We start from the raw sequence: 57671 nt of genomic DNA, 5'->3' as shown, positions 1-57671 counted from the left end.
GTAAACGCGGTATTTTTTTGCGCGTTAAAAACTTCGCCGCCGCGGTATTGGCCGTAATCATGAATTCTTCGATCAACTTATGCGCATCGTTGCGCACCACCGGCACGATTTGATCAATTTTTCGTTCCGCGCCGAATACGATACGGGTTTCCTGGGTATCGAAGTCCATGGCTCCGCGTAGTTCGCGCTGCTGGCGCATGGTTTTATACAAGCCGTACAAATTCTGTAAATGCGGCATCAGCGCAGTGTACTTTTGGATCAGTTTTTGATCGCCATCCACCAGCATTTTAGCGACCTGGGTATAGGTCAAACGGGCATGAGAGCGCATCACGGCTTCAAAAAAACGCGAGCGCAGTACATCGCCTTCCGCGTTAATAACCATTTCACAGACCATGCATAAGCGATCAACCTGCGGATTGAGCGAACACAAGCCGTTGGATAAAATCTCCGGCAGCATCGGAATCACTTTTTCCGGAAAATATACCGACGTACTACGGTTTTTGGCTTCCGCGTCCAGCGCCGTATTGACGCGCACATAATGCGACACGTCGGCGATAGCCACTAATAACTTCCAGCCTTTGGCGGTCTTTTGCACATAAACCGCATCATCGAAATCCCGCGCATCTTCTCCATCTATGGTCACCAAAGGTAAATGGCGAATGTCTTCCCTGCCCTGCTTGGCCTGCTCGGGCACTTCGGGGGTTAACGTCTTAATCTCTTCCAACAAGGCATCCGGCCATTGGCTGGGTAAATCGTAAGAGCGAATTGCCATTTCGATTTCCATACCCGGCGCCATGTGCATGCCTAATACTTCCGTCACCCGTCCTATGGGCTGACAATGGGCGGTAGGTTGCTGGATAATTTCCGCCACAACAATCTGGCCTTTTTTGGCGTTGCCGGTGTCTTCCGTAGGTATTAATACTTCATGGGCGATTTTTTTATTATCCGGCACCACATAGGCAACCCGGCCTTCGACAAAAAAACGTCCTACTATCTGGTGGGTATTTCGCTCGGTAATTTCCACGACCGTCGCTTCGCGACGTCCCTTACGATCGAGACCCGAGACACGGACCACGACCCTATCGTTGTGCAGCAAGGGCTTCATTTCCCGTGGCGATAAAAACAAGTCATCGCTACCATCGTCCGGCTTTAAAAAACCGAAACCATCGGGGTGCCCCAAAACCCGGCCACTAATAGTGTTGTGTCCATCTCCCAGGCTATATTTTTGCCTGCTATTGAAGACTAATTGTCCATCGCGTTCCATGGCGCGCAACCGGCGTCTCAATGCTTCTAGAGCATCCGGACTTTCCAGGCCGAATTGTTGAGCAATTTGTTGGCGGCGTAACGGTTTTTGCGCTTGAGCAATCAGCTGCAGAATCAGCTCGCGGCTGGGGATGGGGTTTTCATATTTCTCGGCCTCACGCTGAGCGTGTGGGTCTTCGAGGTTTTTGAAATCAGTTTCCTGATCTTGGATTTCTGTCATTTATTTTCATTGAATAAAACTGTGCCGGAACTGGCGTGGGGCTGTCCTTTGACAGCCCCGGGTGTTAGATAAAATCATAACCTTTTTTGCCTCCTTGCTGCTGACCGGGCGTCTCCATGATACGTCGGCATTCAAACTGCCAATAACCCAGCCCGACATTTTTACGCCCATTAAGAATAATCGGAAAATTTTCTTGCCCCATAAACATTTTTAATATATCCCCATCTTTTATCATGAAGGATTCGATGATGATATAACTTCTTTCTTCATCGCGATACTTTATGCCATATAGTAAAGCTTTGCGGGGTTCGGATTCCGAAGATGCGTCCGGCTCCTGGTAAGTGACCGAATACGACTGCGGCGCCAGTATGGTTACCTCGAAAATTAATTTATTGCCTTGCTTGGGCAGCAATATCTTGCATACCACGCCCAAACAGCGTTGTTGCGGCAAGGCATCGGTTTTTCTAAAGCTTACCAAGCTGCCAATCGACAAAACACCTTCTGTTTCGAAATGGCAATACAGGGCACGTTCGGAATCGGTCTCTGTTAATACTTCCAGATCCGCAACGATGGGGCGATTCGGCATTTGCAGTTCATGCGTTGCGTCCAGACCAATCGCCAGATAACGGCTGAGCCGATCCGTAAAATAGGCGGTTCCTTGCGGCTCTTTACCTTCCCAACGTTGCATCAGGTATTCAAACAATTCGATAGATAATTTTTGGTTATCGATTTTATTCGCATCCAGGGAACTAAAGCGCGCTTCATCTTTACTGGAATATTTTTCGGGTTGTTTGGTGATTTTATGCAGCCGGGTCAGATTTAAATACATCTTTGCCGAATCAGCCCGTCGATCTTGGCTCTGGTCGGATAGCGTAAAACTGGGCGGCAAATCTTCATCCATTAAAATCATGCACTGTGCGGTTTGATCGACCACCGGTTTTTTTTCGATCAGCACCAAATCACTAATTTTTTCGATGAAGTCATAAACCAGTTGAAATTCCTTTTGCAACAATCCGGAAGGATACGCCAGACTCAGCAATAATATTTGCTTGTAACTTTCTTCTATGCTGCTGGACTTACTGAATAAACCGGCCTGATCGCTGAGCTTGGTGGTTTCCTTACCTAACTTCACAGCCAATTTATACAGCGAATGTAAATCGAACCATATCCAGTCGGGAACCGGATATTTCATAATGTAATGCGTGATAATGATGCTACTTAAACCTTTGATGGTGCGCTGTATCGATAATGCGGTGTTCTTGCCCTGCAACCAGCCCACCTCGCGTCTGGTTAAATCGCGAGCAACACTCCAGTAGCCGATGGTGAACTGTTTTTCAACCAACACCACCAGGGCAAAAATTTTCTTTTCAATTTCCCCTTTGGGGAAACCCGATTTAATCAGTCTGGAGCGCAAGTATTCCTCAATCATTAAATATTGCGGCCGCAGTAACTCCAAGGCATTCAGGCGATTTGCCGTGGTCATTTCCAATGAGATCAGATCATTGATTAAATCCTGAAATAACCGGGTAGCCAATCCGGGGTTAGCAGTGGGTAACTCCGCCACCCACTGCCGTAAGGCCGGTTCGGCAAAGGTAGCCACTAGCTGCGGATTATTTTTTCGCTCGGGAATAACCAGAAAAAAAGAGTTTTTCACACACTGTCCAAATTATGGATTAGCCCAACGGTACTGAAACGGTTTAGCCCAGGCAACGAAAGTAGGTTGTTTAAGACTCTCAAACCAACGTTAGTATCAAAAAAGTTTGATTGTGATTGAAAATGCATCGATTGATGCGATCAGGCTAGCGTGGCCACAAAAGAATCGTCTGAATTCAAACCTCCCTTAGCTGCTTTAGGCAGATCTCGATTTGCAATAGCAATCATAAAACCGCCACCAAAGCGGCATCGATATTTACCACGCCACCCAACGCTCGGTTTAACGTGGTGAAATAGTCAACGCTCCCAATGTAACGCCAATATCAAGGCCTCGCCCTTTACCGGTTAATGCCAGCGATATCTCCCCGGAAGTCAGAACCTGGGCGTCAACGGATTTTGTAACACCCGCGTGCCCTTCCAATGCAACATAATGACCATAAATTTCATTCAGGTTGCGTACATCGGAGAATACTCCCGTACCTTCTATTTCGGATTTCCCGAGGGTAAAACCGATACTTTTGGATGAAAGGCCAACCTGGGCACGCTGACCGTTTCTGCAACTGATATGCCCTACACCGTCGTATTGTTTATAAACAAATGACCAACCACTTAATTTGTAGGTCATGGTACAGGACGTCATCGTATCGGCAATTGCAGGCATGGAAATCATATTGAATAAAGCAACAGCAAATACAAATACCAAAGTTCGGAAAAATCGGGTTTTCATTTTATCTCCACACATTCCCCTATCAAACAATAGGGAATTTTAGTTTTATGAGCTGTCAATTATAGTACAAACAGGCGCTTACCGGTCATGAGGCTACATTCAATGACAACATGGCATTAATGCCGCCATCGGTATCCGTGTTGTTCAGCTCGGTAGCCAAAATGTAAATTCGGCTTCTATCCACCCCGATCTGTTCGGTTAAATATTTAGCAATATGGTTCGAGCGGCTCACGGCAAGATCATTCAGCCGCTCCGGATCCGGCTGCATGATGGCTTCCAGCTCCGCTCTCGCCAAACTATAAAAATCGCCATCGGGATTGGATTTAATACGCGGCGACCCAAATAGCGAGTGCTCGATTCTTTGCGGAAACACTTCAGTGTAAAATTTCTCTAACAAGCGTTTGTAGTCATCATCAGATAACTCGATATACTCCGAACGGATGTTGTCGCCATATTCGCGCAACTCGCCCGACTTCATTTTTTTCAGAATATCCACGACCGCATCGAAACGCATCACGGGCCAATCCTGAATCTCGTAAGCAATACCTTTGATCTCCAACACCAACGCAGGTTTGCTCGCTAATGCCTTGCCGATTTGATCAAGCTTGATTCGCTCTTCCGCACTCAATTCACTGCTGCCGGCCGCAAAACTTATTCTGCTCATGTCCGCGCTACTGTCAAACAAGGAAGCCATGGCCTTGAAGGGAGATGTCGCGGCCTTGGTAATGAGGTTCACAAATACATTCGCTACTAACGATCCGACACTGAATTCCGGATCTTCCAGACTGCCAGTGATCGGAAAGTCCAGATTGATTTTGCCATCGGCATCTTTTAGTAAAGCAACGCCCAGCTTCAATGGCATGGACACGGCTTTGGGGTTTTCCACTTTGCCGCCCAACACCAGTTGATCGATAAAAATTTTATTCTGCGCCGTCAGCTTGCCTTTTTTAATGCTGTATTTTAAATCAAGCGCCATCTGACCTTTTTCGATGGTATAACCGGCAAATTCCGCCATATAGGGTGTAATCAATGGCAGCGGCATATGGCTAAAGTTAAGAGTAATATCGGAGTCGCCCGTTTTAAAATGATAATTGCCGGCAATTTTTACCGGCGCCAAATCGTACACTTTACCTTGCAATTTAAGCTTAGTGGTCGCATTTGCGTTAGAGATAAAGCCATCGATTTCGCCATTTAAATCGTTCATTTTGGCAACGAAGGGCAAAATCAAGGAGTAGTCGGCAAAATCCGACTGGCCTTTTTTCATTTCAATTTTACCGATAGTTATCACCGGTTCCGGAGTTTTTAGGGCTTTTTTAGACTTTTTGACCGGTAGCTTATTAGTTTGCTTGGTTTCAGCTACGATAATATCGCTGACATTATTAGTGCCATCTTTTTTGATCATGAACTTCATATAGGGCCGATTCAGTATCACCCTGCCAAGTTTAAAATCCTGCTTCTGCACATCAATGACTATCTGCTTCAATTCCAGACTGGCCCATTTCACAAAATCCTGATTATTAGCCTTATCGCGCGTGATTAGATGATCGATATTGGCATCGCCTTGAAAACCAACCTGTACCTCATCCGCCACACTGAGTTGTATATGGCCTTTAGTATTAAGGTCGCCATCCACCAATTCCAGCTTTAAGAAGGGATCGACATAGGCTTGAAAAGTCTTGAGTTTTATTGCCTGCAAATCCAGCGCAAGATTAGCGGAAAATGGCGCCAACACCATATCGCCATCGAGTTTCACACTACCCGCCTTATTAAACCGGGTACTGAATTGCACGGGTAACCGACCGCTATCCACACTCGAGTAATCTTTAATAGTCACATTGAGTTGGCTCAATAACATCGGCTGCGGCTTTGGCTGGGTGTGGTCGACAAACTCGAGCTGATAATTGCTTAATGCCAATTCGCCTAAGGAAAACTGCCAAGGCTTGCCTGTTGCCTCAGCGACCGGCGCAGGTTCAGTCGCTGAGGCATCGGCTCCCAACAATGCCTGATAATTAAGCTGCCCATCGGCCTGTAACCAGGCATTAATCTTGGCATCGCCGCCAGAGAGCCTGGCCACTTTAACCGTCTGCTTTTGCAAATCAAAATCAACACCCCTCGCCTCCAGAATTGGCATGTCGATCAATTTTTCCGCTTTACCGTTTTCCTGGAGCGTCAGCTGTTTTACATCGACAGAGCCATTCTCTACCACTACCGCAACGTCCGACTTTTCATCTGATTTGACGGAAACATCAGCTTGTAACAATAACTGCTCGGCAGACACATCAAGCACGCCTCCCCCCTTCGCTGTTTCGCTGAGTGTCAGTTTTTTTACATCCACGGCAGTATTACGCATCAATACCGCCATCCCTGACTTCTGATCCGAGCTAAAAGACACATCGGTTTGCAGCAATATCTGCCCAAAAGACATGCCGATCAATTGACTTGCTTTATCTGTTTGATTGAATGCCAGCTGCTCTACATTCAGACTGCCTTTATCAACCTGTATGACCAGGCCTGCTTGCTCATTTGAGTTAAATGCATAATCGGCTTCCAAAGACAACAAACCATCAGCAATTTCAAGCGACATCAGGTCTTGTAAAAACAACAACCAGACTTTGTTTAATTTGAGATTATCAAGCTTGATATGCCCTGTAGAACTCAGGCTGCTCAGGTTGATATCGCCTTGCCAGTCCAGTCCACCGCCTGAGTCCAAACCAAATCCAAAAGAAAATGTCGACTTGGCATCGGGAGCGGTCGTGAATTCAGCAACGGAAAAGTTCACCGGCAACAGCGTTTCTTTGGCATCCTGCCCTGCCTGCGTATCGAGCCAACTGATTCGGCCTTCGTCTAAAGTGAGCTGGTGTATCAATATAGGTGTGCTACCGGTTTGATTGTCAGGTTTATGTTCCTGATCGGGTTGCGAAACCTTGTCGATAAGATCACTAAAGTTAAACCGGCCATCGGCTTGACGCTCCAGGTTGGCGACGGGTTTTTGTAACACCGCCGAAGTGAAAACCACTGCTCTTTGTTTTACCGATTCAAGAAACGCTACATCAACGGCCAACTCTGTAAAATTTAATACTGATTTGCCATCGGTTGTCGACAAATCAAAGCCTTGCAAATCTGCTGTTAATTTAAAAGGATTGAAATGCGCATCTTGCAATTGCACCGGCAGACCTGTGAGCTCAGTCAATAATCCAGGCAATTTGTCACGCGCCAGCTTAGGCAGCAAGTAAAATCCGCTAGCGGCGTACAATCCCACTAGGCTGGCCAGTACGGCAAAAGTAATCAGTATTTTTTTCAGCATTACCCTCTGGCCCTAATGTAATTTATTGATAAAATCGGCCTCGATGCGACAGCCACCTAAATCGGGATAATCCGCAATGGTCTGCTCGAAATCCCGGTAGGACGGATGCTGAAAAGCCAAGCGGTTAATTTTGCCCTGCGCCAGTTCAAATTCCAGCGCCCCGCCCTTCTCGCGAGGACTACCCGGTTTGCCGACAAATAATGTAATTCCGATATTCGCCAGCGGTTTGCCTTGCTCTAAGGCGGGTCTGACGCAAGTAAAACTGTCGACATTTAATCCGGCGATAACAGTCGCTAATTGGGCAGCGCTAATGATCGTGCCTTCATCGGGAATTGCAGGCAACTGCAACAAGCTTTCCAACCCGAAATTACCTAGATGATTTTGCAGCAACACCGTGCCGCTTCCGCCTTTTTCAGTGGCCAGTTGCGGATACAGTTGCCTGGATATTTCTTCTTTATCGGGATGGCTCAACGCCGTCACAAGTTGTCGGCCCACGGACTGTACGGAACTAATCGCGCCTTCCTTCTTTTGCCGGTTACTACTCAGGTTTTCCCAATCCTCAAGCGAGTTGACCGGCAGCTGCATGCTTTGCATGGCGGCATAATCTTCACTGGCCAGACATCCGGCGAAATCCTTACTCCGATATTGCTCCAGTACGCGGGGACGTATCGCATCGGTCATGGCTTTTTGCGCGGAGATGTTAAAGTTTTTCCAGTCGGCTGATTTAGAAAGGAAGTAATACAACACGGCGTTGCGATCGAATTTATTAAAGCCCAGCCCTTTCAACACCAGTTTCAAACGGCGGCATTGCTTCTCCACTTCGCCGTACTGCTGCCAGTCCGGCTGTAAATTCGGCTTTTCTGCCTGGTCCACTTGATCGATGAGCTGCCGCAAAGGGATTTCACCTGCCGAGGTTTGGATCGGCAAACGTAACAATTCGTCCAAAGATAAATCATGCGCATCAGGCACCCCGTCAATAACCGCCTTGAGTAGCAATGAAGGCTGCAGTTCCGGATAGACCCGCAGCTCTCCCAACAACTTGGTTTCCGAAACCCACGCCTTCATGCCGCCATCCACTACTTCATAAACCTCCAGCCGGCTCTGATTCAGATGACCGCCATCGCTTCCGAGTACAACACTAGCGGGAAGATTGTGAGTCTCGGAACTATATTTGGCGGACGTTGAGGGTTTATTGACAGCAGGTTGCGCAGCGCTGGCTTCTACCCAACTACCCGCCAGCTGACCCATTACGGCAATACCGGTACCCACCCCGGTCAATGCCATCAAACTGCTGGCGGCATTGATGTCGCCTACTAATTGCGACAAATTGGCTTCCTGGCTGTTACTGGTCAAAAAACTGTACTCCACCTGGGTATCCTTTGCGGAATCCAGTCTTAACCAGGGTGTTAAATTAACTTTTTTAGTTTCCAGCTTAAAGTTACATTTCCCCGTAGTTGCTTGATATAGAAAGCCGCTGGTTTCGCGTTTTAGTTTAAGGGGCTCGTTTTGTATATTGAATAACAATGCCGCGGACAAATCCCCAGACTCATAGGAAGCGCCAATATCGCTGCAACCGGTTTTTAGGGCGTTATCGCCTTTAAACGCGAATTCGGAAACAATTTGCACATAGTAATCGTCGGCCGATACCGATGACTGCCCTTTTAGGGGCGCTAAAGGCGATGTGTCGGTTTTGGGGTAATCGACAACAATTTGTCTACTGGTGGCGCAGGCGGATAGTAATCCACTTGAAAGCAAAGCAACATGAATCAATAATGCGGGACGTATCGACATTGAGTATCCTGTTAAGTGACGCAAACTCCGCCGCAAGCCAAATAAAACGCCTGTTACGAAGTATTATGGAAATGATAAATTGAACGCGCTGTTGTGGCTATGTTTTTATAACCACGAGCAACATTAACCGGCGTCTTGCTTAAAACGATGAATTTGTCGGCGTTGTTTTTTATTGGGTTTGCGTTCGCGTTCCGAAGGATGCAAAAAAGCTTGTTGTTGCTTATGCAGCGCTATTTGTTCCTGGCGTTTAGCGGCGCTGGCTGCATCTTCCTGATAAAGCAGAGCGGCTTCCTTGGCCGGTCGCCGCTGTTTGTTCAGATCGGTAACCTGAATTTCCCAGGTATATTGATCTTTAGTGACGGCAACGACATCGCCCACCTTGATATCTTTACCCGGCTTGCAACGTTGCCCATTGACATGCACTTTGCCGCCGTTAACGGCATCGGCCGCCAAGCTGCGGGTCTTGAAAAACCGCGCGGCCCACAACCATTTATCGATCCTGATTTCAGACACGTCAGCCAAGCGGCAAACCACTCTCCGACCAGGCTTTAAAACCGCCCGCCATGCTGACCGCCTGCGTATAACCCAATTGATTCAACGCATGCGCAGCTAGAGCCGAGCGTCCGCCGGTTTGACAGTAAACGATGATGGCTTGTTGCTGTTTGCCTTGAAACTCAGGAGTTGCCTCGATCTTAAACTCCAATACCCCGCGTGGAATATTGATAGCGCCGGGCAAATGCCCAGCCGCATATTCAGACGGCTCTCTTACATCAAGAATCAAGCTAGTTTGTAACTGATCCCGAGCAGCGGTAGTGTCTATTTCTTTGATCTGTTGCTTGGCACTAGCAACCATATCCATTGCGGTTAAAGTCATTGATCCTCCTTATGGATAGCGATAAAAACACTGAAAGCCTAAGCTTCCATGTGCTTTTTTAATTCTTTGGGAATCGAAAACACCACTTTTTCTTCAATACCGGTGTTTTCCCTGACCGAAGTAGTTTCGCCGCCCCAGGCTTTTAATTGATTAATCACTTCCTGTACCAACACTTCCGGTGCGGATGCGCCGGCGGTAACACCTACAACCTTGATACCATCCAACCAATCTTGTTTTAAATCCATATAAGTATCAATCAAATAAGCCGGTTTGCCGAGTTGCTCCGCAATCTCGCGCAAACGGTTGGAATTGGAGCTGTTGGGCGAACCCACCACCAAAATCAAGTCGGATATTTTCGATAAATCATGCACGGCATCCTGGCGATTTTGCGTGGCGTAACAAATGTCATCTTTTTTCTGTTCCTTGATGGACGAAAACCGTTCTCGTAGCGCATCCACCATCACTTTGGTATCGGTCATCGATAAAGTGGTCTGGGTCACATACGCCAGATTGTCCGGGTTGTTGACTTGCAGATTTTTTACATCTTCAGGCGTTTCCACCAAGTAAATGTCGCCATGCTCCGTGCATTTTTCATACTGTCCCATCGTGCCTTCCACCTCCGGGTGGCCGGCATGACCGATTAATATCACCTCTCTATCTTGCTTGGCGTGCTTGGCGACCTGCATGTGGACTTTGGTCACTAAGGGACAAGTTGCATCGAACACGGTCAACTGCCGTTCCTCAGCTTCTTTTTGTACTTCTTTCGATACACCGTGAGCGCTGAAAATCAGATACGACCCCACCGGTACATCGCTTAAATCCTCGATAAAAATCGCACCTTTTTCTTTAAGACCATCCACCACGGTACGGTTATGTACCACCTCATGCCGAACATAAATCGGCGCCCCAAAGGTATCGATCGCCTGATCGACAATTTCAATAGCCCGGTCAACGCCGGCACAGAATCCACGAGGGTTTGCGAGTACGATTTGCATAATTCTTGAGTGTTTTACTTGGTTAAGACGAAACGATTTTAATCCAATTTTGTGTCCGCGACGATAATTCCGTCATTATCGGCATAAATATAATGATCTTTCTTAAAATTGACACCGGCAAAAGTGATCATTTTGTCGCGGTCGCCATGCCCATGCTTATTGCTACGCAAGGGATGGGTATTCAAAGCCATGACAGCGACAGGCATTTTGCCGAGCAGATCCACGCTACGTACACAGCCATACACCACAATACCTTCCCAGGCATTTTTTACCGCCAGCGCGGCCAATGTGTCGCCCAACAAAGCACATCGCCGAGAACCACCGCCATCTACCACTAATACCCGACCCTGTCCGTTTTCTTCCAAGGTACTCCGTACCAGAGAATTATCTTCAAAGACCTTTAATGTGGTAATAAGGCCGGAAAACTGGCATTTTCCACCAAAATGCCTGAGCATGGGCTCAGCTATCTGAAAGTTTTCCTGCTCGGAAAAACGATCGCATAGATCGGCAGTCGCCAAAGCCATATTAACCTCCTTCATACTTAGAAATAACGCGCCAACAAACCATATTGACACTCTTCATCCGGCAACGGAATACGCACTTCATAGCCGCCGCCGGAGGCTTCCTGCATGGGATTACCATATTTATCAAACATGCTTTCAACCGTGATGTCGCTATTTCCTCGTGGCAAAATCAATTCCAGCTTGTCGCCCACATTAAATTTATTTTTGACATTAATATCGGCCAAACCGGTGGCCGAGTCATAGGCGGTAATTTCGCCGCAAAACTGCTGTTGGTGGCTTTTGGAATAGCCGGAAATGTAGTTTTGATGCTCGTGCGTATGGTGTCTTTGATAGAATCCGTCGGTATAGCCGCGATTGGCCAGATTATCCAATACGCCGATTAATTCCGGCTGAAAGGGTCTACCCGCCAAGGAATCGTTAATGGCCTGCCGGTACACTTGCGCCGTCCGCGCCACATAATAATGGGACTTGGTGCGGCCTTCTATTTTCAAACTATCCACGCCGATTTCCACCAAGCGCTGTACATGTTCTACAGCCCGCAAATCCTTGGAATTCATAATATACGTGCCGTTTTCGTCTTCCATCACCGGCAACAGCTCGCCTTTTCGACCTTCCTCTTCCAGAAAATAGATGTTATCGGCCAGAGGATGCCGCTCCGCCCCGCCGCAACTGGCAGTATTCAAGTTTTCGTTCAGGGCGTCCATGGATAAAACCGCGCTTTCATCCAACACATAATCACCCTCGGCATTTTCCTGGGCGGGTTTGGTATCGTATTTCCAGCGGCAAGAATTCGTGCAGGTACCCTGATTAGGGTCGCGATGGTTGAAATAACCGGATAACAGGCAACGGCCGGAATAGGCAATGCAAAGCGCACCATGCACAAACACTTCCAATTCCATGTCCGGGCATTCCTGGCGAATCTCGGCAATTTCGTCGAGGGACAGTTCGCGAGACAATATGACCCGCTCTATACCCATACTTTTCCAGAATTTTACGCTGGCGTAGTTGACGGTATTCGCCTGAACCGACAAATGCACCGGCATATCCGGCCATTGCTCGCGGGTCAACATAATCAGCCCGGGATCCGCCATAATCAGGGCATCCGGCTGCATGGCTATCACCGGCGCTATGTCTTTAACAAACGTCTTGACTTTGGCGTTATGGGGAATCACATTGGCTGCCAGAAAAAACTTTTTCCCCAGTTGATGCGCTTCGGCAATACCTTTGGCTAAGTTATCAGCCAGAAAGTCATTATTACGGACCCTTAGACTATAGCGTGGCTGGCCGGCATAAACGGCGTCGGCACCGAACGCAAAAGCATAGCGCATATTGCGAATAGTACCGGCCGGGGAGAGAAGTTCGATTTTTTTCATAAAATGTTTGTAGTCAATCCAAGACAGCATTCTAGCAAATTCAGATTAATCTAGCGCGACTACAAAACTTTTTATGCCTCCAAAAACAAGTATTTGGCTAGGGTAATTAGTTTTATTAAGATAGAAAAGACAACTCAGTCATACAGCTCGGCGACAGAAAAGGGTTTGCCTTGTTGATCTTTAGCGGAAAGTTGCGGCGTGGCTATGCTTGTTGGCCACGCTATACCGATATCGGCATCGTTCCATAAAATACAGCGTTCATGTCCGGGCGAGTAGTAATCCGTGGTTTTATACAGAAATTCCGCAGTATCCGATAAGGTCAGGAAACCATGCGCAAAGCCAGCCGGTATCCACATTTGCTGTTTGTTTTCCGCTGATAGAATAACCCCCACCCATTGCCCGAAGGTTGAAGAATTTTTGCGAATATCCACCGCCACGTCGAATACCGCGCCTTGCACCACCCTGACCAGCTTGCCCTGGCCTTTCGGCGGCAACTGGTAATGTAATCCGCGCAAAACGCCCTGCTGCGACTTGGAATGATTATCCTGTACAAATTCAGGTTTAAACCCTGTCAACTCCCCGAACAGCGACTGATTAAAACTTTCGTAGAAAAACCCCCGCTCATCGCCAAACACCTTAGGCGTAAATAAAATGATATCGGGAACCGATAGTCGCTTTGCTTGCACTAGAACACCTGTTGATCAAGAAGACGCATAAGATATTGGCCATAACCGTTTTTAATTAAAGGTTTTGCCAGTTGCTCGATTTTTTCCTTATTTATCCAGCCGCTACGCAGGGCGATCTCTTCCAGGCATGCCACTTTCAATCCTTGGCGATTTTCAATAGTTTCAATGAAATTACCCGCTTCAATCAAGCTGCTATGCGTACCGGTATCCAGCCAGGCATAGCCGCGTCCCATAATTTCCACGCTGAGTTGTTTTTGAGTCAAATAGGCTTTATTAACGTCAGTAATTTCCAGCTCGCCGCGTGGGGAGGGTTGTAAGTTTTTAGCAATGTCGACTACTTGGTTATCGTAAAAATATAAACCGGTAACCGCATAGTTACTTTTAGGCTGAATCGGCTTTTCTTCCAATGAGGTTGCATTGCCATCCCGGTCAAAGCTAACGACTCCGTAGCGCTCGGGATCATTGACATGGTAAGCGAATACGGTAGCACCGAGGTCTTGGGTATCAGCGTTCTTAAGTTGCACATGCAGATCATGGCCGTAAAAAATATTGTCGCCCAACACCAAGGCACTGGGATGATTGCCGACAAACTCCCGCCCGATAATAAACGCTTGCGCCAATCCGTCCGGACTGGGCTGCACGGCATAAGACAAATTAATCCCCCAGTCGCTACCGTCGCCCAGCAGATGCTGGAACAGCGGCGTATCTTGCGGGGTGGAAATAATCAAAATATCGCGAACCCCCGTCAGCATCAAGGTACTGAGCGGATAATAGATCATCGGTTTATCGTAAATCGGCAATAGTTGTTTGGATACGGCTTTGGTCACCGGATACAAGCGGGTACCTGAACCACCGGCGAGGATAATGCCTTTACGTTGCGTCATAATTATTTTCCGTGAATTTCCATTAACATACGTTCCACCCCGGTTTGCCAACTAGGCAAACATAGATCAAAGGTGGTTTTGAGCTTGTCGGTATTCAATCTGGAGTTTAACGGCCTCCGGGCCGGCGTGGGGTATTGCTCGGTCGGTATGGCCCGCAAGGTGTCTTTGGCAAGCTTTAGGGATATACCCGCGTCTCTGGCAAAATTCAGCACATAATCCGCATAATCAAACCAACTGGTTTCACCGTCCGCCACCAAGTGGTACAAACCCGCCACGTCTTGACGGTCCCAAGCAGTGCGAATGGCAAGCGCCGTTACATCAGCCAATAATTCCGCGCCCGTCGGCGAGCCGAATTGATCATTTATGACGGACAGTTGTTCGCGTTCTTGAGCCAAGCGCAACATGGTTTTGGCAAAATTATTGCCCCTTGCCGCATATACCCAACTGGTGCGAAATAGCAGATGCCGAACGCCCGATTGCTGTATGGCTTGCTCGCCGGCCAGCTTGGTGCGTCCATAAACACTCAACGGGCTGGTTGTATCGTCTTCCCGCCAGGCTCGCGTGCCGCTGCCGTCGAACACATAATCGGTGGAATAATGCACCAACCAGGCATCACAAGCTTTTGCAGCCTCGGCCAAGACCGTTGGTGCCTGGGAATTGATCAGATTTGCCGCCTCGATGTCGGTTTCCGCTTTATCCACTGCGGTATAGGCCGCCGCATTAACGATGACATTCGGTTGCAAATCCTGTAAGGATTTAGCTATTCCGTTTAAATTGCTTAAAACACCGCAATGCGTTTGACTTTGCCGATCCAGAGCAATTAACTCTCCCAGCGGAGCCAGGCTACGCTGCAACTCCCAACCCACTTGGCCGTTTTTTCCGAGTAACAGTATCTTCATGTCAGACCGCAAAATTACAGGTAATCATGCTTCCCTACCGGCGTAATTCTTTTCCAGCCAGGACTGGTAATCACCGGATAACACATTATTTACCCAACTCTGATGTTCTAAATACCATTGCACGGTTTTGCGAATACCTGTATCAAAGGTTTCCGCCGGTTTCCAGCCCAGTTCCAGCTGCAATTTTGTGGCATCGATGGCATAACGTCGGTCGTGACCAGGCCTATCGGTCACGTAAGTGATTTGCTCCGCGTAAGACTTGCCGTCGGCGCGCGGCTTTAATTCGTCCAGCATGTTGCACAAGGTATGCACCACCTCCAGATTGGCTTTTTCGTTCCAGCCACCGACGTTGTAAACCTCGCCAACTTGGCCTGCCGCCAACACTCTGCGAATCGCACTGCAGTGGTCTTTCACATACAGCCAATCGCGAATCTGTTGCCCGTCGCCATAAATAGGCAGTGCTTTGCCCATAAGTGCATTCTGGATGCATAGCGGAATTAGTTTTTCCGGAAAATGATACGGCCCGTAGTTGTTGGAACAATTGGTGGTCAACACCGGCAAACCATAAGTGTGATGATAGGCGCGCACCAAATGATCGCTGGCAGCCTTACTCGCGGAATAGGGGCTATTAGGCCGGTATTGATGGGTCTCGGAAAACTGCGGATCGGTTTTCTCCAAGGAGCCGTACACCTCGTCGGTTGATACATGCAGCAAGCGGAACGCCTGTTTATCCGGTTCATCCAAACCATTCCAATAGCAGCGCACTGCCTCCAACAACCTAAAGCTACCCAGAATATTGGTTTGAATAAAATCTTCCGGACCGTGGATAGATCGATCCACATGCGACTCGGCGGCAAAATTAACCACCGCCCGAATTTTGTCTTTTTTCAGCAAATCCAGCACAACGGCGTAGTCGCCTATGTCGGCTTTTACAAAAATATGCCTGCCATCGCCCTGAAGTGAAGCCAGATTTTCCAAATTCCCGGCATAGGTTAGTTTATCGATATTGACGACCGGCTCGTCGGAACCGGCCAGCCAATCCAAAACAAAATTACTGCCAATAAAACCGGCGCCGCCGGTCACTAAAATAGTCATAAATTTCTAATGATTCGTTTGCCTGCACCCAAATAGTCAGGCGGATTGATAACCGGAACCGCGCTCATCTTACCCAGCTTATAATACTCACGGCAAATATAAACTAAATCGCGCCCCTCCCAAACGGCTTTGATTGTCTATTTCCACAAAGCCGGTTTTGTCGCGATTTTTATGAAATCCGGCGATTGCCGCTACAAAATACAAACCCAAGCCAGTGTTACCGCTGACCCAATCCAAATCGGCCGGGTTACGTAAATCGGCCTTGAGCAAGTGGGGAGGATAGCCCAGGCCGTCGTCTTCAATACAAAACCGCAAATAACCGTTTGTTTCGGCGGCCGAGACAACAACCAAATTTTTAGTATAGCGCTGGGCATTATTCAGTACCGTACCCAACGCATTGCTGACATGTTGATAATCGCAATAACACAATAAATCATCGCTGCATTCAATCCGCACATCACTATTTTGCAATCGAGATAATCGATCCTGCTGCGCTTTCGCCTCCCGAATCAAATCCAGCGCCGCATATTCATCCTCTATTAAACTGAACTTGTTACTGTCGATTTTATACATCACCAGCAATTGCATCAGACTATGGTTGATACGATTAGCTTCAAACTCCAACTGCCTGATATCGTCTACCTGGTTGTCTAATTGTTTCAGCGCCAGCTGTTGAATCAGTCCCAACAAAGTCCCCAATGAATTTTTAATATCGTGCACGGTGGAGCCCAATATCACCGGAAACAGTGCCTCTGCTTTTAAACCGGAGCTCATACTTTGGCTCCCTCATGATATTGGCGCAGCAGATTGGAAAATTCCATTTGCAAAACACCCAGTTTTTGCCCATCGATATGAATTTGTCTGGCCTTTTTAAACAACGCTTGCGCTCTTAACAACTTTTCTTCATCAATTCCGCTGACTTTGAGGTCGTGCAAAATTATTTTCAGCATATTGATAATGATGGTTTTGTTATCCGGCATGCTGGCACCGGCTTTTTCGAATAGCGCCATCGCTTCCTTAAATTTACCCTGCTTATATAAGGCCACACCTTTGTTGTTGGTCGCCACCAACGCCCGTTTGGTTTTTTCAATCAAATCCTCGGAATGATTTTCCATGCCAACGCTCGATTGCATGTGCCGTACATCATCCATAAACTGTTCATCATCAATGTGCGTTTTGATCAAACCATCCAGAATCGCTTCCGCTTGGCCGGCTTTATTTTGCAAAAAACAGCCTCGGGCGATATCCAGCTGTAAATCCTTGGGCGTATCACCCGCTAACTGCCGATGTAACGCCAAGGCCTTTTGCAAACACAGTCCGGCCTTTTCGACATCGCCGCTATTCTGATGTAATTCCGCCTCCAGCGTAGTGGCACGCAACTCTGCTTCCGGATCGTTCAGATACTCGTGGCGCATGTGGGCCAAGGTTTTTAATGCATCGTCCGCAGCATGTTTTTTGGTGTACAGCTTTGCCAGATTGGTAAAGTCGCTACACGATTTATATATCGAATGCTTTCCCAAGGAAACCGCCGCTTTATAAGCCTTTTCGGCCAGCTCAAGATTTCCGTTCTTATCCGCTGTTTCGGCCAACTTCTTTTGCCTCAATATCGATTGTGGAGACAGGTCCACCGCCTGATTCACCACTTCTTGCACTTCTTGCAACTTGTCTTCGGCTTCATACACCTTGGAAAGCCAATCGTAACCTTCCAAGAACAACGGATGCGCACGCAACAAGTCTTCAAAATGAGAGGTTGCCCCGCCAAAATCACCTGTCTGAAAATCGATGACACCCAAGCCCAGCCGCGCCCAAGGCAAATCGCGCTCTTGCAAAATTTCCGAATAAATCCTGCGTCCGGTGACAAAGTCGCCCACCAAGGTAGCCAATTCCGCGCGCATCTTTAACAAATGCGTACGGATTTTTTTATGATTGCCGGCCAGCAATTTTTCGCATTGTTGAATGGCTTGAGACAGATTGCCACGTTCGACTTCCTTTTCGATGGTCTGCAATAAGGTTTTACGGGTCAGATTACGTTCCAGGCGCACGAATAATTGCTGAGCATTGAACGGTTTAGCCAAATATTCATCGGGTTTGCTGTCCATGGCACCCAACACCATACTGGCACTTTGTTCGGCAGCGATAATGATAAAAACACAACCGTAACTGATCAGCTTTTGAGCGCGCGCCTCCTCCAATACCTGCTGGCCATTTTTCCCGGTGCCTAAATTGTAGTCGCACAACACTACGTCAAAGCTGGTTTTACTCATGGCCAGCAACGCATTCTCGCCGTTATCGGTTTCGGTAATCAGATCGGCGTCCAGGGTATACAGCATATTGCGTATAGCCTTGCGCATTGCGGGATAATCCTCGACAATTAATATGGATTTATCGGCCAAAATCGGCTTCATGATGCTATGGAATTATTTAAATGATCAGCAATTCTAGACTCAGCCGACGATTCTGTCTCGGCTAACCGCTTATTTCCTATCTACGTTGCGTTTCCCAAGCCCTGTTATCGCTGGTTGCAAACCGCCGAATTGGTCTTGCCGTACCCTGCAGAATTATGCGATTAAAGCCTGAAGATGTATCTGCATGACCGTTACCGCAATACCCCGATAGTTTTCCTCGGATAAAATTTGCCAACCCAACTTTTGATAAAAAGCCGCTTGATCCGGCGTGAACAAATACAGCGTCTCAATGCCGCCTAACCTAGCCTGCAACATCGCATGCTCGACCAACCTACCGCCGATTCCCCTGTTACGAAATGGCGGCGCCACAAACACGCTGGCTAGCCACGGTGTCAGTGTGGGCCGCGTATCCATATCGCTTGCCACAATCGCCGCCGAACCGGCCAACTGTCCGTTGCACTTGCAGATAAAAGTACTCGGCACTAATCGTTTACTCAGATAACCCTGCATTCCATCGATGCGTTCTTCCAGCGTGCCACCAGGATTCAAATGCCTCCATTGCCGATGATGCCATGCGGCCAGGGTTGGAATATGCTCGGGCTGGTGAGATAGGTCTATGATGTTCATGATTGATCGCTAAACAGAGATGGCTATTATTCCGCGTGGCCACAAAACCGTGCCCACCCGGCTGCAACAACCGTAGGCCATATTGCCGCGATAGCGGTTATATGGCAATCAACACGGAAATATCGGGGTGCGCGGAGCGTTCCCTGACAATTTCGGCGCTTTAAAATGTCACGTAACCGCAATCGCGGCAACGCGACCTACTGCTAATCCCATCTTCCCATTAATCTAAACCTGCCCCAAACTCAACGCCACCCGCCACAAATCCTCTTCGGTGTCCACGCCGGCTTCCGGTGTTTGCTCGACGATATTCACCAGCACTTTTTCGCCATGCCAAAGAATCCGCAGTTGCTCCAAGGATTCCACGCTTTCCAGCGGCGAAGCGGGCCAGCTGCAGTAGCGTTGCAAAAAACCAACCGTGTAAGCATACATGCCGATGTGGCGATAATGCGGATGGGTTTCGTCACCGATGACGTGGTGTTCTGGGAAACTGGCGCGATTCCACGGTATCGGCGCCCGGCTGAAATACAGTGCGTAACCGTTTTTATCCAGCACCACTTTCACCGCGTTGGGGTTGAAGATTTCCTCGGCGTCGAGAATCTTGGCCGCCAGCGTGGCGATACCGGCCTGTTGCTGCCCAGCCAATGCGGCAGCAACATCGCGAACATAGGCCGGCGGAATCAACGGTTCGTCGCCCTGCAGATTCACCACGATATCGTCAGTCTGCCAACCCAGTTTGACGGCCACTTCGGCGATGCGTTCGGTGCCGGACTGGTGGTTTGGGTCAGTAATCACCACCTGTATCCCCAGCGCCGAAACCGTATCGAAAATGCGCTGATCGTCGGTTGCCACCACTACCTGCCCTGCGTTGGCTTCCAGCGCCCGCTGACAGACGTGGGCTATCATCGGCTTGCCGGCAATTTCCAGCAAGGGTTTTCCAGGCAAGCGGGTCGAGGCGTAGCGGGCCGGAATGACGACTTTAAACCCGCTCATTTGCGCAAGGCGTCCGCTTCTTCGAAACTCAGTTGGCGGGCTTCGTCTTCCAGCATCACCGGAATGTCATCGCGGACAGGGAAAGCCAGATTATCGGCTTTGCAAATCAGTTCCTGTTTGTCTTTATCGTAAATCAGCGAGCTTTTGCACAGCGGACAGGCCAGAATATCAAGCAGTTTTTTGTCCATGAGTTTTATCCTTCAGTAGAGTAAGAAATGAATCGGCAAACGCTTCGGGCAATGCGGCATCCACCGGTAAATACCAATGCCGCGGCTGCGCGAATGCGGCGCATTTTACGGCGTCTTTTTCGGTCATGATCACCGGCTTGGCGTCTTTAAATTGCAAGTCGGTCGCGTTAAAAGGATGGTGATCGGGAAAGCCGTGAGTTTGACAATCCAAACCCGCCGCGGCCAGCTGCATGAAAAACCGTTGTGGATTGCCGATGCCGGCCACCGCATGGCAAGTGATGCCGATAAAATCAGTTACTGGTTTAATTTCTCCAGTGAGCAGATTGACGAGATTATCGCCTCGACAATGCATAGCTAGCTCGCCTTCCAGCAATTCCTTGGGTTCGTTGACCACCACGAAATCGACTGTATTGACCCGCTCGGGCGGCTCTCGCAATGGCCCAACCGGCAGGCAATAGCCGTTACCGAAACGGCGTTGGCCGTCGATCACCACGATTTCAATGTCGCGCTGCAAAGCGTAGTGCTGTAAACCATCATCGGAAATAATCACGTCGCAGGCATTTTCCGCCAGCAGGTGCCTGCCGGCGGCCGGACGGTCCGCGGCAACCACGACGGGGCAGTCGCAACGCCTGGCCAGTAGCAAGGCTTCGTCGCCCACTTGGCGCGGATCGCTGTGGGCCGTTACCGAGAGCGGCTGTGTGTTTTCGCCGCCCGCGTAACCACGGCTGATCACCCCGGGTTTATAGCCCTGCTGTTTTAACAGCCGCACCAGACAAATCACCAGCGGCGTTTTGCCGGTGCCGCCCACGGTTAAATTGCCGACGATGACCACCGGCACCGGTAAGCGGACGGATGTTTTCAGCCCCGTACGGTACAAAAAACGCCGCAAACGCATCGCATCCACATAAAACATCGACAGCGGCATAAACCAGGCCGAGATGTACATTTCCTGGTACCAGGCATCTTCAAACCAGCGCGCTATTTTGGCCTTCATTGGTGCTCCGCAGGATTGATGGCGAAGGTTATATGATGAAAACCCAATTGGTTGGCAATATCCAAGGCACTCACCACGGCCTGATGCGGGGTTTTGCCGTCGGCACTGATAATGAAAGGCAGCTGGTGCAATTCGCCCGAAAAACCGGCCAAAGCACTTTTCAGACTATCCAGACTCTGTTCGACCAGAGGCTGCGGTTTACCGTCTTCACCGGCCAAGGCGTATTTGCCGTCGGCATCGATAAACAAATTCACCGATTTGGCCGCCTGATCGACTTCTTCGCCCTTGGCTTCCGGCAAATTGATTTTTAAATCGGTATGGTGACGAAAGGTGGTGGCCACCATGAAAAAAAACAGCAGCACCAGCAGCACGTCTATCATCGGAATCAGGCCGATTTCCACCGGCGCGCGCTTTTTGCGGCGGAATTCCATCAGACGTCCTCTCGGTTACCCTGCATGATATCGATCAAGCGCAGCGATTCTTCTTCCATTCGCACCACATGATCGTCGACCAGCCGCTCGAAATAACGATGAAAAAACAAGCTGGGAATCGCCACCGTCAGGCCGGAAGCGGTACAAATCAGCGCCTCGGAAATGCCGGCGCTTAGAATGCCGGGATCGCCCATACCGCCCACGGCAATATCGGAAAACACCCGAATGATACCGTCCACCGTACCCAGCAAGCCCAGCAATGGAGTGATCGAGGCCAAACTACCGAGCGCGTTTAAATAGCGCTCCAGCTCGAACGCCACCTGTCGGCCGACTTCCTCGATACTGGTTTTCATAATTTCGCGACCGTGCTTACGGTTCAGTAATCCCGCCGCCAGCACCCGGCCCAGCGGCGAACTCATTCTTATCCGACGTATGGTGGCATCATCAAGTTTGTTGTCCCGGTGCAGCTGCCAGATGTAAGGCACCAAGTCAGCCGGTATAATGCGCTTACGTTGCAACGACCAGAAGCGTTCGCCGATAATGGCCATTGCCGCAATGGAACATAAAATAATCGGCAGCATCATCCAACCGCCGCTTTTAATGATTTCAAACACCTATAACTTCCTCACGAATAAATTCATCCAATTTTAACCCAATGTCACCGGCTTTTGACGAGCTACTCCGAGAAAGGCGATTAAAAACGCCACACCGCAAGCCAAGGCCGCAATCACGAACACCGGCCCGCCGCCCAGTAAGTCCCACAAATAGCCGCTATAGAAACTACCCACCATTCCGCCCAGGCCAAAACTGAGGCTACTATAAAGCGCTTGCCCCTTGCTTTGATGCCTGTCGCCGAAATAACGATGCAACAACTGCATGGCCACTACATGCGCAACGCCGAAACTGGCCGCATGCAGCAACTGCGCCGCCACAATCACCGGCAGCGAGTCCACGCCATGGGCGATCATCAGCCAGCGCAACATACTCAAGGCCAAACTGCCCAACAACAGGCCGCGCAGGCTGATACGCTTGAACAAACCATGCATCCAGATGAACACCAGAATCTCCGCGCAAACCCCCAAGGCCCATAAAAAACCGGTTAACGTGGTGGAGTAACCATGTTGCTGCAGAAACACCGAGTAGAACACGTAATACGGTCCATGCGCGACTTGTAACAGCATATATACGGTAAAGAAGGCCAGCAATTCAGGTTTGAAGAGTATTTGCAAGACGCTATCGGCGGCTTTATTATCATGGCCGGCAACGGCTTCCGGGGTAAGCAACGCCATAAACCAGTTACCGAGCAATAAACCGGTAATAATCCAAGGCAGATAGTCGATACTGAAATCATCCAGAAAACGGCCGATACCTAAAACCGCGGCGATAAACCCAACCGACCCCCACAGTCTAATCCGGCTATATCGTTGCGGTTCGGTTTTAAGATGGCGCAAAGTAGCGGCTTCAAATTGCGGCAAGGTGGCATTCCAAAAAAAGCTGAACGCCACCGTCACACCCGCCACCCACGGATAATCGTATCGAACTAAAAATCCGCTAAAAATCAGTGCCGAGAACAGCGACGTGATGCGTATCAGCCGCAGGCAACGACCGGTTTTATCGGCCAGCCAGCTCCATAAATAAGGCGCGACGATTTTGGTCGCCACCAGCATGGCGGTCAATTCACCTATCTCGGTAGCGGCAAAACCTATTTGCTTGAGATACAAACTCCAAAAGGGCAGGAATGCCCCCAGAGTAGCGAAGTAGCAAAAGTAAAATCCGGATAAACGCCAATACGGCAGTTTCATTTAACGCAGAATCGGCAGACCGCTATCGACATGCAGGTTTTGGGCGCGGTGGCGCAGCAAATGATCCATTAATACGATCGCCATCATGGCTTCGGCTATCGGTGTGGCGCGTATGCCCACGCAGGGATCATGGCGGCCTTCGGTAACCACCTCAATGGGTTCACCGTTGATATTGATACTGCGACCGGGCAGGCGCAGACTGGAAGTGGGTTTCAGCGCCATGCACGCCACGATGTCCTGGCCGCTGGAAATGCCACCCAGAATACCGCCGGCGTGATTACTCAAAAAACCTTGCGGGGTGATTTCGTCGCGAAATTGGCTGCCTTTGGTATCGATGCAATCGAAACCGTCGCCGATTTCCACGCCTTTTACCGCATTGATGCTCATCAAGGCATGCGCCAGATCCGCATCCAGGCGGTCGAAAATCGGCTCGCCCAAGCCCGGTGGCACATTGCTGGCAATCACTTCGATCTTGGCGCCGATGGATTCGCCTTCCTTGCGCAGGGCATCCATATAGCTTTCCATCTCGGCTACTTTATGCACATCGGGGCAAAAAAACGGGTTATTAGCAATTTCATCCCAATCGAACGCATCGATCTTAATCGGCCCCAATTGCGATAGATAGCCGCGCACCTGTATACCGTGCTGTTCCAACAAATATTTCTTGGCGATAGCGCCCGCCGCCACCCGCATGGCGGTTTCCCGCGCCGAAGAACGTCCGCCGCCGCGATAATCCCTAAATCCGTATTTATGCTGATAGGTGTAATCGGCATGACCTGGACGGAAACTCTCGGCAATTTTGGAATAGTCTTTTAAGCGTTGATCGGTATTTTCAATCAACAGGCCGATGGGGCAACCGGTGGTTTTGCCTTCGAACACGCCGGAGAGAATTTTGACCGCATCGGCTTCGCGGCGTTGGGTGGTATGGCGGGAGGTACCCGGTTTGCGTCTATCCAAGTCTATTTGTAAATCCGCTTCGTTCAAGCTCATACCTGGGGGGCAACCGTCCACAATGGCACCCAGCGCGGGACCGTGACTTTCGCCAAAGGTAGTGACCGTAAATAATTTTCCTAGAGTGTTTCCAGACATGCTTTATACCGCGCTTGCAAATAGAGAGTGATAATCGTTGACTTGTTGCGCCGTGAGCAGAAAAACCCCGTCGCCGCCGCGTTCGAACTCCAGCCATTGGAAAGGTACATTGGGGAACATATCCTGTAAAGTTTCCGCACTACTGCCCACTTCAACGATCAGTATGCCCTGCTCTGCCAGATATTGCCTGGCATCCACCAGAATGCGGATCACTAAATCCAGACCGCTGTCTCCGCCGGTAAAACCCATCTCCGGTTCGGTATGAAATTCGGCCGGCAGGCTTTCCCATTCGCTAATGGCCACATACGGCGGATTACTGACGATAACGTCGTAGGGCTTGACCGGCAAATCGGCAAATAAATCGGATTGATACAACCCCACCTGCCCGCCCAAATCGTGTTTTTCCACATTGATTTGCGCGACATCCAAGGCCTCCGCCGATAAATCCACCGCATCGACTTGCGCATCCGGAAAAGCATATGCGCAAGCAATGGCAATGCAGGCGCTACCGGTACATAAATCCAGGATATTGAATACCTGATCTTCATTAACCCAAGGCTCGAATCGTTCCGCAATCAGTTCGGCGATCGGCGAACGAGGCACCAGCACCCGCTCGTCTACATAAAAAGACAAACCGGCAAACATGGCTTCGTTGGTTAAATAAGCGGATGGTTTGCGTTCCAGGATGCGGCGCTCGATTAGGGTTAAAACCGCCTGCCTTTCCGACATGGTCAACACGGCGTCCAGATAAGTATCCGCCAAGTCATAGGGTTGGTGCAGGGTGTGCAAGACAATTGCGGCTGCCTCGTCCAAAGGTGTTACCGTGCCGTGCCCCAGAAATACCTGATGCTCGGCAAAACGGCTGGCGCCCCAGCGAATATAGTCCCTGATGCTATTCAGGGTTGTGATAACATCCGGCGAAGTGATAGTCATGTGCTGCCTGCAGATAAAAAGGCTGCAAATTTTAAACTAAACCCGACCCGCTTGTCCGAATAAAGCAAATACCGATGACCGAGGCCATCCCCAACCCTAAACCCAGCAAACTCGCCAAAAACCGTTTATATCTGGATTGTTATAAATATATGCAATCCGAAAAGCTGGCTTTACCTACTATTCCGGATGTATCCATCAAGATTCGCCGCGCCATCAATGAGCCTAAAGCCAACAGCAGTAGAATCGCCCGCGTAGTTCAGATCGACCCCAGCATTACCGCACGGCTAATCAAAATCTCCAACAGCCCGCTCTATCGCGGCCGGCGCAAGATAGAAAGCTGCCCGGAGGCCATTACCCGCCTCGGTTTGAAAGCCGCTCAAGACATCATCACCGTATTTGCATTAAAAGCCGTATTCAACGCTCGCACGGGCATTATTCGCCGCAAAATGCAGGAGTTATGGGCACACAGCAGCCATGTTGCTGCAATTAGCGCGGTATTGGCCCACAAAACACCCGGCTTCGACCCGGACAGAGCCATGCTGGCCGGCCTGATCCATGACATCGGCATTGTGCCGATACTGGGCTACGCCGATCGGCAGCCGGATATCCTGGCTTCGCCCACCGATCTTGCCGAAACCGTCAAGGAGCTGCGTAGCGAAATCGGCGTGCAAATCATCCGTAAATGGGATTTTCCGACCGACTTTGAAGATGTCGTAAACTATGCGGAAGACTGGTATCGCGACAGCGGCCCGCTGGCCACTTATAGCGATATCGTTATGATCTCGCAATTACACAGCTTTATCGGCAAAATCGACATCAAAAAAATGCCGAAAATGGATGAATTACCCGCCTATAAAAAACTGGCTGCCGGCAATTTGGATGCCGACCTCAGTATCAATATTCTCGACCAGGTCAAGGATGAGATTGAACATGTGCGCGCCATGTTGAATTGAGGCTAATTTGCCATGGCCAGACAGGTTTCCACCAACCTCACCCAATAAGTCGCCCCCAACGGCAATATCGCGTCATTAAAATCGTAACTGGCATTGTGTAAAGTGCATGGGCCGGCGCCATGATCGGGCGCACGGTGCTCGCCTTCTCCGTTGCCGATGAAGCAATAGCAGCCCGGCAATTGTTGCAACATATAAGCAAAATCCTCCGCGCCCATTACCGGCTGCTGTAGCAGCACATTTTTCGTGCCTACAATGCCCGTCATTACCTGTCGGCAGAATTCCGCCTGCTCCGGATGATTGACCGTGGCGGGATAACCTTTGGTAAATTCAATCTCACAGGTCATACCGTGCGCCAGACAAGTATGCTCGGCAATATCCCGCATGCGTTGCTGTATTAAAGCCATTAAGTCAGCCGAAAACGTCCGCAAGGTGCCGGTCATTTCGCAGGTATCGGCTATCACGTTTTTTGCCTCGCCAACATGCACCGTGGTTACCGACAACACACCGGCATCCAATGGATTAGCGCTACGGGTAAGGATGGTTTGAAAAGCCATGATGATTTGCGCCGCTACCGGTACTGGATCCAAACCTAAATGCGGTAAAGCGGCATGGCAACCTTTGCCGCGAATAATGATTTGAAAGGTATCGAAGGCCGCCATTACAGGCCCCGCCCCCACAGCAAATTGCCCTACCGGCAAACCGGGCCAATTGTGCATGCCATACACTGCCTGCATGGGAAACATCTCAAACAACCCGTCCTTGATCATGGCATCCGCGCCGCCGCCGCCCTCTTCAGCCGGTTGAAAAATAAGCTGCACGGTGCCGTCGAATTTTCCATGCCGAACCAGATATTGCGCGGCAGCCAGCAACATGGCTGTATGTCCGTCATGCCCGCAAGCATGCATCTTGCCGGGAAAGACCGATGCATGCGCAAAGCCATTTTGCTCCAGAATCGGCAATGCATCCATATCGGCCCGCAAGCCGATTGTCCGCGATGAACTGCCGGCGCGAATCGTACCCACTACGCCGGTTTTTCCCAAACCGCGATGCACCGAGATGCCCCAGCCTTGTAAAGTGTCCGCCACCCGCTCAGCCGTGCGTACCTCTTCAAAACACAATTCGGGATGGGCATGAATATCCCGGCGCAAAGCGCGGATTGCAGCGATTTCGGCCACAATGTCCGGCAATACCTGTGAATAGTTAAGTTGTTGAGCCATTTCGTCCATACGTTCCCCTTGCGACCAATTATCTGAACAATGTGAATGCAACCAGAATCATAACGAAAAACCAGGGACAGTATTTGTAATTGAACCGCAATCGATTTTTAGCGCTTAAAAATCAGCCAAAGTCATAAACAAGATTGCATATCAGCCATATTTGCTTCATAATGCGCGGCTGAAATATTGATCCGGAGAGATGGCCGAGCGGTCGAAGGCGCACGCCTGGAAAGTGTGTATACGGTAACGTATCGAGGGTTCGAATCCCTCTTTCTCCGCCACATAATTAAGTCTTTGATACATAAGGACTAATAGACAATAACCACCAATAAATAACGGTCTTTTCTACAAAACCGTACTACAAAGGGGACTTATTGTTACGGCTAAAATTCCCTATCTGACAAGCCGAAAAAACGTCTTTTATTTCCGTCTCGGTGTGCCCGCCGAACTTCGCGAAATTTTCAAATCCCGCGAAATCACCCAAAGCCTCAGAACTCAAAACAGCGACGAAGCCGAGCGTAAAGAGTTAAAGCTTGCCGATAAAAAACCCGCCACAAGGCTGGTTCTGTTTTACGCTTGAAATATTCTTTCACCTTCGTGTTTCGGCCACGCCGCTGTCGCAACGAGTTACCTTTAAGTTCGATGCGGTGCGCGCCACTGACCAAGCGATCCCCAGCATGGTATCCGCCAGGGTCGAATTGCCGCCACTCAGGTAGTCATGCCAACGATCCACGGGTAATCGGCTGGTCGTGGCAAACACTACCTCCAAGAAACCATGCTCTAGGAAGACCCCGATTAGAGGATTAATCGACTAGCGTGTAACCAGCCGTTGGATTCGCATAAAGTATCATGATTGTGATTCAACGGCTTTTTACGGTTTGATGACTGATGACATCAGAATTTATAGGGCTCTTCTCGTCCGTAATTAACTCCCTGTACTATCCTGTCATCGACATGATTTAGAAATTGATGTTTTTAGGGTTAAGACATGATTGACAACGTTTTCGAGAAATACCGTATCCCAGTTGAGTTACCCAGAGATCCGCTGGGTACGCTGTACTTTATTCTTCGTAAAGCCGAGCTGGTGAAAAATCTGACCATTAACGAATGGGACTGGCTGGAATCTCAGCGTCTTAACGATGCGATTTCGCTTATTAAGACCCAAGAAGAAAACCGGAAGGTAATCGAGGATTACCGGGCAGTCATTGCTGAAACTGTTAGAAACGATTTGGCATCACTCCGTCATAATCGCTTTGTACGACCGCATGTTTTGACAGTGCCATTGCCGGAATCGGATCGGGCATTGGTATTTTTCAAAGTCCATAACCGAGAGGATTTGGCAGAAAACGAATTAGCCTTGATCGATAAGACGTATAAGCATTTCTTATCATTCAGCAAACTCAAGGAAAAATTCGGTATCACCGAAGACATTCCGTTCGATCCAAATGCCGTTCAACGGTTGTCAAACGTCACGTCCAAGCAAGCCTTGTCTGCAAGCGATTTTGAATGGCTTATACAGAACAGTGTGTTTTCAGTATTTCACTTCATAGAGCCGCAGACTAAGTCATTATTCGCTCGTTATCAATGTAATACGACTGAATTGGCAGTCGATGGTTTTATGCAGTTGTGTTTGATCCTGCAAAAACTGGATGAGGGCTCACTGCCCACAGAAACCGAACAACAATTTCTAATCAAGCATCAATGCCTGTCAGCTTTGGCTGCCCTTCAAGCACTTGAATTTATCGCCCTGAAGAAGCAGTTCCGTGCGACTCAGTTTGCATCGGATGATCCTGGTCAACATCTTTTTAAGGTGCTGCGAAAAATCCGTGATGAAAAACCGCTCACGGAGCCAGAGGTCAATTATCTCAAAAAGCGAAAATTGTTCGAGACCCTCAAGTTTATCTATAAACGCAAAGCGGATGCGTTGACCGACAAAGTCAAGCAAGGCCATGGCTTAACCGACGATGATATTGTTTGGTGTAAAGAGCACTTCTTCGAAGAGATCATTATTCTGGCATTGAAACTTGACTTTAACCTAACTCGTCGCTCCGATGGCATTGACAGCCCACTTTATTCAATACTCCTCAAACTCAATAACAATCAGCGTTTATCTGACGATGATCTGATTTGGCTAGAAGCAGAAAAGCTGTTTTATCCTGACACGGCGATACCTGTGGTTCCGGCTCGTTGTTGTTAAAAGCCAGCGATGAAGCGCCGCGTGGTTTGACCATATTCGGTCAGGAAATGGACAACGCCACCAGCGCATTGGCGCGGATGAACATGATTCTGCACAACAATGCCACCGCCAAAATCTGGAAGGGAAATACCATTGACCGACACCGCGATTCGCATGGCTGTGGTGAGTCGTATTCCCTGGATTAGAAAACAACAACGCGACTTTGCAGCCCAGCCCAGACAATCCGATCGGGAAATGGTCAGCGGCGAATGCCATTACTTGTGGGGAAAACGTCACAGACTAAATGTTGTGGAGCGAAGTGGTCGGCATGAGATAAAAGTTTCGGGTGGCAAAATCCATTTGTTTGTGAATCCGGGGACATCGGTCGAAAATAAGATGCTGGTACTAACGGAATTTTATCGAACTTAACTTAAAGCTCAGATTGAGAAGCTTATTCCCAACTGGAAAAAATTGATTAGTGTTGAATTAGTTGATTGGAGTGTTAAGAAGATGAAAACCAAGTGGGGCAGCTGCAATTCGAGTGCTAAACGCATCTGGTTGAATCTTGAATTAGCCAAAAAACCTCCGGAATGCTTAGAGTATATTCTGGCCCACGAATTAGTTCACTTGCTTGAGCGTAAGCACAATGAGCGTTTTAGAGCACACATGGATAAGTTCATGCCCAATTGGCGGGAGAGGCGGGATTTGCTAAACAAGATGCCGTTGTCGTTTGATACTTGATTATATTGACTTGCTTTAAACTGCACGCCAATTGTCGTCTGAGCTTCCATTCGCTTCACCGTTGGCAATCGCTCGGCGGATTCAAAACCATAAAAACCTTTAGAGATGAAGTTGCCATGGAACTAGTAACAGAAGAAAACCTTAAAAGATTTTGGCATCTATGGTAAACAAAAAGCGTTTGTAGGAATGACGATTCGCGAAATTATTACAGCGAACGAAGGTGGGCGCTGCATTGCCGAAGGCACTTTTTAAAACACTTATAAGCATGTGTGAACATTTATCTAAGCTGGGCACAAGTCAAATACAAAGACCAAGGGATGCCCAATCCTAACGCCGATACAAATTAAATGCCAGACATAAAAAAGCCCACCTAAGTGGGCTTCGTCCGATATTATTTTTTATGTTTTGAATGGACGCCCGCCAGTTAAAATGGCTGGTTAATAGCTTGCGTTTGTTATTATTGCTTTACCGGAGAACCGGTCGCTTCCTTCCTCGTTACCTTGAAAACATATGCTCTCAAGTAGCCTCTACCTCTTTACAGGGTGGTGCCATTCTATTTCAATAAAATACTTTTGTCCAGTTTAACTGCGGCAATTTGTCGCGCTCACGCTATCAGCCGCACTCATTTACATCCATTTCAGTCTTGACCCCGACTGGGGAATTTGCACGAAAATGCCCGAGTAAAGCCCCCTATTACTTCCCTAGCTTTACGCCGGGCAATAAAAAACCCGCTAAGCCTTGCGGCTAGCGGGTTTTTAAATTTCTTTGGACTACTCTGGAAGAGTAGGTGGTACGAGGGTCGGTATCGAAATCATCTATAAATATTTGAAATATATAAATTCAGTAAACACGCAAAATAAAAAGGTAACGATAACGGTAACACTTTAGAACTTTAACCCTGCGTCATCACGCTTTTCACCCCAGTAATTCTTGGTTCATTTCATATCTTGATAAATCACACCATATAGGACTGCAAGACTTGTCTCACTAACTTGTCGTGTTCCGCAAAAAGACGATGAAATGTTGTCCAATGCATACCCTTTGGCCTTAATCCCTGACCGTTCAAAAAACCTGGCTCCCATTCTAAACGCTCTCTAAGTTTATCCACTTTTCGGATAGCCCTGTCTTCCAGTGTTTCACGCTGGGATTTATATGCCAATTGATAACATTTGCGACACGCGAAATATTTACCGCCCAAATACAACACGGCAACACGCTTGCCACATCCAACCGCAGGACAAGTAAACCAATAGCGTTTCCCTCCATAATGGCAAGCAGTAGTTTGCAGAGCAATTGAATGATCTATAAATTGCCAATCGTCACCTCGGACACGATAAGAATAAGAAAGCCTGACTTTGTCTGATTCCGGCATGACACGAATTTTACCGGTCACCTTTCGGTTTCTAGACCAAGTACAAATAAAATCAAGATTTGTTCGTAAGAAGCCCTCACGCGCCCAATTCCTGATGTCAATTGACCGACAATCGTCTGTACATTCGAGATCGGACTGCCTACCGCTACCAAAACCACCCATAAATATTTTACGAAATCATTAGTGAAATTTGATTTTTCCAAGTTTCCGCAACTTTTGCCAAAAGTCCTGCACGCCTCATATATCATGGCTTTGCGGTCTCCAAACTTGAAAGACCATTTGGTTGCGCAAGCTTGGATTAATATTAACGGATAACAAGCTACCCAAATCGCAATTTTTCGTTATCCAGCCAGGTGAGTGATAGGCTCAATCAGGTCGGCATTTTTATAAACATGCTTGATTTCATCGAATGTATGAGGCGGGCAGAATACCAATTCCTTAATTTGGCCTCTGCACACGATTCGCCAATGGCTAAAGCGCTGCCGACGTTGCTCAAGTAGTAATTCGGATACTATCGTATCGCGGTGCGTCTTGATGTGATGCCTTTGCTGCTCGCTGAGTTTTGAAGCGGGTCTGATTTCAATGTCGGTGTCGTTTAGAGAGACTATAAATCCAGCCTGACGCATTTTGCTTAAAGCGCTCATCAAAACACCTCCACATCGTCGACATGTGAATTTGCTACAGCTGAAAAAACATCATCATCTTCGTCAACGTCATCACTGGCAAGGGTTTTCTTGGTCACCGCTTCATCACTATAAACTTTCGCCCCATCATCCAATAGCCTTCGAGTCACGGGTGTCTGATAATCAAAATGTAACTCTGTTCTAATCGCTAAGCCTTTTATGGGCTTGCCATATTTGTCTTTATTCATGGCAACAACCGCAATATGCAGTTGCTTGCAAACATCAACGACATTGGCCGTGAAGCGCTGCAGCGCAACCGGATTTACCGCAGCCTCGTCACACCAAAGCTCATAATTGGCGTAGAGCTTTTGTGATCTCGCTTTATCAATCTCAAAGGTATCAGTCTTCTTTTTCATGCTGCAGCCCACATAAACGACTGCATCCGCTTTGATGACCATATTGTCATCTAGCCAAGCGGCAATTTTATTGGTTTCGACCAAATGCTCCCGTTGCGCTTGTGTCATCTGGCCGTTAATGCCACCAATAACCGCCTTGACGTCAGCATCCGTCATGGCAAGTACCCAGTTCAAAAGGCCGGGCAACTCATTGAGCATCACCGTTTCAATACCGCCCATGGCAGCCCATTTAGCTTTGTCGGCATCGGTCACTTTGCGATTAAAGATTACTGGCATCCTTCGCCTAATTAAGCCACTGGTATAGTCTGCCGTTTGAATCGCCTCATTGGATGCGACGACAACAACCCCTTGAAACACAAAACTGCCGGATTGTTGTTGATTTTTCTTCTCCATCCTCACCGGGTCACCACCGGTTAACGCCTTCAGTACTGAAACCTCACCACCATAACGGGAAGAGTCACTAATTAGTGCCAAGCGCTTGCCATACAATGCTGCTGCCTCGAAGCGATTGCTTTCAAGATTTTTTAAGTCGGTAGCTGCATGATTTTTTTCGCCGATAAACGCCACCAGCAGACGAACCAAAGTCGATTTACCAGTACCGCCTTCACCAATCAACTCAAGAAACTTTTGGACATCACCACCCACCAAGGCCATTTTGAAAAATGCACGGATAATATTGACCGATTCGTTATCCTGACCGCTTGCATCCCACAACCAACACTTGATGACATCCAATTTAGCCTTGGGCTCGTAGCAGTAGGGCAACTGCCAATTAAACTTATGCTTATCGGTGTAGACCAGCAACGTCATTTTGCAAGTATCCAGAATGCCATTAGCCAATGGTAATAAATGGCGATTGTTTTCCCACTCATCTAGCAACAAATAAATCATCAAAAACGACTTAATGTTGTTCAGCTTTTGCATGGCGTAACCTTGCGGTAACAAGAAGTCCATCGCTTGCATGATGAGCTTCAGTGCGCGTTTTTCCGGAATCGTGTACCACAAGCCTTTTTTCTGGCTGTACCAATCGCCTCCGATTTCGTCATAGCAAAGGCAATTTCTCAATTGGTTGGCGATATGTTCAGCCAGCTTTGACTCTTTCTCGGAAGGATCGCTGAAACTTTGTTTGCTGCCATCTGGCTGCACAGCTTCATCACCCAACTTTTGATTTTCCGAATCAATTACGTCGTGTATGACCGCTGCAGCCCGCTTGGGTGATGATGGTGACGAAGGTGATGTAGTTTCTTCTACAACAACATTTTCTGCCTCACCAACTACCCCAAACGTTTTGTCGAGGGCCGCAGTTAAATCCATTTCCGGTATTCGATAACTGCTCATCGATACACCTCACTATGTAAGCGCATGATGGCTTCGAAAGCCTTCTCAGCCCTTTTACAATCAACCTCACTGGCAACCTTATTGTTTATGGCCTGAAAACAGAGTGCCAAAATAACTGCCTCAATTACTAAGAGGTCAAATAATTCCGACTTATTAAATTTTGGCGCTGGCTTTTTTGGTCTGTAGAAATTAGTCGTTTTATCGGGAAATAAATCACTGGCTTCAAAACCTATTGCAGCCAGAACATCTGCATAATGACAACCGGCAAAACAATGGATGATGATTTTGTCATCGATTTGCTTGATGCCCAAAGACGGATGTTTATCACTATGCGCAGGGCAACAAGCCAGCCATTTATTTAGGCCGGTATTTTTCACTTTATCCAACCGCTCTAGTAAGCATTCGGTCTTCCAATCAAGCGTTTGCGTAGACTGTTTCATAAACCCACCTTGCTATTTTTGTGCATGCGTGGATTGGTCTACTTAGCGCAGCCCATAGAATCCAGCAACGTCAAGATATCGGCTTTGCGCCAAGCGGTAGTTCTCTCACTTAGTTTGACTGGCTGCGGGTATTTACCGGATTTGACCCCGGCTAAAAAAGTCGAACGGCCAATCGGCAAAATGGGTTCGATACCGCGTTTCTTATCACCAACAATTTGCCAGATACGCAAATAACCTAGGGCTAACATGGGGTTGGATGCTGTGGACATTTAATGCACTCCTTTGTGCTGCTTAAGACGTCAACAGTGTGTATTGGATATTCAGGCCGATTTGGGTCGTTTTCCTGAAATGAATTAGAAAATTCTGATAAACAGTAAGTAATTGAAATTTAATGCAATAAATTTTGGCAACAAAACTTAAAATTAGGTTAATCCCAGCATATTCGCGTCAAGCGAGCTAAGTTAGCTTTTGGGCCTTATTGACGATCTGATGAATTCTTTGACGGCTCAATTTTGTGCCGTCAGCTAATTTTCGTAACGCCGATTCCTGATTCTTCAAATTAGGCCCGCCACAGACATCTGTGAGAAAAGTTATCGCCTTTATGGAATCCGACTTTTTCAACCATCCACCGGAAAGGTAGTGGTAAGCCAAGTAGATGTTTTTATCGCGTTCCAACGTTTTGGCCTTTCTGTTCTTGGCGGCTACGCTGGCGGCTTTTTTGGCGCGTTTGGTTCGGCCTTTGGCGTCTAGTGGCATGCTTATTGACGATGGGATTTTGAAAATAAAAATAATGGGCGTATGCCGGTTAAACTACAATAAGTTTCAGCTTACCGCATGTAATGGATCAACGTGACTAACTTTCAAAACGAACTGGCTGCCCCGCAAAATCTACCGTTATTCTTACCTCGTTATCTGCAAAAACAAATTGACGTTGCAGCGTCGATTCCAGCCGGCCATTTAGAAATCATTCAAAATTGGCAAGCCTTGATGGATGACAAGCGCCGTAAGCACGGAAAAGGCGAACGCGAACTCGAAGCCGATCTGACGATAGATTTTTTCATCAAGATACTGGGTTGGCATGGCGCCACTAGCAAGAATCCAACATTAAACTCGCAGTACAACATTGCTACCGAAAACAGAACGCCGGATATTGCATTAGGCCATTTTTCCGATGCCACTCCTAAAGTGATTGCCGTTGGTGAATACAAAGGCGCAAAAACCGATCTTGATGTCAAGCAAAAAGGCGACGGCTATCAAAATCGCACCCCGGTCGAACAAGCCCGCAACTACGCCAGTCTCGAACCCAATTGCCAGTTTTATCTGGTGACCAATATGCGTGAATGGCGGTTGTATGCCAAAAACAGCAGCCCAGACCGCTATGAGCGTTGGTTTCTTACCCAGCTACACCAACCGGAACACTATTGGCGATTCGTAGCGCTGTTGTCGGAAGACGCCATCCTGAACGGCAAAACCTTGCGCTGGCTGCAAGAAAGCGAGCAGCAAGACAAAGAGATTACCCGTGGCTTATACAGCGAATATCAAAAGATGCGCTGGAACAGCATTATCGGCTTGGCGGAAGCGAATCCTGAGTTTACCGCCCTGGAAATCATCGAGCCGGCGCAAACCTTGCTTGATAGAATCCTGTTTATCGCCTTTGCCGAAGACAACGGGTTGTTAGCAAAAAACACCTTCAAAACCTATACCCAAAACGATGCGATACATTCCTCCTGGGATAATCTGAAAGCTTTGTTCCAGGCTATTGATAAAGGCAGCCGCGATAATCCGCAAACCATCCCGCCTTATAACGGCGGTTTGTTTGCGCCCAACCCAACACTGGAAAATCTGGACATACCGGATGCCTTGATTCAGCAGTTTCACGGTTTGACTGAATATGACTTCGGCACGGAGGTAAGGGTTACCGTACTGGGGCATATTTTCGAGCAAAGTGTGGCGGAACTGGAGCAATTGCGGGAAGCGGCGGAAGCCAAACCCAAATCGTTTATTACTGACCTGGCCAAGCGCATTGCTCCAGCAGAAAGTAAAGGCCGCAGCGTCAGCGGCAAACGCAAGCAAGACGGCATTGTTTATACCCCCGACGCCATTACCCGCTTCATCGTGCAACAGACATTGGGGCGCTATCTGGAAGCTAAGCAAACGGAAGTGCGCGAGTCATATCTGACAGCCCAGGGAGAATGGCGCAAACAAGCGGCCAAAGGCGCGGCAACCGGCTTGAAAATCGGTCAGACGGAAAACGACATTGCCAGAGGCGAATACTATTATTGGGCGCATTGGCAACAAACTCTGGAAAGCATCAAAGTCATCGACCCGTCTTGTGGCAGCGGTGCGTTTTTGGTGGCCGCCTTCGATGTATTCGCGCCGTATTACCGGGAATTGGCGCAAGCCTTGCGCCGTCTTTATCCCGGCAGTTTGGAAGAATTCAACGGCGACCGCGCTATTTTGACCCACAACCTGTATGGCGTGGACATCAACGCCGGCGCGGTCGAAATTGCCAAACTATCGCTGTGGTTGAAGACCGCCAAGCCCGGCCACAAGCTGGATTCCTTGGATGGACATTTGCTCTGCGGTAATAGCTTGCGCTTTGAACCGGATAAAAAAAGCCGCTGGGTCAGCGAGCGTTTCGGTTGGAATACCACGTTCAAGGAGATTCTGGTCAAAAGCGGTTTTGATGTGGTGCTGGGCAATCCGCCGTATGTGCGGATGGAAATCCTGAAACCCTGGAAACCGTTTTTGTCTGCAAATTTTACTGTGGCCGCCGAACGCGCGGATTTGTACGCCTATTTTTACGAGATTGGTTTACGCCTGTTAAAACCGTCTGGATGTTTGGGTTATATTTCCAGCAGTACTTTTTTCAAAACCGCCGCCGGTGAACCGTTGCGAAGCTATCTCTTGAAACACGCGGCCTTGCAGACGATCGTTGATTTTGGCGATTTACAAGTCTTTGAAGGCGTCACCACCTATCCGGCGATTGTTTGTCTGCAAAAAAATCAAGCCGACGCCGATCATCATTTTCACTTCACGGTCATCAATGACCCGTCACAAATTCATCAATTAGACGAGGCATTTTCCAAAAACTCACTAGAGATTCCGCAAAGCAACCTAAATGCCGACAATTGGCATATGGGTGACGATGCTCTGGCGAACCTGAGAGCCAAATTGATTGAAGGCCACAAAACTCTTAAAGAAGTTTATGGTTCCCCAATGTATGGAATCAAGACCGGCTTGAATGAAGCGTTTGTGATTGATCGAACCATTCGCGACAAGTTGGTAAAAGCCGATCCAAAATCGGCCGAATTGCTCAAGCCCTTCTTGGAAGGCAAAGACCTGAAAAAATGGCGAGTGGAAGCGAGAGATTTATGGCTGATTTATATTCCCAAAAATCGAATCAACATAGAGGATTATCCGGCTATCAAAGAACTCTTGATGCCATTTAAAGAAAAACTGGAAAAGCGGGCAACCAAACAAGAGTGGTTTGAGTTGCAGCAGGCGCAGGAAGCGTATGCGCCATCTATGGAGAAGCCAAAAATTTGCTATGTTGATATTTCCGACAAACCGAATTTTTCACTGGATATAAGCGGTTCATATTGCGCGAATACTGCTTACTTCGTTCCTAAAGCCGATTGGTTTCTTGCCGGCTTGTTAAATTCAAAAACATTGTGGCTATTGATTCGAAGTATGTCACCATTTATTCGTGGAGGGTTTTATCGGATGTTTACCCAATACATCGAAATACTGCCCATCCCGGAAGCCAGCGAAACCCAAAAACAAACCATTGCCGATCTCGCTGAAAAATGCCAGCGGGATGCCGAAGCGCGTTACAAACAGCAAAAAAATCTACGCGACACCATCCCATCGCTGCATCCCGACAAACAGGTCGAAAAACTGTCCACCGCTCTGCAAAACTGGTGGCAACTGGATTTCGCCGCCTTCCAGAAACAAATCAAAAAGGAATTCAAGCTGGACATTCCGGTCAAGGAACGCATGGACTGGAAAGAACTACTCGAAGACGGCACCCAAGAAATAGGACGCCTGACGTTAGCCATTGTCCAATCCGAGCGCGAACTCAACGCAGCGATTTACGCTCTCTTTGGACTCACGCCAGAGGAAATTGCATTGATTGAAAACGAATAGGAGGAACCATGCAAATCACCGCCGAACTGGATAACCAACACCTGGAAAAACTGCATGAGCTGGAAAAGACTTTGCGAAAAAACACCTCAGAACTGATTTCTTTGGCTATCGATGAAATTTACCAGCGCCAAGTCAACCCTGAACTCAGCGAAGGCCAAAAAGCTTATCAAATCATGCAACAGACCGGTTTTATCGGCAGCATGGCGGGCGACGGCAACCTATCGGAAAACTACAAAAATCTACTGGATTGGAGCGATAAAGCATGATCATCGCCGATTCCGGGTTTTGGATCGCGTTAGCCGACAAAAACGACAAACACCACGCGAGAACCAATGCCGCCGCCAAGGCCCTGGATGAAAGCTTGATAACGACGTTTCCGGTCATGACGGAAGTTTGTCATATTCTGTTAAAACGCCAGGGCGTGGCAGCGCAATTGAGTTTCATGCAAATGTACCATTTAGGCGCTTTCGACGTGTTTGAAATCCAAGATAAACATAAAACGCGTATCGTGGAGTTGATGCGGCAATACGCCGACTTGCCAATGGACTTGGCCGACGCGTCGCTGGTGCTATTAGCTGAAGACGTGGGCCATGGCCGGATTTTCAGTACGGATAAACGCGATTTTCATACCTACCGTTGGAAAAATACCCGGCCTTTTCAAAATCTGCTGTTACCGTGAAAATGGAAAGTTGCCCACATCATGCAGAACTCTCATGAATTCGTCATAACGCACTATGCCTTCGCTACGGCATTGAATCATGCTGAAGCGTACGGCTTCTTTTAGGTGTTGTTCTATTTGTGGATGGTATTCAATCCACTGTTCATGTTCGGTATAAATCGGCGATTGGGTCTGTAATAGAGCTTGATAGGCTTCAAGTGCTGCCGGAAAACGGGCAGCTAATTTCTCGCAAACGGTTTTAGTATAGAACTGAGCCAGTCCTTCCACGATGCCAAGATCGGCATTGCCGAAATCTTTGGTTTCCCACGTTGTGCCGTCGATATCTTTACCTCGATGGGTGTATGCGTGCGCAAGTTCATGCGCCAATACGACCAAACATAAGCCTTCTATGGATATGCTGTACAGCTGGGCATAAATGCCGATTGCCACCCAATAAATTTCGACCCTGGGAGAATTTAAAAAGTAGGCGCCTAAAATGTCTTGATCAAGGTTTCTGAGTCTTTGCTTGAGGTCAATCTGTTTGAGCTGTTCAAGTATTTGTTGGAACCAACCCGTAACGTTGCCAAGGTCGGATTGCGAAATTGGACTGGGGCATAATGTTTGAAGTGCGGAAAATTGCTCGATAGCAATATCAAGCCCGCTGGCGGTATCGGCAAAGGATTTTTCGTTTAACAGAATAGGCGCTTGTTCACTGTATCTTCTCAAAATATCAATCAATGGCTCCGGCAGGCCATCAACAACTTTGATTGGAATTTGGATGTTTTTGTTTTCCGTATGGTTGGATTTGCTCTCGATGTTGAGTCTGAGTGCGGTTTCATTCCGCAGTTGATCCCTAACAATCAAATTCCACTGGTCGACAGTACGCTGCACCCGCTGCTTTAAATCCGGCTGATATCGTTCTAAATTCTCGATCCAATGTCTTGCTGAATTTGAATCTGCATCTGGGCCGATATCATGACTATAGTAAGCATCACCCCATTTTTGTGTAAACATCGAATCCGCCTTGATTATGATTGAATTGTGCAATTCAGCCTTGCATTCTAAATGGTATCACTTGCGCTCCAGACTTTAAGTCGTCCAAATAATCAGCCCACGTTTGCATCATGCGCCGCCGTTCATTCAAATACTGCGCTCGATTATAAGCCGCCCTGACTTGGTCTTTAGGCATGTGGCTTAGTTGCCGCTCAATAGCATCTGGTGACCAACCGTGTTCATTAAGCAACGTGGACGCTGTGGTCCTAAATCCGTGCGCACTCATTACGTCGCTGCCATATCCCAGTGTCCTAAGAGCAGTCCTAATAGTTCCATCCGACATTGGCCTACCATCGCCACGACTAGAGGGAAATACATAACGCCCTAGCCCAGTCAATTGATTGATTTCTTCCAAAATATTGACTGCCTGTTTTGACAATGGAACTATGTGTTGGATTTCAGTTTTAGATACAAAATACCGCCATTCTTTAGCAGTCAAATCTATATCTTTCCATTCCATTTGCCGAATTTCACCGGGCCGCTGAAATAAATAGGGAGACAACCTGAAAGCGCATTGCACAACGAATGTGCCTTGATAGTGAAAAATGTCTCTAAGCAATTGTGCAACTTCTTTGGGTTCAGTAATTGCCGCGTTATGTTTAACTTTTTGCGCAGGTATCTGTTTGGTTACTGGCTGAGCGGGATCGTAATCGGCAAATCCATGAGCGATTGCGTAGGCGTATGCAGCACTGATTTCACTATTTACTCTATGCGCTGTTTCTAGTTGATTTTTAGCAATTAAAGGTTTGATGATACTGAATACATCGGGGGATTTGATTTCCGCAATGGGCTTATTACCTATTGCTGGAAATACGTACAGCTCAAAACGCCTAACTTTCTTTTGACGGGTAATATCACGTATCTTGTGACCGGTAGCATTAATCCATTCACGAGTGATGTGCTCGAAGCTGTTAATAGCAGGCAAACCCGCATTAATGCGTTTTTCGTTTTCTGCCGTTTGTAGCCTAGCGTCCTTGGCTGCTCTTCTGACAGCACTGGGGTCGATGTTGTTAGCAATGTTCTCTCGGGCTTCTTCAGCCTTCCTTCGGGCAGTTTCCAGCGCCACGGCTGGATAAGCACCAAAAGCAATTTTTTTACGCTTTCCCGTGAAGGTATAAACAAAACGCCACAACTTGGAGCCATTTTTACCTACGAACAGAAACAGGCCACCACCATCGCTAATGGAATAATCCTTTTCACTGGGTTTAGCTGTTCTGTAAACCACATCTTTATTGAGATTCAACGCCATTATGTTACCCCAATTGTTACCTTCCTTTTTGCCATTATAGGCACGGTAACAAATAAGGTAACACTTTTGTATGAATGTCACCGATTTTCACTGCACTTCTTCGGACAATAAAAAACCCGCTAAGCCTTACGACTAGCGGGTTTTTAAATTTCTTTGGACTACTCTGGAAGAGTAGATGGTACCGAGGGTCGGAATCGAACCGACACTCCCGAAGGAACCGGATTTTGAATCCGGCGCGTCTACCAGTTTCACCACCCCGGCAAAGAAAGTGGGCATTATAAAGTCTTTTCCGCGTTTTGCAATAATTTTTTTACCGCTTTACGCTGCCAGCACCACTGCCGCCTTGAGTTTTTTCATGGCGTTTTGCTCGAGCTGCCGTATACGCTCTGCGGAAACACTGTAACGATCAGCCAACTCATGCAGAGTAGCTTTTTCTTCCGCCAGCCAGCGGCTCGCTAAAATATCGCGGCTTCTGTCGTCGAGTTCTGACATAGCGCTCATCAGCAGGTCTTCTTTTCTATCCTGCCAATCGCTGTTTTCCAGTAGCAAGGCGGGGTCGGCATTTTGCTGTTCGAGATAAGCAATCGGCGCAATGCTGTTATCTTCCGAGTCATCCACATTAGGCTCCAGGCCTATATCGCGCCCATCCAGCCGCCGCTCCATTTCGAAAACGGTTTTTACATCGACATCCAGATTATCGGCAATAACTTCCGCTTCATCAGGCGATAAATAGCTCAAATCTTTTTTGAGTTTGCGTAAATTAAAAAACAGCTTGCGTTGCGCCTTTGTGGTGGCAACTTTGACGATACGCCAGTTTTTGATCACGAATTCGTGAATTTCAGCCTTGATCCAATGTACGGCAAAAGAAACCAAACGCACGCCCATGTCTGGATCAAAGCGTTTTACCGCCTTCATTAAACCGATGTTACCTTCTTGAACAATATCCGCTAACGGCAACCCGTAACCCGCATAACCGCGAGCCACATGCGCTACAAATCGAAGGTTAGCCATCACCAGTTCACGCGCGGCTTCAATGTCGCCTTCATCGCGATAACGCACAGCCAAGTCATATTCTTGCTCGACTGACAATTTAGGCATCCGAGCAACCAGACTTAAATAACTGTCAAATGTCCCAACCGACAAATTGATCGGCAAAGCCAACATATTATTCATATCTACCTCTCTTAAATATAACGTTAGACCGATTTTAGCACTCTCTATAGAGGAGTGCTAACAATTTGCTAAAAAATTTTTGCCTTAAATCTCCAATTGGATTAGTGGTTTAACCGAAGCGTCTTTCCCTACCGGGCCATCGCTTTACGACCTACAGCCAAACTCGTAAAATGCAACAACAGCGAGCCTGGCTCGCGCCTTACCACTCTCATAATTAAATTCCAAAAATGTCCAGCAACGAAAGCATCGTTCAATCCAATTTTATACGTCACATTATTGCCGAAGATCTGGCAGTCAATAAAAACCAAGGCAAGGTCGCCACTCGATTCCCCCCCGAACCCAACGGCTATTTACATATCGGCCATGCCAAGTCCATCTGTCTGAACTTTACGCTGGCAGCCGAGAACAACGGCACATGTAACTTGCGGTTTGACGACACCAATCCGGAAAAAGAAAGCATCGAATACATGGAGTCGATTGAACGAGACGTCGCCTGGCTGGGCTTTACCTGGGCCGGCAAGTACCATGCCTCGGATTACTTTGAACAGCTCTATCAATACGCCGTGCAATTAATCCAGCAAGGTGATGCTTATGTAGACAGCTCCACAGCCGAACAAATTCGTAGCGATCGCGGCACTCTGACCGAACCCGGCATAGCCAGCGCCGACCGTAGCCGCGCTATAGAAGACAACCTGGACTTATTCCAACGCATGCGGGCCGGCGAGTTCGCCGATGGTCAGTATGTGCTGCGGGCCAAGATCGACATGGCTTCGCCCAACATCAACCTACGCGATCCGACAATTTACCGCATCCGCAGGGTTCATCACCACCGTACCGGCGATACGTGGTGCATTTATCCCATGTACGACTACACCCACTGTATTTCCGACGCCTTGGAAGGTATTACGCATTCGATTTGTACGCTGGAATTCGAAGACCATCGTCCGCTGTACGACTGGGTGCTGGACAAATTGCAAACGCCTTGCCACCCGCAACAGATCGAATTTGCCCGCTTGCAGCTGGAATACACCATCGTCAGCAAGCGCAAATTGCTGCAACTGGTCACCGAAAAGCAGGTGAGCGGCTGGGACGATCCGCGCATGCCGACTATATCCGGCATGCGTCGTGCCGGCGTACCACCGGAAGCGATTCGCGATTTCTGCGAACGTATCGGCGTCACCAAAAAGAATTCCTGGATCGAAATGACCGTGCTGGAAAACTGCATCCGCGAAGATCTCAACGAAAGCGCCAGCCGCGCCATGGCGGTATTGCGCCCGTTGCGCGTAGTCATTGAAAATTGGGACGACGGCAAAACCGAAACCTACCAAATCGCCAACCACCCGCAAAAACCGGAAATGGGTAGCCGTACCGTGCCGTTTTCCAGAGTCATCCTGATCGAACAAGACGACTTCATGGAAAACCCGCCGAAGGACTTCAAGCGTCTGGTGCCGGGCGGCGAAGTGCGCTTGCGCGGTTCTTATGTCATCAAATGCGAACAAGTCATTAAAGACGATGCCGGCCACGTGGTTGAATTGCGCTGCAGTTACGACCCAGCCACGTTGGGGAAAAACCCGGAAGGCCGCAAGGTCAAGGGCGTAATTCATTGGGTATCCGAAGCGCAATCCGTACCTGCCGAAATCCGCTTATACGACAGATTGTTCAGCCACCCCAACCCAGACACCTTGGATAATTTCCTGGATGCCATCAACCCGCATTCCTTGGAAATTCTGCAAAATTGCCGGGTGGAAGCCAGTCTGGCGGAAACCACTCCCGATGTTCGCTACCAGTTCGAGCGCACCGGGTATTTTTGCCTGGATGCTGTCGACAGCCAACCCGGCAAGCTGGTTTTCAACCGTACCGTCACGCTACGGGATAGCTGGGGAAAATAACTCATGCCGGTTAGCGCCAGCCTAATACAGCATCTGCGGCAAGTGACCGACTAGGACCTGCAAAACCACCGTCTGACCAGAGTCGGCGGTGGCGATATCAATACCGCGTTCCGCTTACAAGCCGCCGGTATCGATTGGTTTATAAAGCTCAATCGTGCCAGCCTGTTAAACATGTTTGCCGCGGAAGCAGCCGGATTGCAAGAACTCGCCTCGCTGCAACACGTTAAAGTCCCCCGGGTTGTGGCATTTGGCGCACACGACAATCACGCTTATTTGCTGCTGGAATACCAAGCGCTTGGTGCGCTGCGGGGTGACAGCGCCAGCCTGTTCGGTCGGCAATTGGCCCGTGTACACCGGCAACCGCAGGCGTTTTTCGGTTGGCATATCGATAACACCATAGGCTCAACCCCGCAACATAACGATCGCAGCAATAATTGGATCGATTTCTGGCAACAGCAAAGATTGGCCAAGCAATTGCAGTTTGCCGCCGAGAACGGCTTTACCGGTTCCATACAAACCAAAGGACTGAAACTATTGGAAAAACTTCCGGCCTTTTTTAGCCGCCATCAACCCCATCCGTCACTCCTGCATGGCGACTTGTGGGGCGGCAATGCGGCAAGTGACAGCCGGGGCAATCCTATTATGTTCGATCCGGCTTGCTATTATGGCGACCGGGAAACCGATATCGCCATGACTGAGTTATTCGGCGGCTTTGCAACGGGCTTTTACAGCGCCTATAACGAAGAATATCCGCTGGACCCTGACTATAAGACCCGCAAGACACTTTACAATCTCTACCATATCCTGAATCACCTGAATTTATTTGGGGGCGGCTATCTCAGCCAAGCCAGCAGCATGATTGAACAGCTGTTGTCGGAACTGAAATAAGCTGTTTTTAAATAGTTCCACACTGACGAACGCAATACCGTGTCGCGCCTGACGTCATAACCTATTGTTTGTTAACCACATAAAGCCATGCCTTTTTGAGCTCCGCGCAAACCGGCTACCGGCAAGGAATTTTCCAAAAATGCGCGGTTTATCACTCTTTCAATAAGGACTATACTCTGACGCACTGATATTAAATGGTAGCGAATAGGCATGAAGAAGCAGCAACGCTCTGTTGATTACGACGGTCTGGATGGAATCCTGCAACTTCCCGATGCCACTAACGATACGGCCAAAGGGTATCCGCCATTCTGGCTAACTGCTTTGATCGCCGCAGGTCTGATCGGCGCGTTTTTACTGTACATTCAAACTCAACCCGCGCAGCCAAAATCAATATCGGTACAAACCGACAGTAGCGTACCTTCCCTGGCATCCACCCACAATCCGACCTGGGAAGGTAATAACCCTGCTTCAACAAATCCGGAACAGGAGGCTGCTAGCCGTCAAACCGATTCGGCCATCGACCATCACAATTCAGCTGCCGCTACCGAGAACACCCCTGCGCAACAAGCGGTCGATCTTGAACCCGCCGCCGCGCCCCCGGAAAACGAAGTGCCAGCCGCAACATCGCCTGCTATTTTGTTTACCGTGCATTTCAAATTTGATTCAAGCACACTTAGCCTCCTAGACAAATCCGCAAAAGACGATTTAATCCATACGGCAAAAAGCTGTTCCAACACCATCAAACTAACGGGTCACACCTGCAATATGGGCTCTGCGGCAGTTAACAAACGCATAGGCTTGGCTAGAGCGAATAGCGTAAAAAAAATATTATCGGCCGCCGGTATCCCAGCCGAAATGATCGCGATAGCCTCTGAAGGAATGGATAGTCCCGCCGTGCCGAACGACACGCCAATCATGGCCGCCCAAAACCGCCGCGTCGAATTAACTTGCCGGGACCACTAACCGAATTTCATAGGACATAAACCATGCCACACAAAACAGATTATCAAATTGCGCAACAACAGATACTCGACGGTATCATTTCCGGCCAATTCGACATTGAAAACCGTACAGACCTGGGGCCCATGATCCCCATCAGGCTTTTTCAAGCCTTGCGAATGGTGGCTTTGGGTTCGAATGTTGAAGATATATTGGGACAAGGAGCGCCTTCGCTGGTTTATCACTCCGGTCAAAGTCTGGGTTTGGCAATGGGGAGGCTGGCTGCCGCCAATATCGATAAAGACCTGGAAACCTATGTCGGCAAAATAAGGCTGCTTTGCCGTCAACTCAGTATCGGCTTGGTGGTTCCCGATAAAGTGGACTTAAGCGCCGGCAGACTGGAGCTGCGCGTCGACGAATGCGTTTCCTGCGCGGGTATACATAATGTCTCGGCCCCAATTTGCCATTTCGAAGCCGGCATGGTGGGCGGCATAGTCAAAACGTTTTTTAATCGGAACGTCAAGGCAACGGAAACCAAATGCAATGCGCTGGGTGATAAAACGTGTTTAATTCGGGTCGACCTGCTCTAAACAAGATTATTACAACTTCAAGAATCCAGGAGAGCACCATGAGCAGCAACATACACCCACTTGATACCCGAAAATCACAATCCGGCGAAATAGATGCCATTTTACGTAACCTGATGAGTATACAAGGCGTAACTGCCGCGGCAATCGTCGATAGCGACGGCTTGGTCACGCACATTCAGCGCGAGTCGGAAGTCAACACCGATGCGATCGGCGCCTCCGTGCAGGTAGTATTCGGTGCGGCGGCCAGGGCTGCTCAACATGTCGGTCACCATTCCACCAACATGGTGATTTGTGAAAACACCGAAGGTTTTATTCTATCGACGCCTGTCGAAGCCGGTTTTATGCTGGCCTTGATAACCCAAAGAGACGCCTTATTGGGCCGGGTGCGCTTTGAATTAAAAGAAACCATTCCGGTTTTGAAAAAATTGTTTAGCCATTACCTTAATCATTAAAGCAAACGTCAAACTTTCCCATGCATTGGTTTCAAACACAATTAACAGAGTTAAGTCGTCTGGCTGACGAATATGCGATATCGCAACGGCAATCCTCGTCCAACATCATCAACGTCAGCGAAAAAATGCGTTTAAAACGCGCCGAATTCATCAATGCCGTACAGACTTTGGTGGACAAGGTCGGTAAGATCAAAGGCATTTCCGCTTGCGCGGCTTACCACGATGGCTTGATTCTAGCTCAATCGGCGCAGCTTGCCGCTATCGATGCGTTCGGCGCCACGGTGCAGGAAAGTGCGCGCGCGGCGCAACAAGGCGCCGCTTTGCTTGGGTTGGGCGAACTCGAACAAATTGTTGTGGTCGGGGCCAAAAACAAGGTAGCCATGCTGAGCATCGGGCCGTTAATGTTATGTATTTCCAGCCCTAAAGAAATTAATTTGGCGTCGGCGCTGAACCGAAAAACTTAATACCAACATTTATCTTTCAGACCTATAGTCCATCCAATACTTCTTAAAACGTTTGCGCGTCAACTCAACATGCATGGCGGCACCATCGGTTTTTAAACTAATCGCTCCGACTTCCGCAGTGCTGAAGCTGTTGATATGCATGGTTTTATAGCGCCGCATCACGGCGGCATGCGGAAAGCCGAAACGATTTTTATAACCCGCCGGTATTAAAACCAGTTCCGGCCGTACTTGCCCTAAAAAACCGGCACTCGATGATGTTTTACTGCCATGATGCGGCGCAACCAGCACCGAACTGGCCAAGGCCGCGCCGTAATGTTCTACCAACCACTGCTCGGCAGTCCGCTGAATATCCCCCGTCAACAGCAAACCATGCTTTGCATTGCTGATTTGCAATACGCAGGAATTGTCATTTTCGCCACTAAACGGCTCCGGTCCAGGCGACAGCATTTTGAACTCAACCCCATCCCAATGCCAGCCCTGCCCGGCTGCGCAATACAAGCCGCCCGACCTCTCCGCCCATTCCGGCACACTGCTATATAACGCGGATACCGACATTTCGGACAGCACAGAGCTAGCGCCGCCGCTGTGGTCATTGTCGCCATGGCTAATCACCAAGCCATCCAGCGTCGCGATGCCCCGGTAACGTAAATAAGGCAGAACCACGGTTTCGCCCATATCGGCTTGCTGACTATATTGGGCTCCAGTATCGAAGACCAAGACATGCTGTTCTGTTTGCACTACAGCGGCCAAGCCCTGCCCTACATCCAGCAAGGTAAACCACAACTCGCCATAACGCGGCTTATCACTCTTCACAAAAAACAGCGGCAACAATAAAAACGGGCTTAAGTAGCGGCCCGGCATGCCTTTCGGTGCCAGCAACAGCAACACGCCTAAGGTGCCCAACAGCACGCCATACCAAGGCGGAGCGGTCAAGGACAGGCTGGCGGGCGGCCAGTCAGCCAATTGCTGCAAAAGCCACCATAAGCTGCGTAATAAACGTTCAACCGGCCATAACAACCAATATGCCAATTCCGGCCAGCAAAAAACCGTAGCCGCGGCTAACAGGGACAATGGCATCACCAGCAAACCGATTATCGGTACGGCCACGCTATTCGCCAACGGCGCAACCAGGGATATTTGTTGAAAAAACACCAACAAAAGCGGCGACAGGCCCAGCGCCATCGACAGATGCAATTTGCCGGCTCGCCGCCAATATCCCGGCCTTCCCAGTCGGCCGGCTGAGATATACAGCAACAACGCAACCGCGCTAAAAGACAACCAAAAACCCACCGATAGCAGCGCCAGTGGATCGATTAATACCACCACCAGCAACGCCATCAGCAAACCTTGCATGACTGCGGTATTACGCTGCCAGACCAGCGCCCAAAGCCCGACAGTCAGCATCAAAACCGCCCGCTGCGCCGGAATCGAGAAGCCGGCCAATGCCGCGTAAAACAGTGCCGCCAGCCAAGCGCACAGCGCCGCCGGATTTTGCGGGGACACCGCTAAAATACCTACCCGCGCCCAAAGCCACCGAACCATCAAAAATACACCGCCCGCGACCAAACCGATGTGCGCGCCGGAAATTACCATTAAATGCACAATCCCGGTTAATCTGAACACCTCCCATTGCCGCCGGCTAATTAAATCCTGGCTGCCGATAGTCAGTGCCTTAATAACACCCAATTGATCGCTGTCCGCTAAGAGCTCATCCATCCGGTCGGAGATGGTTTGCCGGCATACTGCAAGATAGCGGGTAATGGAAAATGCCGTATCGATCCGCCGTGGTTCGGGTTTTGAGCGCACATAGCCGGTGGCGCCAATATGATTGGCAAACAACCAGGCTTCGTAATCGAAGCCACCCGGATTACCGCGGCCATGCGGTTTTTTCAATCTTACTGTCATCTCCCAGGTTTGCCCGGCTTTAATCGATTGGGTCGGATAATACCAATTCAAGCGTAATTTACTTGGTACGCCTGGGTTATCATGCGTCAGCTTAAAATCGAAACCGACCCGATGCTCGGTTTGCTTGGGGATACTGACGATGAAACCTTGCACCGATAGGTCTTTGCCTTCTAAATCATTAGCCAATCGATCCGTCAAACACCAAGCGCCATAAGCGCTGGCCCAAATCGCTCCCAGCACCAACAGGCAAAGGTGCCAGTAGCGCCTATAAGCCAATAATAATGTCAAGCCAAGCAGCACCCCCCATTCCAGAATATCGGGCAACCGGGCCCATTGCTGCACCCAGCCAATACCCACTATAAAAACCAGCACATACACGATTACCTCTCTTCCGGCATAAACCACCCGGATAGCGTGCAAGGATTTTGCGGTTGCGCTGACAGGCCTGTAAACTGCTCAGCAATAATTCCTAGACTGCTAGTTATTCTTATCCCACAAGTTTTCATGCCACCACGTTTTCGTTTTTGCTTGACTCGGACCATTTGGCTTAAATGCCATCTCTACTTAGCGTTGCTGTGCGGTTTATTCTTCACACTGCTGGGTTTAACAGGTAGCCTGAGTGTCTATCGCGCTGAACTCGACGCCTTGCTTAATCCTGAACTGGTTATCGAGCAACCAGAAAGCCAACCGGTATCCCTGGATGTCGTCTTGGCCCAACTTCGCAAGCACCACCCCAATCGGCACGGTGCCTGGACCCTGGAAATGCCCAGCACGCCCGACGGCACAATCACGGCCTGGTTCGAAAAACCCGCCGAAAGCGTGGACAGCTATTACGCGCCGCTGATGGTGGCAGTCAACCCCTACACCGGCAAGGTGATCAATAGCCGCTTCTGGGGGCAAACCGTCACCACCTGGCTGCTTGATCTGCACACCCATCTACAACTGGAAGCATCCGGGCGGAATTTTGTTACGGCACTGGCGGTGCTATTAATGATTTCCGTGTCGAGCGGTTTATATCTCTGGTGGCCAGGCGTTGCGCGATTATCCCGGGCGTTTACGCTAAGGCACAATGCCGGTCTGATGCGACTGCTGCTCGACATGCATCGTCTGTTAGGCTTGCTGAGCGCCGGCATTTTACTCATGCTGGCCTTCACCGGTTTTCATCTGGCCTATCCGGACCTGCTGGAAAGCTTGACTGCCTCGTCCGGCATGGGCCACGGCGATGCCGGCCCCAACGTCAGCAGTACCTCAAAACCAAATGACAAACCCATTACGCTTAGCGAGGCGGTTTTAGTCGCCCGCGGCCTGTTTCCGAGTTCCGAAGTACGCCGCGTCACCACCCCGACCGGCGATTTGGGCACCTATCGCATCAACTTACGCCAACATCGGGAACTCAATCAGCACCACCCGTTTACCAATGTCTGGGTAGACCGCTGGAGCGGCCAGATTCGTAGCGTCAACAACCCCAGCTTATTCAGCGCCGGCCAAACCTTTACCACCTGGCAATGGCCGATACATACCGGCGAAGCATTTGGCGACTGGGGGCGGTTAATCTGGTTTTTCGCCGGCCTGACTCCGTTAGCGCTTTGGCTGAGTGGTCTGATTCATTGGCTATACCGTAAAGGACTTATTCAGGACAGGCCCATCGATATCGCCGGCCTCGGCCGAACCGCCGCTAAAAAGCTAGCCGGCTATTCTTATCGTACACACACCTGGTTGATGCAAAAGCTTGAACCGCTGGTGATTCGTGCCATCCGCAAAACCGCTGAAACTATTGATCGCTATAAAAAATGACCAACTGCCCGTTTACCGTATTCAACCAAATAATCCACGCTTAAATCCCGAAGCAATAAAACCTGTTAGAATTCTCGCACAGCTTGACTAACAGAGTAGCGCAATGCCCAAAAAAATAATAAAAAAATACTTACCGGACCCGGAAAAAATCAAAGCCATCAAAAGCCTGCATTTTTTGGGCGACAGGTTACACGATCCGAACTTATGGCATTTGAACCGGCATTCGGTGTCGCTGGCTTTTGCGGTCGGTTTGTTTTTTGCTTGGGTGCCCACCCCCACGCAAATGGCCATGGCGGCCGCAGTAGCGTTATTCGTACGCGCCAATCTGCCGATTTCGGTAGCACTGGTGTGGATCACCAACCCCATCACCATGCCGGCATTATTCTATTTTGCCTACCGGGTCGGCATCTGGATCTTGAATAAACCGCATTTCGCCGGCGAATTTTCCGTTGAGAACGTCTTCTCCAGTATGGCGGACATAGGCGGACCGTTTTTGTTCGGCTGTCTGGTGCTGGGCATTACCTGTTCAACCCTGGGCTATTTCGGCATGAACGCCTTTTGGCGCTGGAATGTGACGCATCGCTGGAACGTGCGGAAAAAAGTCCGGGCTGGAAATTAAATTAGCCAATGGTTTGGTTGTTTTCCGCGGTTCATGCCGAGCCAATAGGTAAAGCAACGGCCATTATTTTAAAAAGACGTAAGTAACCCGGCTATCGTCGCCACGCTCCTTTCGCACTTATTTTATTTCTTGAGATTGGTGAGTTATGGGATTCTCAATTACTTGGTGTGCGGTTCATGAGAAAGATGCAGAAAAACTGCTGGGCGATTTGAATCTCACGCCAACAGGGGAAACAGAAGAATTTCCCGAATCAGCTGCATTAATGGCAAAGCTCGACACAGGCTGGCGCATAATTTGGTGCAATAAGTACGATAGTCCCATTATCGGCTCAAAAAAGCTGGCGGAAATTTCGCTTGAACGCGATGTACTTTTTTGTCTCATCGAAGAACATGTGATGGCAAGCTCATTGGAATTCTGGTCTGCTGGTAATCAAAAATGGTGGATATCTCATCAAAGCGAAAACAGTCCAAAAGACCTAGATATCGCAGGAGAGCTTCCTGAATGCTTTCCGGCAATAAAAAGGGAAATGGAAGAGGCGCAAAACGCCGATGATGGGGAATATGCAGATGTTGATTACATTGTTGAAATCCCTTTGAAGGTTGCGGAAACGCTTGTCGGTTTTAAACATGATGAAGATTGCCCGCATATCTCTAAAGAGAAATTTATGGTTCTGTCGATCTCCTCTAAACACAAGACATTTTTGTCCAGGTTGTTCGGTAAATGAGAAACGAGCCTAATTAGGCAAGCCACACAGCGCCAAATACGACGCATATTAGTTCATATGTAGCCTGAGCAAATTCGAGTCAATGCTTTGCCCAGGCCGTTGTATTTAATTGCTTATAAAAACCTACACTATCAACCCATCTTCCATATGCAACACATGATCCATGCGGCCCGCCAGCTCCGGATCGTGGGTGACCACTAGAAAGCTGACTTGTAATTCCTGATTCAATTCCAACATCAACTGATATATCTGATCCGCGGTTTTGCTGTCCAGGTTGCCGGTCGGCTCGTCGGCCAGTACGCATTTGGGTTTGTTGATCAAGGCTCTGGCGACGGCCGCGCGCTGGCGTTCGCCGCCGGACAGTTCGCCGGGTTTATGCAAAATTCTGTGCCCCAAGCCGACCCGCTGCAACAATTCCGCCGCCTGCTCCTGAGCCTGTTTGATCGGGCGTTTGCCGATCAGCAGCGGCATGGCCACGTTTTCCAGAATGGTAAATTCGCCCAGTAAGTGGTGAAACTGATAGATAAAGCCTAAGGACTGATTGCGCAATTGACTCAATTTAGCCGAGCCGACCTTATTTAAATCCGAACCGTCCAAAATCACGCTGCCCGAGCTGGGTTTTTCCAAACCGCCCAATAAATGCAGCAAAGTACTTTTGCCGGAACCGGAGGCGCCCATAATGGCCACCCGCTGTCCGGCATGGATGGACACATCCACACCCTTTAAAACTTCGACATTCAGATCGCCTTGCACGAAGCGCTTGGTGAGCTGCCGGCATTCCAAAATCACGGGCTTACTCATAACGCAACACCTCGGCCGGATTGATTCGCGAGGCCTGCCAAGCGGGATACAGAGTAGCCAGCAGCGACAGGAAAAATGCGGTGGCGGCGATCCAGTAAACATCCCCCCAGATCAGTTTGGAAGGCACTTCGCTGATGTAATAGACGTCGGCGGCCATGAATTGCACGCCAAAGGCTTTTTCAATCGCCGGCACAATGGTTTCCACATTCAGCGCCAATGCGATGCCGCCCACGGTGCCTAACAAAGTGCCCACACTACCGATCACGCAACCCAATACGATAAAAATACCCATCACCGAGAGATTGGTCAGGCCTTGGGTTTTCAATATGGCAATATCGCCGCGTTTATCCGTCACCACCATCACTAAAGTAGAAACGATATTGAATGCCGCCACAGCCACAATCAGCAACAGGATAATAAACATGGCCCGTTTTTCGGTTTGTACGGCGCGGAAAAAATTGCTATGCGCCTTAGTCCAATCGCTGACCCGATAGTCGTTACCCAACACATCGGCGATATCCTGGGTAATCAACGGCGCGTTGAACAAATCGTCCAGTTTCAAGCGCAAGCCCGACACGGCAGGCGCGATGCGGAATAATTTACCGGCGTCATCCAGGTGAATCAGCGCCATATTGCGGTCGTATTCGTACATACCCACTTGAAACACACCGACCACGGTAAACCGCTTCAAACGCGGCAGAATGCCGGCAGGTGTGGAATTGACTTGCGGCGTGATGACGGTAACCTTGTCACCCATAAATACGCCCAGATAACTGGCCAGTTCCGCCCCTAAAATGATGCCGAATTCGCCGGATTTCAGGTCATCCAGGCGACCGAATTTCATCTTTTCGCCCACTTCGGAAACCTTAGGCTCGTAGTCCGGCAAAATCCCTTGCACCAGGGTGCCACTGACTTGCCGGTCGGCATTCACCATCACCTGCCCTTGGATAAACGGCGCTGCACCTTCGACATGCGGCAAGTTACGGGTACGTTCCGCCACGCTTTGCCAATCATCCAATTGTCCGTAACTGCCGGTAATGGTGGTGTGCGAGGTCATGCCCAGTATACGTTCGCGTAATTCGGCTTCAAAGCCGTTCATGACCGACAACACCGTAATCAAGGCCGTTACGCCCAAGGCAATACCGAGCACGGAGGTTAGTGTGATAAACGAAATAAATTGGGTACGGCGTTTGGCGCGCGTATAGCGCAGCCCGATATAAAGAATCAGAGGTTTAAACATGCAATAAGTGATTAAGGGTTCTTGCAATCGGCACAATAGCCGTAGAGATAGAGGCTGTGTTCCACCAATGTGTAGCCTAACCGCTGGGCGATTTCGACCTGCCGCTTTTCAATGACTTCGTCGGAAAATTCATCGACTTTGCCGCATTTCATACAAACGACATGATCGTGATGGCTACCATTATTGAGTTCGAAAATGGAATTCCCACCTTCGAAATGATGCCGATTCACCAAACCGGCGGCTTCGAATTGGGTCAAGACCCGGTAAACCGTAGCCAAACCAATCTCTTCGCCTTCCGCCAGCAGAATTTTGTAAACTTTTTCCGCCGACAAATGCCTGTCATCTTCCTGTTTTTCAAGAATCTCCAGAATCTTGACTCTGGGCAAGGTGACTTTTAAGCCTGCGTTGCGTAATTCCTGTGTTTCCATAGCCTGTGCTCATCATTCATAGTAGCGCTGCATTGTAGCGTTTTTTGCCCCGAGTCGCTGCGAGAATTATGGGATAATGCTTATCCATTTTTGGTCATAATCCACCTCAAACCATGAAAAGAACCGTTTTCCTGCTCGCCGTTGCCGCCGCACTGACGTTGACTGCTTGCGAAACTATTCTCAACAACCTGCCCGGCGTCTACAGCATCGATATAGAACAAGGCAATATGATCGATCAATCCATGGTAGACCAATTGCGCCCCAACATGAGCAAGCGGCAGGTACTCTACATCATGGGCTCGCCAATGCTGGCCGATACTTTCCACGAACGGCGCTGGGATTATTTATATTCCGATCAACCTGGCGGCGAAGCCCGGGTACAAAAACGCATTTCTCTTTATTTTAACGGCGACAATCTGGTAGGCGTTCAAGGCGATTTTCGGCCCAGCCAATTACCGGTCATCAAAGAATCCACCGAAACAACCGTGGATGTGCCCAAACGCAATTTGGATAAAACCATGTGGGAAAAAATTACCGGCCTGTTCAGTAGCGAGAATTCCGGCGATTTGCCGGTTAAACCGGAGAGCAAGCCATCTGACTTATTAAACGAATAGGCCATTTACCTGCCACTACTTTTTCAACTGCGAGTCGGCCTGATTCGATATTACCGTATATCCGCCTGACGTTATAGCAGACATCTTTTAACAATCGATAAATCCGCCTACACAATCCAGCCTCGCAGATATGCTTGAGCCATTTAGACAGATACCTTTTGGCGGTCACCGCTGATGTCGGCGCCCCTGCACTGTGCCGGACCTACTGAATCCGGCCGGCGAACCCAACGGCATTTTCATCCGACATTCCGGATGTTTTGGCCGGGTGTGATCGACATCACCAGCATTGAGCCGCAAAGCCTTTGCAGACGGCCAGGACGCCGACCAAATTATCCGAATATCGCGATCTGGAAACCGACGCTCACCTGCTAAGACTGGAAAATACCGTGGGCTAATTTGTAATGAATTGGCAAAGCGTCACGCCGACATTCGCGAATACTGAATCCATTCATCTTCCTTGCACGATATTGATAAAAAGTAGGCATACCCGATGCGATCTAACGAAAACCGCACAGATTAACGGCCGAAGAATTTGTGCAAAACGGCGTGCAAAACTTTCCAGGGTCCTGGGGAAAAGTAAAGTGGACCCCAGGTTGTTTAATGCCCGGCTTTTTGCCGCACAATTCTGGAGTGATAAAAATGAATGTCATACCCGAAATCAGACGCCTGCATTTCGTTGAGAAGGTCACCATCAGTGACTTGGCGAAACAGTTCAAGCTGTCCCGCCCCGCTATTCGCAAACACCTCAAAACCGTCGAAGAGCCGGTTTATCCCACTCGCCAACATCAACCTCATTTGAAACTCGGTGCTTATCTCGAGCAATTGACGACATGGCTGAAGACCGATGCGGCATTAACCCGGCAAAAAACGTAAACGCACGGCTCAACGCTTATATGAATGCCTACAGGTGGAAGGCTATGTCGGTGGTTACAGTGCGGTGCAACGTTATGTGAAGGCGTGGAAAGCGTCACGTTCTGCGAGTCCGGCGATTAAACAAGCATTCGTGCCGCTGTTGTTTC

Annotated in this window: 57 protein-coding genes, 2 tRNA genes and 1 pseudogene (1 of these 60 running past the window's edge); 20 read left to right on the top strand and 40 right to left on the bottom strand. The window is 48.9% G+C overall.

Annotated elements, in window-relative coordinates; genetic code table 11:
• The 25 genes from rnr to prmB form a co-directional block, all read right to left on the bottom strand.
• On the bottom strand, positions 1 to 1483 hold the 5' portion of the coding sequence (rnr, locus tag M0R33_RS10035; protein ID WP_292568353.1) for a ribonuclease R. The gene continues 827 nt to the left of window position 1, outside the view; the window shows 1483 of its 2310 coding nt (coding positions 1–1483); its start codon is at positions 1481 to 1483; the stop codon falls past the left edge of the window.
• A gap of 64 nt (positions 1484 to 1547) precedes the next feature.
• Complete coding sequence (locus M0R33_RS10030) at positions 1548 to 3137, bottom strand: hypothetical protein (protein ID WP_292568351.1); 1590 nt, start codon at positions 3135 to 3137, stop codon at positions 1548 to 1550.
• Positions 3138 to 3416: 279 nt separating this feature from the next.
• Complete coding sequence (locus M0R33_RS10025; RefSeq protein WP_292568349.1) at positions 3417 to 3863, bottom strand: hypothetical protein; 447 nt, start codon at positions 3861 to 3863, stop codon at positions 3417 to 3419.
• Positions 3864 to 3948: 85 nt separating this feature from the next.
• The gene (locus M0R33_RS10020) at positions 3949 to 7167 is read right to left on the bottom strand and encodes a DUF748 domain-containing protein (protein ID WP_292568347.1); all 3219 of its coding nucleotides are present in this window, start codon (positions 7165 to 7167) and stop codon (positions 3949 to 3951) included.
• A 12-nt stretch (positions 7168 to 7179) separates the two neighbouring features.
• A complete protein-coding gene (locus M0R33_RS10015; RefSeq protein ID WP_292568346.1) occupies positions 7180 to 8958 on the bottom strand; it encodes a hypothetical protein in 1779 nt (592 codons plus the stop codon).
• 123 nt (positions 8959 to 9081) lie between these two features.
• Positions 9082 to 9480: a S4 domain-containing protein gene (locus tag M0R33_RS10010; protein ID WP_292568344.1), complete on the bottom strand. Its 399-nt coding sequence runs from the start codon at positions 9478 to 9480 to the stop codon at positions 9082 to 9084.
• Positions 9473 to 9832, bottom strand: coding sequence for a rhodanese-like domain-containing protein (locus tag M0R33_RS10005; protein ID WP_292568343.1), 360 nt, complete (start codon positions 9830 to 9832; stop codon positions 9473 to 9475). Before M0R33_RS10005 ends, M0R33_RS10010 begins: the two co-directional genes overlap by 8 nt.
• 38 nt (positions 9833 to 9870) lie before the next feature.
• On the bottom strand, positions 9871 to 10827 hold the full coding sequence (gene ispH, locus M0R33_RS10000; protein WP_292568341.1) for a 4-hydroxy-3-methylbut-2-enyl diphosphate reductase: 957 nt from the start codon (positions 10825 to 10827) through the stop codon (positions 9871 to 9873).
• A gap of 38 nt (positions 10828 to 10865) precedes the next feature.
• Entirely contained in the window at positions 10866 to 11351 is a 486-nt protein-coding gene (gene rraA, locus M0R33_RS09995) for a ribonuclease E activity regulator RraA (protein ID WP_292568339.1), read from the bottom strand.
• 17 nt (positions 11352 to 11368) lie between these two features.
• The gene (yegQ, locus tag M0R33_RS09990) at positions 11369 to 12724 is read right to left on the bottom strand and encodes a tRNA 5-hydroxyuridine modification protein YegQ (protein WP_292568337.1); all 1356 of its coding nucleotides are present in this window, start codon (positions 12722 to 12724) and stop codon (positions 11369 to 11371) included.
• Between the two features lie 134 nt (positions 12725 to 12858).
• Positions 12859 to 13410, bottom strand: a complete 552-nt coding sequence (rfbC, locus tag M0R33_RS09985) for a dTDP-4-dehydrorhamnose 3,5-epimerase (RefSeq protein ID WP_292568335.1) — start codon at positions 13408 to 13410, stop codon at positions 12859 to 12861.
• The gene (rfbA, locus tag M0R33_RS09980) at positions 13410 to 14294 is read right to left on the bottom strand and encodes a glucose-1-phosphate thymidylyltransferase RfbA (protein ID WP_292568333.1); all 885 of its coding nucleotides are present in this window, start codon (positions 14292 to 14294) and stop codon (positions 13410 to 13412) included. Before rfbA ends, rfbC begins: the two co-directional genes overlap by 1 nt.
• A gap of 2 nt (positions 14295 to 14296) precedes the next feature.
• The gene (rfbD, locus tag M0R33_RS09975; protein ID WP_292568331.1) at positions 14297 to 15193 is read right to left on the bottom strand and encodes a dTDP-4-dehydrorhamnose reductase; all 897 of its coding nucleotides are present in this window, start codon (positions 15191 to 15193) and stop codon (positions 14297 to 14299) included.
• Positions 15194 to 15217: 24 nt separating this feature from the next.
• Positions 15218 to 16288 carry a dTDP-glucose 4,6-dehydratase gene (gene rfbB / locus M0R33_RS09970; RefSeq protein WP_292568329.1) on the bottom strand — a complete coding sequence of 357 codons (1071 nt, stop codon included), beginning with the start codon at positions 16286 to 16288 and terminating at the stop codon, positions 15218 to 15220.
• Between the two features lie 87 nt (positions 16289 to 16375).
• Positions 16376 to 17062: a HAMP domain-containing sensor histidine kinase gene (locus tag M0R33_RS09965; protein WP_292568327.1), complete on the bottom strand. Its 687-nt coding sequence runs from the start codon at positions 17060 to 17062 to the stop codon at positions 16376 to 16378.
• Entirely contained in the window at positions 17059 to 18693 is a 1635-nt protein-coding gene (locus M0R33_RS09960) for a tetratricopeptide repeat-containing response regulator (RefSeq protein ID WP_292568325.1), read from the bottom strand. Before M0R33_RS09960 ends, M0R33_RS09965 begins: the two co-directional genes overlap by 4 nt.
• A 153-nt stretch (positions 18694 to 18846) precedes the next feature.
• The gene (locus M0R33_RS09955) at positions 18847 to 19320 is read right to left on the bottom strand and encodes a GNAT family N-acetyltransferase (protein ID WP_292568323.1); all 474 of its coding nucleotides are present in this window, start codon (positions 19318 to 19320) and stop codon (positions 18847 to 18849) included.
• A 225-nt stretch (positions 19321 to 19545) separates the two neighbouring features.
• A complete protein-coding gene (gene kdsB / locus M0R33_RS09950) occupies positions 19546 to 20310 on the bottom strand; it encodes a 3-deoxy-manno-octulosonate cytidylyltransferase (protein ID WP_292568321.1) in 765 nt (254 codons plus the stop codon).
• Positions 20307 to 20498: a Trm112 family protein gene (locus M0R33_RS09945; protein WP_292568319.1), complete on the bottom strand. Its 192-nt coding sequence runs from the start codon at positions 20496 to 20498 to the stop codon at positions 20307 to 20309. The genes kdsB and M0R33_RS09945 overlap by 4 nt, the downstream gene beginning before the upstream one ends.
• Positions 20479 to 21492, bottom strand: coding sequence for a tetraacyldisaccharide 4'-kinase (gene lpxK, locus M0R33_RS09940; RefSeq protein ID WP_292568317.1), 1014 nt, complete (start codon positions 21490 to 21492; stop codon positions 20479 to 20481). The genes M0R33_RS09945 and lpxK overlap by 20 nt, the downstream gene beginning before the upstream one ends.
• Positions 21489 to 21923, bottom strand: coding sequence for a biopolymer transporter ExbD (locus M0R33_RS09935; RefSeq protein ID WP_292568315.1), 435 nt, complete (start codon positions 21921 to 21923; stop codon positions 21489 to 21491). Before M0R33_RS09935 ends, lpxK begins: the two co-directional genes overlap by 4 nt.
• On the bottom strand, positions 21923 to 22537 hold the full coding sequence (locus tag M0R33_RS09930; protein WP_292568313.1) for a MotA/TolQ/ExbB proton channel family protein: 615 nt from the start codon (positions 22535 to 22537) through the stop codon (positions 21923 to 21925). The genes M0R33_RS09935 and M0R33_RS09930 overlap by 1 nt, the downstream gene beginning before the upstream one ends.
• A gap of 33 nt (positions 22538 to 22570) precedes the next feature.
• On the bottom strand, positions 22571 to 23725 hold the full coding sequence (locus tag M0R33_RS09925) for an MFS transporter (protein ID WP_292568311.1): 1155 nt from the start codon (positions 23723 to 23725) through the stop codon (positions 22571 to 22573).
• Positions 23726 to 24814: a chorismate synthase gene (gene aroC / locus M0R33_RS09920; protein ID WP_292568309.1), complete on the bottom strand. Its 1089-nt coding sequence runs from the start codon at positions 24812 to 24814 to the stop codon at positions 23726 to 23728.
• A gap of 3 nt (positions 24815 to 24817) precedes the next feature.
• On the bottom strand, positions 24818 to 25747 hold the full coding sequence (prmB, locus tag M0R33_RS09915; RefSeq protein WP_292568307.1) for a 50S ribosomal protein L3 N(5)-glutamine methyltransferase: 930 nt from the start codon (positions 25745 to 25747) through the stop codon (positions 24818 to 24820).
• A gap of 74 nt (positions 25748 to 25821) precedes the next feature.
• Between prmB and M0R33_RS09910 the strand changes: the two genes are divergently transcribed.
• Positions 25822 to 26700, top strand: a complete 879-nt coding sequence (locus tag M0R33_RS09910; protein WP_292568305.1) for an HDOD domain-containing protein — start codon at positions 25822 to 25824, stop codon at positions 26698 to 26700.
• A 2-nt stretch (positions 26701 to 26702) separates the two neighbouring features.
• On the opposite strand, the gene M0R33_RS09905 is transcribed toward M0R33_RS09910, so the two are convergent.
• Positions 26703 to 27926 carry a M20 aminoacylase family protein gene (locus M0R33_RS09905; protein ID WP_292568303.1) on the bottom strand — a complete coding sequence of 408 codons (1224 nt, stop codon included), beginning with the start codon at positions 27924 to 27926 and terminating at the stop codon, positions 26703 to 26705.
• A gap of 184 nt (positions 27927 to 28110) precedes the next feature.
• Between M0R33_RS09905 and M0R33_RS09900 the strand changes: the two genes are divergently transcribed.
• From M0R33_RS09900 to M0R33_RS09885, 5 genes and pseudogenes are all read left to right on the top strand, one after another.
• Positions 28111 to 28198, top strand: a tRNA-Ser gene (locus M0R33_RS09900).
• 47 nt (positions 28199 to 28245) lie between these two features.
• Positions 28246 to 28497 carry a DUF6538 domain-containing protein gene (locus M0R33_RS24410; protein ID WP_366043578.1) on the top strand — a complete coding sequence of 84 codons (252 nt, stop codon included), beginning with the start codon at positions 28246 to 28248 and terminating at the stop codon, positions 28495 to 28497.
• 408 nt (positions 28498 to 28905) lie between these two features.
• A complete protein-coding gene (locus M0R33_RS09895) occupies positions 28906 to 30114 on the top strand; it encodes a hypothetical protein (RefSeq protein WP_292568301.1) in 1209 nt (402 codons plus the stop codon).
• The gene (locus tag M0R33_RS09890; RefSeq protein ID WP_292568299.1) at positions 30105 to 30299 is read left to right on the top strand and encodes an N-6 DNA methylase; all 195 of its coding nucleotides are present in this window, start codon (positions 30105 to 30107) and stop codon (positions 30297 to 30299) included. Before M0R33_RS09895 ends, M0R33_RS09890 begins: the two co-directional genes overlap by 10 nt.
• Positions 30214 to 30834: pseudogene (locus M0R33_RS09885) on the top strand (SprT family zinc-dependent metalloprotease). Before M0R33_RS09890 ends, M0R33_RS09885 begins: the two are co-directional and overlap by 86 nt.
• Before the next feature lie 955 nt (positions 30835 to 31789).
• On the opposite strand, the gene M0R33_RS09880 reads toward M0R33_RS09885, so the two are convergent.
• The 6 genes from M0R33_RS09880 to M0R33_RS09855 form a co-directional block, all read right to left on the bottom strand.
• Entirely contained in the window at positions 31790 to 32206 is a 417-nt protein-coding gene (locus M0R33_RS09880; RefSeq protein WP_292568297.1) for a hypothetical protein, read from the bottom strand.
• A 341-nt stretch (positions 32207 to 32547) separates the two neighbouring features.
• Complete coding sequence (locus M0R33_RS09875) at positions 32548 to 32850, bottom strand: hypothetical protein (RefSeq protein WP_292568296.1); 303 nt, start codon at positions 32848 to 32850, stop codon at positions 32548 to 32550.
• Entirely contained in the window at positions 32850 to 34583 is a 1734-nt protein-coding gene (locus M0R33_RS09870) for a phage/plasmid primase, P4 family (protein ID WP_292568294.1), read from the bottom strand. The genes M0R33_RS09875 and M0R33_RS09870 overlap by 1 nt, the downstream gene beginning before the upstream one ends.
• On the bottom strand, positions 34580 to 35023 hold the full coding sequence (locus M0R33_RS09865; RefSeq protein WP_292568292.1) for a CHC2 zinc finger domain-containing protein: 444 nt from the start codon (positions 35021 to 35023) through the stop codon (positions 34580 to 34582). Before M0R33_RS09865 ends, M0R33_RS09870 begins: the two co-directional genes overlap by 4 nt.
• A gap of 38 nt (positions 35024 to 35061) precedes the next feature.
• The gene (locus M0R33_RS09860; RefSeq protein ID WP_292568290.1) at positions 35062 to 35292 is read right to left on the bottom strand and encodes an AlpA family phage regulatory protein; all 231 of its coding nucleotides are present in this window, start codon (positions 35290 to 35292) and stop codon (positions 35062 to 35064) included.
• A 187-nt stretch (positions 35293 to 35479) separates the two neighbouring features.
• Positions 35480 to 35779: a hypothetical protein gene (locus M0R33_RS09855; RefSeq protein ID WP_292568288.1), complete on the bottom strand. Its 300-nt coding sequence runs from the start codon at positions 35777 to 35779 to the stop codon at positions 35480 to 35482.
• Positions 35780 to 35872: 93 nt separating this feature from the next.
• Between M0R33_RS09855 and M0R33_RS09850 the strand changes: the two genes are divergently transcribed.
• From M0R33_RS09850 to M0R33_RS09840, 3 genes are read left to right on the top strand one after another with little or no spacing between them, the layout of a single operon-like run.
• Positions 35873 to 39172, top strand: a complete 3300-nt coding sequence (locus M0R33_RS09850; RefSeq protein WP_292568286.1) for an N-6 DNA methylase — start codon at positions 35873 to 35875, stop codon at positions 39170 to 39172.
• A gap of 8 nt (positions 39173 to 39180) precedes the next feature.
• Positions 39181 to 39438, top strand: a complete 258-nt coding sequence (locus M0R33_RS09845) for a hypothetical protein (RefSeq protein ID WP_292568284.1) — start codon at positions 39181 to 39183, stop codon at positions 39436 to 39438.
• Positions 39435 to 39851, top strand: a complete 417-nt coding sequence (locus M0R33_RS09840) for a PIN domain-containing protein (protein WP_292568282.1) — start codon at positions 39435 to 39437, stop codon at positions 39849 to 39851. Before M0R33_RS09845 ends, M0R33_RS09840 begins: the two co-directional genes overlap by 4 nt.
• On the opposite strand, the gene M0R33_RS09835 is transcribed toward M0R33_RS09840, so the two are convergent.
• From M0R33_RS09835 to rpoH, 4 genes are all read right to left on the bottom strand, one after another.
• Positions 39843 to 40844 carry a hypothetical protein gene (locus M0R33_RS09835; RefSeq protein ID WP_292568280.1) on the bottom strand — a complete coding sequence of 334 codons (1002 nt, stop codon included), beginning with the start codon at positions 40842 to 40844 and terminating at the stop codon, positions 39843 to 39845. The genes M0R33_RS09840 and M0R33_RS09835 overlap by 9 nt on opposite strands.
• Positions 40845 to 40878: 34 nt before the next feature.
• On the bottom strand, positions 40879 to 42132 hold the full coding sequence (locus tag M0R33_RS09830; protein ID WP_292568278.1) for an integrase arm-type DNA-binding domain-containing protein: 1254 nt from the start codon (positions 42130 to 42132) through the stop codon (positions 40879 to 40881).
• A 176-nt stretch (positions 42133 to 42308) separates the two neighbouring features.
• Positions 42309 to 42393, bottom strand: a tRNA-Leu gene (locus M0R33_RS09825).
• A 57-nt stretch (positions 42394 to 42450) separates the two neighbouring features.
• A complete protein-coding gene (gene rpoH / locus M0R33_RS09820) occupies positions 42451 to 43305 on the bottom strand; it encodes an RNA polymerase sigma factor RpoH (protein WP_292568276.1) in 855 nt (284 codons plus the stop codon).
• A 227-nt stretch (positions 43306 to 43532) separates the two neighbouring features.
• On the opposite strand from rpoH, the gene M0R33_RS09815 reads away from it, so the two are divergent.
• The 6 genes from M0R33_RS09815 (at position 43533) to M0R33_RS09790 (ending at position 48527) form a co-directional block, all read left to right on the top strand.
• A complete protein-coding gene (locus M0R33_RS09815; protein WP_292568274.1) occupies positions 43533 to 45194 on the top strand; it encodes a glutamine--tRNA ligase/YqeY domain fusion protein in 1662 nt (553 codons plus the stop codon).
• Positions 45195 to 45251: 57 nt separating this feature from the next.
• Positions 45252 to 46082, top strand: coding sequence for a fructosamine kinase family protein (locus M0R33_RS09810; RefSeq protein WP_292568512.1), 831 nt, complete (start codon positions 45252 to 45254; stop codon positions 46080 to 46082).
• A 210-nt stretch (positions 46083 to 46292) separates the two neighbouring features.
• A complete protein-coding gene (locus tag M0R33_RS09805) occupies positions 46293 to 47045 on the top strand; it encodes an OmpA family protein (protein WP_292568272.1) in 753 nt (250 codons plus the stop codon).
• Between the two features lie 23 nt (positions 47046 to 47068).
• Complete coding sequence (locus tag M0R33_RS09800) at positions 47069 to 47611, top strand: V4R domain-containing protein (RefSeq protein WP_292568270.1); 543 nt, start codon at positions 47069 to 47071, stop codon at positions 47609 to 47611.
• Positions 47612 to 47649: 38 nt separating this feature from the next.
• The gene (locus tag M0R33_RS09795; RefSeq protein WP_292568268.1) at positions 47650 to 48063 is read left to right on the top strand and encodes a roadblock/LC7 domain-containing protein; all 414 of its coding nucleotides are present in this window, start codon (positions 47650 to 47652) and stop codon (positions 48061 to 48063) included.
• A 20-nt stretch (positions 48064 to 48083) separates the two neighbouring features.
• The gene (locus M0R33_RS09790) at positions 48084 to 48527 is read left to right on the top strand and encodes a roadblock/LC7 domain-containing protein (RefSeq protein ID WP_292568266.1); all 444 of its coding nucleotides are present in this window, start codon (positions 48084 to 48086) and stop codon (positions 48525 to 48527) included.
• 9 nt (positions 48528 to 48536) lie between these two features.
• On the opposite strand, the gene M0R33_RS09785 is transcribed toward M0R33_RS09790, so the two are convergent.
• Positions 48537 to 50852: a DNA internalization-related competence protein ComEC/Rec2 gene (locus tag M0R33_RS09785; protein ID WP_292568264.1), complete on the bottom strand. Its 2316-nt coding sequence runs from the start codon at positions 50850 to 50852 to the stop codon at positions 48537 to 48539.
• Between the two features lie 84 nt (positions 50853 to 50936).
• Between M0R33_RS09785 and M0R33_RS09780 the strand changes: the two genes are divergently transcribed.
• The 3 genes from M0R33_RS09780 to M0R33_RS09770 all read left to right on the top strand — a co-directional run bounded on the left by M0R33_RS09780 (position 50937) and on the right by M0R33_RS09770 (position 53569).
• Positions 50937 to 52226 (top strand): PepSY-associated TM helix domain-containing protein, encoded by a 1290-nt coding sequence (locus M0R33_RS09780; RefSeq protein WP_292568262.1) that lies wholly within the window; start codon positions 50937 to 50939, stop codon positions 52224 to 52226.
• Positions 52227 to 52329: 103 nt separating this feature from the next.
• On the top strand, positions 52330 to 52845 hold the full coding sequence (locus M0R33_RS09775) for a DUF2062 domain-containing protein (RefSeq protein WP_292568260.1): 516 nt from the start codon (positions 52330 to 52332) through the stop codon (positions 52843 to 52845).
• A 145-nt stretch (positions 52846 to 52990) separates the two neighbouring features.
• Positions 52991 to 53569, top strand: a complete 579-nt coding sequence (locus M0R33_RS09770; RefSeq protein WP_292568258.1) for a hypothetical protein — start codon at positions 52991 to 52993, stop codon at positions 53567 to 53569.
• A gap of 123 nt (positions 53570 to 53692) precedes the next feature.
• Here M0R33_RS09770 and lolD read toward each other — a convergent pair whose 3' ends face one another.
• Genes lolD through fur form a run of 3 tightly spaced genes read right to left on the bottom strand, consistent with a single transcriptional unit; the run spans position 53693 to position 56038 of the window.
• On the bottom strand, positions 53693 to 54370 hold the full coding sequence (gene lolD / locus M0R33_RS09765; protein WP_292568256.1) for a lipoprotein-releasing ABC transporter ATP-binding protein LolD: 678 nt from the start codon (positions 54368 to 54370) through the stop codon (positions 53693 to 53695).
• Positions 54363 to 55610, bottom strand: a complete 1248-nt coding sequence (locus M0R33_RS09760; RefSeq protein WP_292568255.1) for a lipoprotein-releasing ABC transporter permease subunit — start codon at positions 55608 to 55610, stop codon at positions 54363 to 54365. The genes lolD and M0R33_RS09760 overlap by 8 nt, the downstream gene beginning before the upstream one ends.
• An 11-nt stretch (positions 55611 to 55621) precedes the next feature.
• On the bottom strand, positions 55622 to 56038 hold the full coding sequence (gene fur / locus M0R33_RS09755) for a ferric iron uptake transcriptional regulator (protein ID WP_292568253.1): 417 nt from the start codon (positions 56036 to 56038) through the stop codon (positions 55622 to 55624).
• Positions 56039 to 56151: 113 nt separating this feature from the next.
• Here fur and M0R33_RS09750 point away from each other — a divergent pair, with 113 nt between their 5' ends.
• Together M0R33_RS09750 and M0R33_RS09745 are read left to right on the top strand one after the other, a co-directional pair.
• A complete protein-coding gene (locus tag M0R33_RS09750; protein ID WP_292568251.1) occupies positions 56152 to 56652 on the top strand; it encodes an outer membrane protein assembly factor BamE in 501 nt (166 codons plus the stop codon).
• Positions 56653 to 57291: 639 nt separating this feature from the next.
• Complete coding sequence (locus M0R33_RS09745) at positions 57292 to 57525, top strand: HTH domain-containing protein (RefSeq protein ID WP_292568249.1); 234 nt, start codon at positions 57292 to 57294, stop codon at positions 57523 to 57525.
• The last annotated feature ends 146 nt before the right edge of the window (positions 57526 to 57671 follow it).

It is taken from the genome of Methylomonas sp. (assembly GCF_023228165.1).
In the GTDB taxonomy this organism is placed as follows: domain Bacteria; phylum Pseudomonadota; class Gammaproteobacteria; order Methylococcales; family Methylomonadaceae; genus Methylomonas.
Note: the sequence above shows the minus strand (reverse complement) of the source record. Positions and strands in the feature narration are given on the sequence as shown.

What these genes read in the sequence shown, in the direction of transcription:
- M0R33_RS10025 (WP_292568349.1), bottom strand. Translation starts at nt 3,863, where the DNA reads ATGAAAACCCGATTTTTCCGAACTTTGGTATTTGTATTTGCTGTTGCT.
- M0R33_RS10020 (WP_292568347.1), bottom strand. Translation starts at nt 7,167, where the DNA reads ATGCTGAAAAAAATACTGATTACTTTTGCCGTACTGGCCAGCCTAGTG.
- M0R33_RS10015 (WP_292568346.1), bottom strand. Translation starts at nt 8,958, where the DNA reads ATGTCGATACGTCCCGCATTATTGATTCATGTTGCTTTGCTTTCAAGT.
- M0R33_RS10005 (WP_292568343.1), bottom strand. Translation starts at nt 9,832, where the DNA reads ATGACTTTAACCGCAATGGATATGGTTGCTAGTGCCAAGCAACAGATC.
- ispH (WP_292568341.1), bottom strand. Translation starts at nt 10,827, where the DNA reads ATGCAAATCGTACTCGCAAACCCTCGTGGATTCTGTGCCGGCGTTGAC.
- rraA (WP_292568339.1), bottom strand. Translation starts at nt 11,351, where the DNA reads ATGGCTTTGGCGACTGCCGATCTATGCGATCGTTTTTCCGAGCAGGAA.
- yegQ (WP_292568337.1), bottom strand. Translation starts at nt 12,724, where the DNA reads ATGAAAAAAATCGAACTTCTCTCCCCGGCCGGTACTATTCGCAATATG.
- rfbA (WP_292568333.1), bottom strand. Translation starts at nt 14,294, where the DNA reads ATGACGCAACGTAAAGGCATTATCCTCGCCGGTGGTTCAGGTACCCGC.
- rfbD (WP_292568331.1), bottom strand. Translation starts at nt 15,193, where the DNA reads ATGAAGATACTGTTACTCGGAAAAAACGGCCAAGTGGGTTGGGAGTTG.
- rfbB (WP_292568329.1), bottom strand. Translation starts at nt 16,288, where the DNA reads ATGACTATTTTAGTGACCGGCGGCGCCGGTTTTATTGGCAGTAATTTT.
- M0R33_RS09965 (WP_292568327.1), bottom strand. Translation starts at nt 17,062, where the DNA reads ATGAGCTCCGGTTTAAAAGCAGAGGCACTGTTTCCGGTGATATTGGGC.
- M0R33_RS09960 (WP_292568325.1), bottom strand. Translation starts at nt 18,693, where the DNA reads ATGAAGCCGATTTTGGCCGATAAATCCATATTAATTGTCGAGGATTAT.
- M0R33_RS09955 (WP_292568323.1), bottom strand. Translation starts at nt 19,320, where the DNA reads ATGAACATCATAGACCTATCTCACCAGCCCGAGCATATTCCAACCCTG.
- kdsB (WP_292568321.1), bottom strand. Translation starts at nt 20,310, where the DNA reads ATGAGCGGGTTTAAAGTCGTCATTCCGGCCCGCTACGCCTCGACCCGC.
- M0R33_RS09945 (WP_292568319.1), bottom strand. Translation starts at nt 20,498, where the DNA reads ATGGACAAAAAACTGCTTGATATTCTGGCCTGTCCGCTGTGCAAAAGC.
- lpxK (WP_292568317.1), bottom strand. Translation starts at nt 21,492, where the DNA reads ATGAAGGCCAAAATAGCGCGCTGGTTTGAAGATGCCTGGTACCAGGAA.
- M0R33_RS09935 (WP_292568315.1), bottom strand. Translation starts at nt 21,923, where the DNA reads ATGGAATTCCGCCGCAAAAAGCGCGCGCCGGTGGAAATCGGCCTGATT.
- M0R33_RS09925 (WP_292568311.1), bottom strand. Translation starts at nt 23,725, where the DNA reads ATGAAACTGCCGTATTGGCGTTTATCCGGATTTTACTTTTGCTACTTC.
- aroC (WP_292568309.1), bottom strand. Translation starts at nt 24,814, where the DNA reads ATGTCTGGAAACACTCTAGGAAAATTATTTACGGTCACTACCTTTGGC.
- prmB (WP_292568307.1), bottom strand. Translation starts at nt 25,747, where the DNA reads ATGACTATCACTTCGCCGGATGTTATCACAACCCTGAATAGCATCAGG.
- M0R33_RS09910 (WP_292568305.1), top strand. Translation starts at nt 25,822, where the DNA reads ATGACCGAGGCCATCCCCAACCCTAAACCCAGCAAACTCGCCAAAAAC.
- M0R33_RS09905 (WP_292568303.1), bottom strand. Translation starts at nt 27,926, where the DNA reads ATGGACGAAATGGCTCAACAACTTAACTATTCACAGGTATTGCCGGAC.
- M0R33_RS09895 (WP_292568301.1), top strand. Translation starts at nt 28,906, where the DNA reads ATGATTGACAACGTTTTCGAGAAATACCGTATCCCAGTTGAGTTACCC.
- M0R33_RS09880 (WP_292568297.1), bottom strand. Translation starts at nt 32,206, where the DNA reads ATGCCGGAATCAGACAAAGTCAGGCTTTCTTATTCTTATCGTGTCCGA.
- M0R33_RS09875 (WP_292568296.1), bottom strand. Translation starts at nt 32,850, where the DNA reads ATGAGCGCTTTAAGCAAAATGCGTCAGGCTGGATTTATAGTCTCTCTA.
- M0R33_RS09870 (WP_292568294.1), bottom strand. Translation starts at nt 34,583, where the DNA reads ATGAGCAGTTATCGAATACCGGAAATGGATTTAACTGCGGCCCTCGAC.
- M0R33_RS09865 (WP_292568292.1), bottom strand. Translation starts at nt 35,023, where the DNA reads ATGAAACAGTCTACGCAAACGCTTGATTGGAAGACCGAATGCTTACTA.
- M0R33_RS09860 (WP_292568290.1), bottom strand. Translation starts at nt 35,292, where the DNA reads ATGTCCACAGCATCCAACCCCATGTTAGCCCTAGGTTATTTGCGTATC.
- M0R33_RS09855 (WP_292568288.1), bottom strand. Translation starts at nt 35,779, where the DNA reads ATGCCACTAGACGCCAAAGGCCGAACCAAACGCGCCAAAAAAGCCGCC.
- M0R33_RS09845 (WP_292568284.1), top strand. Translation starts at nt 39,181, where the DNA reads ATGCAAATCACCGCCGAACTGGATAACCAACACCTGGAAAAACTGCAT.
- M0R33_RS09840 (WP_292568282.1), top strand. Translation starts at nt 39,435, where the DNA reads ATGATCATCGCCGATTCCGGGTTTTGGATCGCGTTAGCCGACAAAAAC.
- M0R33_RS09835 (WP_292568280.1), bottom strand. Translation starts at nt 40,844, where the DNA reads ATGTTTACACAAAAATGGGGTGATGCTTACTATAGTCATGATATCGGC.
- M0R33_RS09830 (WP_292568278.1), bottom strand. Translation starts at nt 42,132, where the DNA reads ATGGCGTTGAATCTCAATAAAGATGTGGTTTACAGAACAGCTAAACCC.
- rpoH (WP_292568276.1), bottom strand. Translation starts at nt 43,305, where the DNA reads ATGAATAATATGTTGGCTTTGCCGATCAATTTGTCGGTTGGGACATTT.
- M0R33_RS09815 (WP_292568274.1), top strand. Translation starts at nt 43,533, where the DNA reads ATGTCCAGCAACGAAAGCATCGTTCAATCCAATTTTATACGTCACATT.
- M0R33_RS09805 (WP_292568272.1), top strand. Translation starts at nt 46,293, where the DNA reads ATGAAGAAGCAGCAACGCTCTGTTGATTACGACGGTCTGGATGGAATC.
- M0R33_RS09800 (WP_292568270.1), top strand. Translation starts at nt 47,069, where the DNA reads ATGCCACACAAAACAGATTATCAAATTGCGCAACAACAGATACTCGAC.
- M0R33_RS09795 (WP_292568268.1), top strand. Translation starts at nt 47,650, where the DNA reads ATGAGCAGCAACATACACCCACTTGATACCCGAAAATCACAATCCGGC.
- M0R33_RS09790 (WP_292568266.1), top strand. Translation starts at nt 48,084, where the DNA reads ATGCATTGGTTTCAAACACAATTAACAGAGTTAAGTCGTCTGGCTGAC.
- M0R33_RS09780 (WP_292568262.1), top strand. Translation starts at nt 50,937, where the DNA reads ATGCCACCACGTTTTCGTTTTTGCTTGACTCGGACCATTTGGCTTAAA.
- M0R33_RS09775 (WP_292568260.1), top strand. Translation starts at nt 52,330, where the DNA reads ATGCCCAAAAAAATAATAAAAAAATACTTACCGGACCCGGAAAAAATC.
- M0R33_RS09770 (WP_292568258.1), top strand. Translation starts at nt 52,991, where the DNA reads ATGGGATTCTCAATTACTTGGTGTGCGGTTCATGAGAAAGATGCAGAA.
- lolD (WP_292568256.1), bottom strand. Translation starts at nt 54,370, where the DNA reads ATGAGTAAGCCCGTGATTTTGGAATGCCGGCAGCTCACCAAGCGCTTC.
- M0R33_RS09760 (WP_292568255.1), bottom strand. Translation starts at nt 55,610, where the DNA reads ATGTTTAAACCTCTGATTCTTTATATCGGGCTGCGCTATACGCGCGCC.
- fur (WP_292568253.1), bottom strand. Translation starts at nt 56,038, where the DNA reads ATGGAAACACAGGAATTACGCAACGCAGGCTTAAAAGTCACCTTGCCC.
- M0R33_RS09750 (WP_292568251.1), top strand. Translation starts at nt 56,152, where the DNA reads ATGAAAAGAACCGTTTTCCTGCTCGCCGTTGCCGCCGCACTGACGTTG.
- M0R33_RS09745 (WP_292568249.1), top strand. Translation starts at nt 57,292, where the DNA reads ATGAATGTCATACCCGAAATCAGACGCCTGCATTTCGTTGAGAAGGTC.